The organism is Variovorax sp. ISS6, assembly GCF_056523145.1.
Map to the genome: position 1 here is coordinate 3,783,885 of NZ_JAWRZC010000001.1, position 57,274 is coordinate 3,841,158.

Sequence of the window (57,274 nt, forward strand, 5' to 3'; positions counted from 1 at the left end):
TTGTTGAGAACTGAGAAGAGTGATTTTTTTTGACCATCCTTCAAAGTATCTTGTATTGCTTCGTTCACTTCATTTTTATTGCCTAAAAAAGATCGAACATTCTCCTCAAAAACGGCCTCTTTTAGGTTTCCCTCATTATCTTCGAGCAGAGCATTAACGAAATTCTTCGCATTTACTACAGCAACGTAAGATTGTGGGATGCCGGGCATTGCAGGCATTCCAAAATAATCTATTAGTTGCAGTTTGGCTTCATTCTTTTCTGATAGCTCGCCGTAGTATCGAATCAATTCGCTTCTGCCCAGCGGATTAACGGATACCGAGAAGAAAAATTCTGTGGCCGTTAGATATCGTTCGATAATATCTAATGCGGCTTGAATTTCTCGTTCAGCGGTGTATACCCCTGACGTGCAATAATAGACGCTGCAGTTTGGTCGACGGTTGCGAACCTTTTTCAAGTTTGCAAGCACGACTTGAAGGATTTTTATATTTTCTTTGTTGAATTTTCCGTTGGGCAGCTTCGGTGTGAGAGATAAGAAATCCTCGATGCCGATCTTGAAGTTGGCGATTTCTTCCTTGCGAAATGATTCGCCACTTTTTACTTGGGAAAATACAATTTCAACCGATAGATTGGTCTTGTGAGTTTTAAATACTTCTGTTGCGTCGTCAACCGTTGTAATTAAATCTCCATCGATGATGATTGCGAGGCCATCTATCGAGGCATCATCTTCGTCTGTTGTGACAATCGAAGGGTCAAATCTTCCGAAAAAGTGCTTTGATACAAGGCAGTAATTGCAGAATCGTTCAAACTGCTTGCTCGCCTCTAGATTCTCGTATTCGAAGTCTTTGGCGACTGCATCGACATGGCTCTTTAAAATTATGTGCATGATCAGAATCGGTGATGTTTGTAACTTTGTATCACAATTACGCATCCGATGGGCGGACTGTGATGCGTCGAGGGGAAAGGGTTTTCACCCCTGTAGGGCTTTCAAGCATCGATCTGCGCCGCAATCATTGCGCCACAACAGTCGCAGATATAACTATGCCTTCTCAGCCGCACTTTGCCCGCAGGTCTCCGAGCCGTAATCCGGAGCCGAACATTCAAGGCGAGAAAGCGGGACTAATCAAAGGGGCCGGCAATGGAACTTCTGACTCCATAAGGCGGGTAGTAGAGGAAGGCAGCTACATCATGCCGGCCGACTCGACGAAGCAGATCGGAGAGGCGGAGCTCGGCGACATGGGCGCGCGCGGCTTCAGCCCACGCAGCGCGCGCGAGGGTGTCGATGTGCGGCTGAGCAACGGCGAATACCGGCTGCCGCCCGAGCAGGTTCACGCCGTCGGCGTGCAGGCGCTCGACGCGCTGAAGAACGCGACGCACGAGCAGGTGGGCGATGGCCCTGGCTTCGGGCCGGGCAGCGCGTCGGAGGCGATGTTCTTCGCCGACGGCGGGATGGTGACGCGCAAAGGGAACGTCTACAGCGGCGGCAACGTCACGGGGTCGGTGAGCATCAACGGCGCGGCGCCGGGCGGGACGGTCAGCACGATCGACGGTGCGGCGCCTGCACCAGCAGCAGGCGCAGCGCCGGTAGCGACCCACGCAGTGCGGTTCGTGGGCGGCTTCTCGGGGCGGCCCGCGCCCGAAGCACCGGCTGCCGCAGGCCCCGGTCTGGGCTTCCGGCCGCGCGGCTACGCCAACGGCGGACTGGTGGACGAAGAGGCACGCCGGCGCGCGAACAGCTTCGGCGACGCCGCGGCAGCCGCGCGCGACTCGAGCGTCACGCAGCTCGGCGCGCCGCGCCCGGCGGCTGCCAGCGCCGGCAGCAGGGATCTCGGCGCGAGCATCCCGGCACCGCTGCCGATGCTGACGCCCTCCCTGCCGCCGAGCCCGCAGGCGCAGCAGCTGGCGGGCTTTGGCGCGCCGTCGGCAGCTGGTGCCGGCCGTGGCGCGATCAATCCGCCGCCGGCGCGGCCCGCTGCTGACGCGGTGACCGCAGCGAACGACGCCTCGCTCCGGTTCAGTGGCTACCCGCTGACCGACGAGCAGCAGTCTCGCGTGGTTGCGCGCTTCGATCAGGACGCACGCGACCGTGCCGCCGGCGCCGAGGCGGCGCGCCAAGGTGTGCCCCCCGTCTTCGGCATCAGCGCGCCGGCTCCCGCACCCGCTACAGCCCCGGCGCCCGCGACGCCCGCAGTCGTCGCACCGCCGCCCACTGCAGCGCCGGTGCCGCAGCCAGCAGCGGCTGCGCAGCTTGCGGATAGCAGCGTCCCAGCACCTGGTGGATTCGGCCCGACGGCGCGCAGCGGGCCCGCCGCCGGAAGCCTCGAGGATGCCAACGCCCAAGCTGCGAACCTGCGCGCGTTCAATGCGTCGGTGCCGGTCGGCGGGCTCACGGTGATCAACAACCCCGGGCCGGCGGCAGCGCAGGCCATGTTCGACCAGGCCGACCTGCGCACGGCAGCCGCGCGCGGCGCGTGGAGCCCGCGGCGCGGCTTCCAGTCCGACCAGGGCGCCGTGGCGGCGGCCGCCATCCCGGTGCAGAACCGCCAGCAGGCAGAGCTCGAGGCCGGGCGCCAGGCAGCCGATACGCAACGCGCGGGTCTGGGGTTCCAGAGCGCGGCCCAGCGCGAGGCGGCCGCCGCGCGGCTGCAGGCCGAGCGCATCGCGGCCGAGGACCGGCGCGCGGCCGACACCAACTCGATCCGGCGCGAGGAGGTGGCCGGCGCCAACCGGCTGCGCGACACGCAGGTCGCAGCTGCGGAGGACGAGGCCGCGCTGCGCCGCATCGTGCTGGATCCGAAGACCTCGGTGTCGGAACGAGCACGCGCCCAGCAAGGGCTGCTCGCGATGCAGGGCAAGGTCGCAGGAGGCGAGTGGAAGCCGGTGGCGCTGCAGGGCAGCACCGACGCATCGGGCAACAAGACGGAAGGCGTGCTGGCGGCGGTCAACTCGGCGACTGGCGAAGTGCGGCGGCTGGATCAAGGGCAGGGCGGGGTGGCGTTGCCCCCGGGGATGGTGCGTCAAGTCGGCACATCGAGCGGGAAACCGGTCTACGAAGATGCCCAGGGTCGCCGGTTCATTGGTGCCTGAGGATCCGGAGGCACGCTCGAGATTAGAGCAAGCTTCCGGCGGCCCCGATGACGCCGCCGGCGACGGAAGTAAGCAAGGGATGTTCGAGGAACCGTCTCAGCAGACCCTTCGCTTCCGCCTTTTCCTCTTTCGTTCCGCTACTGGCCTCGATCAGCTTCAGCAGCTCGTCTACGCTGTTCTTCACGACCTGCTCGTTGTTATTGCCGATTGCGACGTTGGTTGAATTGCTAATGTTGTATGTGTGATTCTGTACGAGTTCGATCTTAATTCCTGGGTCGGAGCCGTCCTCGATGACGTCAACTCCGTTTGCAGAAATGCGCGCCCGAAGAACTTCTCGAGGGCCACCTATGGAGTCAATAAAATGAACATCGGCAAGACCATGCCTCTCCAATTGCTCAAGCACTCGCACTAAATCACCATCAATGACTGGGGGTGCAAGTTTGCTACCGACTGGCTTGTAGTTTGGGTTGCTACGGTGGTCGTACAAATCCTGCAGCAAGATGCCGCGTAGTTCAGTGTCTTTCACGAAAAGTCCTCCTGACGAAAGGCTAGCTGATTCGATTTCCATCGCCTACTGGTAAATCCCCGCTCGACGGTGCTGGCCCCCCGTAGGGTTCGACTCGGCTGTGCGTCAGCGGAAGACTGGTGCGATGAACATCAATACCCACTCCCTGACGCCTCAAGAGATCGTTGACGCAGCGGCCTCGGTGCGCGAGCGCACGCGGGCCTTTGTGAAAGAGCGCATGCGCGCCGAAGACGAGGCAATCAAGGCGGAGCGCGAGCGGGTGCAGGCCGCATGCTTGCGCTCGACTGGACACGTCTTCGGAGTGGCGCCAAGCTTTTACGGAGCAGACTATCGGGCCTGCGTGTACTGCGGGGCCGTGCCGAACAAGGCCTCGGCTCGCACCGACCCGATGGAGCGGTGCGAAAGCGACGTTTGAACTACGAGGCTGGGGTGTCGAGTTGGGTTACCCGCTCAAGCCACTCACGCAGCTTCTTGCTCTCTTGCGCTTCCTCAGGCAGTTGCAGTGTCTTCGGATCGAATTGACCGCGCTGTTGCAATTGCTCCAATGCTGCGAACAATAGCGCGCGCGTCCCCCGGAGCGCTACCTGCGTCGCCTTCAATTCAATCTCGACGCGCCGAATGTGTTCGGTGAGATGGTTGATGTTCATTTCGTCCGCCCCTTGCGGGGTCCTGTTGTGGTGACCGGACTCTACCCCGCGAGGGGCGGCCCCCTCTAGGGCTCGACTACCCCCTCCCTCGTGCAGAGGATGGGGGAATGGCAACCGACCTTAAGCCCTTCAATGGGCAGCTCGACACACCCTCGCGAAACCTCAAGCCATTCGCGGGTGAACTCGACCCGCCTGAAAGCCCGAAGAGAACCGCAATCGACGTTGCCAAGGACGTCGGCATCACCGCGCTGAAGGGCGCCGTGGGTCTGCCGCAGAGCGTGGTCGGCCTCGCGGATTCTCGTGACTGGCGGCCAGGCCGGCAAGGCGGTCGAGGATGCCGGCGTGCGGTTCAAGGACACGCAGGCCTTCCTCGCTGCCCAGTACTCCGACGCGCAGAAGGCCGCCAACCAGAAGGTGGCCGAGACCGACGGCTTCGTGGGCACGGCCCAGGCGATGCTCGAGAACCCGAGCACGATCGCAACCAGCGTGGGCGAGTCGATCCCGCAGATGCTCGGCGGCGCCGGCGTTGCGCGCGGCGTGCTGGCCACGGGCGCGAAGGTCGCGCCAGCGATCGCCGGGGCCATCGGCGAGGGCGTGCTGGGTGCTGGCTCGCAGGCAGAGCAGGTCCGCCAGGAGACGGCGGATGGCCTACTCACGCCGAAGCAAGTGGCGCTGACCGCGGCGTCCGGTTTGACTACCGGCGCGTTTGGCGTGCTCGGCGGCAAGGTGTCGCAGCGCCTCGGCGTCGGCGACGCCGACACCATGCTGGCGCAAGGAGCGATCCGTGGCGCGGGCCCTGCCTCGCAGCGCTCGCTGGCGCGCCAGATGGGCGAGGGCGTGCTGTCCGAAGGCGTGCTCGAGGAGGTGCCGCAGTCGATGGCCGAGCAGGCGCTGCAGAACCTCGCGCTCGACAAGACCGTGGGCGAGGGCGTCGGGGCCTCCGCGGCGCAGGGCCTGCTGGCTGGCGGCGCGATGGGCGGCGGCGCGGCGCTGGTGCACGGCGTCGGCGCGCGCGGCGAGCCAGCGGCGGCGACACCGGCGCCCGCACTCGCACCCGCTCCTGACCCGCTGCAGCTCGGCTACGAGCCGGACACGCTGGTCGCGTTCCCCGACGGAACCGTCGGCCGGCAGGCCGAGGTCGACGCCTACCTCGCGCGACTGCCGGAAAACCAGCGCGCCGCCGAGCGCGCGCGCCTCATGGGGCTGTCGCCGCAGCCGTCGGCCCCGACCATCGAGACACCAGCTGGCGCGCCTGCCGCGCGCGCGGCACCGCTGCCGTCGCAGGCCATGGGTATCGATCCCGCCGCGGGCCCGCTCTCCACCGGCGCGGCGATCGCGGTGGATTCCGGCGCGCACGGCCAACTGCTGCAGGACGCGCAACGCCAGGCCGACGCCGCGGCGCTGGCCGAGCAGGAGCAGGCCACGGCCGCCAACCGCGCGGCGCCGCCGGTGCTCGACTACTCCGACCTCGACGAGCGCGATCGCGCGCTCTACGACGACTACTTCCGCGCGCTCGACCGTGAGACCGAGGGGCACATCGCCGCCGCGCTCGCGGACGACGTGCCCGACTTCGGCGGCCGCAACGTCACCGATGAACAATTCCTCCGCGCCCTTGGCGCGAACGACCAGGAGATCGCAAATGCCATTCAAGTTGCCCGCGGAGCCACGGGCCCGGAAGAACGTGCTGGCGGCGCTGCTGCGCCTGAGGCAGATGTCGCCGAAGGCGCGCGACCGGCTGCTGCTGCAGCTCCAGTCCAACAAGGACAAGCCGAGCCAGCGCAAGCAGTAGCGGCGCCGGTCACGCCGGCCACGACCGCGCCGGCGTCGGAGGCGCCGACGAGCGTGCAGGACGGCATTGCGCGGGCGCGCGGCCGGCGCGCAAAGGCGCCAGCGCCAGCAGCACCGGCAGCGGCAGCGGCCCCGGCCGGAGCTCCAGTTCCCAGCGTCGAGGGCAGGGCAGTGTCGACGGCGCGGCGCGAGAAGGCGCTGCAGCGTGTCGAGGACGGCAAGGCATGGTTCCTGTCGCAGGGCAAGGCGGAAGCCTTCGTGAGCGAGAACGGCCTGGACGGCACGCACGAAGTGGTGCCGGAGAACCGGCGCTTCGTGGTAAAGCAGAAGACCGCCGCCAGCACGGCGCCGGCCGCGCCGACCGTCCCAACTGCGCGCCCCGAACCGCGTGAGCCGCTGCCGGCCGCCAAGCAATCGGGCCGCCTGGCGGATGGCGAATGGGCGACCTTCGCGGCGGACTCTGGAACGAAGGGCGTGCCGCGCGCGCAGATGCCGCAGATCCGCGCCGAGCACCGCGGTGCGATGGTCAACTTCATGAATGCTCGCGGCATCGCGCACGCCGAAGAGACGGTGCCGGCCGACAGCCTCAAGCCGACCCAGGCGGAGTTCAGCCCCGAGCGCGTGCAGCGGGCCAGCGAGTTCACCGGTGGCGATCGCGCGATCATGGTGTCCAGCGATGGCCACGTGCTCGATGGCCACCACCAGTGGCTTGCCGCGCGGGACAAGGGCGAGGACGTGCGCACGATCCGCCTGGATGCGCCGATCGACCAACTGCTGGAGGCCGCGCGGGAGTTCCCCAGCTCGACGATGGACGACGCTTCGGCGCCAGCCCCTGTCCCCGCGCCGGCGCCGCAGGCCTCCCCGCCGCCGCCCAGTCGGCCGGGAAAGCCGCGTCTCGGCGAGAGCGCCGATGCTGTCTGGAAGGCGATCCAGCGGGCCAGTGGTGGTGTGGTCTCCAGCGAGGCAGGGGGCCGGGTCTTGTATCCCACGCTGCGCGTGGTGGCGGGCCAGGACTTCCAGATGGCTGCTGACGGATCGCTGCGCGTGGTGGTGCCACGCTCTGGCGGCATCGCAGTACGTGACGCGACCCGCGACGAGGTCGATGAGTTCCATCGCGATCTGGAAGGCGATCGGGTGCAGGTGCTTCTGATGACGCCGCCGGGCTATGCCAGCGAGTACAAGGCGCAGCGCGTTCTCCGAGAGATGCACAGTCCTTCTGGCTTGGCCTTCCAGTCGGGACGACCAGTTGCGGCGAAGGAGCCCGAGAAAAAGCGCCCGCCGCGCGCGTCAGCGGCTGCGCCCGCCGAGAGCATCCAGGACGCTGGCGAGAAGATCGGCGGCGCGCGCAAGGACCGTTGGAAGGAGCGCGGCCTGAACGTGTCCGACCTGAACGAGATGAGCGAGGCCGAAGGAGCCGAACTCGCCACGAAGGCGAACATCTGGAAGCCCGACTGGTCGGCGCTGGTCGGCGGCGGCATGAACCCCGTGACCGCGGCATCGGCAAAGGTGGTCTACGACCGCCTCGCGGCCCAGCCGAAGGACAACACGCCGGCCGGCCGCCGCCGCTACGTGCGCATGATGCAGGCGGTGCGCGCGGTGTACAGCGAGCTCACCCCGGAGAACATCGCCGGCGCGAAGGAGCGCCTTCTGTTCGACCATCTGCAGTGGACCGATGGTCTTGGCGCAACGAGCAGCGATCGCGCGCGGCGCAACGCCGAGGGGATCGAGGACCTGGCCGCGCATCGGCGCGAGGCGCGCGCCACGCTATTCTCGGTCTACAAGGGGCGCAGCGATCCGTTCGTGCTAGACCACTCCGACCTGATGCGCGTGCGCAAGATGATGGCCGACGGGTTCCCCGCGAAGGGCGAACCGTGGGCCAGGCGCTTCGGCGTTCGGGAATCCAGCGGCAAGTCGCTCACGCCTCGCGGGCGCGAGCTCACGCTCGAGCAATCTGCGGAGGCGGGCACGCCGCTGACCGCCGAGCAAGTCGCAGGCTCCTACTTCGAGGTCCGGCGGCAGATCGGCGGGCGCACGCTGGCCTACGCGATGACGCGCGCGGACGCCGAGGCGGCGGCGCGGCGCCTCTATGAGTCCGAGCTGGCCAGCGCGACCCGCGGCAAGGAGCCCGAGCGGCCGCACCTCGACGTGCTGCAGCGCACGGGCCTGCCGCAGCGCCTGGACCGCGATGCCACGCCGGACGACTTCATTCGCGACTTCGGTTTCCGCGGCATCGAGTTCGGCAACTGGAGCGCGCAGGACGAGCGCCAGCGCATCATCAACATGGCCTACGACGGCCTGAGCGACCTCGCACAGATCATGGGCGTACCGCCTTCGGCAATGAGCCTGAACGGCACCATGGGCCTGGCCTTCGGCGCGCGCGGTGGCGGCCGCTTCGCCGCGCACTACGAGCCCGGCCGGCTGGTCATCAACATGACCAAGATTCGCGGCGGCGGCAGCCTGGCGCACGAGTGGGCGCATGCGCTGGATCACTACTTCGGCGAGCTCGAGCAGGGCGATGCCTATCAGGGAAAGGCGCGCGGCGCGAGCGGCTGGTACGAGCAGGGCAGGTACGACGGCACCCCGCAGTCTTCCGGCCGCCGCGGTCGGCTCGCGAACCTGCGTCCGGAGCTCGCCAGCGCGTTCGATCGGGTCATGAGCACCATCTACCGCGAGCAGCTCGATCGCGCGGCGCTGGTGCGCGAAGCCGAACTGACGCTGGAGCGCGCGCAGGCGCGCCTGGCCGGCACCACCGATGAAGACTTGAAGCGGATCTACAGCCGAGGCGTCGAGTCGGCGCGCGAGGGCTTGAACGAGGCCCTGGGTCTACCGCCCGATGCGGTGCGGCAGGGCCGCAAGGAGAGCAGCTACTACGAGTCGTCGCTCGGCATCAAGGAGGGGAAGGAGAGCTACTGGACGCGCCCGACCGAGATGTTCGCGCGCGCCTTCGAGTCCTGGGTGTTCGATCGCATCAAGGCGATGGGTGCTCGCTCCGACTACCTGGTGCACGGCGTCGAATCCGGCGTGCAGTACCCAGCCGGCCTCGAGCGGGCTCGAATCAACGAGGCGTTCGACCAGCTCGCCGCGACGATCGAGACACGCGCCGGAGAGAACGGCAACACCGCGCTGTTCCGCCGCGCGGACGACGGGCTCGCCGGCATGTCGCCCGCGGCGGCCGACGCCATGCGCGCGTTGTCCCGCCGGACCTACTCGCCGCAGGCGCGCACGCAGGCCGTGGCCATCGTGCGGAAGACGGTCGACGCGATCCGCAGCGCCTGGGGCAATGCGCCGGACATCGTGGTGGCCTTCGACATGAACGACGCTGCCGTGCCAGAGGCCGCGCGCCGCGCGGATCTGCGCCAGCGCAGCGGCGGTGCCCGCGGCGCGCCGGAAGGCTTCTACTACCGCGGCAAGGCCTACCTGATGGCGTCCCGGCTGGGCACGCCCGAGGACGCGGCCCGCGTGCTCTACCACGAGGTGCTGGGCCACCATGGGCTGCGCGGCACCTTCGGCAAGCAGCTGGACGGCGTGCTGAACCAGATCGCGACGATGCGCCGCGCCGAGGTCGACGCGAAAGTGCGCGAATACGGCCTGCGCGGCGTGAACAAGCTGGACCGGCGCGCAGCGGCAGAGGAGGTGCTGGCCGAGATGGCGCAGAACACGCCCGAGCTGCACTTCGTGCGGCGCGCGGTGGCCGCCATCCGCACCTGGTTGCGCGAGAACGTGCCCGGATTCCGACGGCTGCGCCTCACCGACGACGAGATCATCCGGAACTTCATCCTGCCGGCGCGCGCGTTCGTGGAGCGCAGCGCCGGCGCCGCGGTGCCGCGCGCCGGGCTCGCGTTCAGCAGGGCCGAAGGCGTCGACCCGGACGCCGAGAGCCGCGCCTTCCTCGACGGCGCGCCGGTGGCGCAGATGACCGGGAAGGAGTTCGCGCCGGATGGCGTGCCGATCACCGAGAAGGTGACCAAGCACTACGCGACGACGGGCAATGCACTGGTGGAGGTGCCTGGCATCGGCCTCGTGTCGCTCGATCGCCAGGCTGTGAAGAGCAGCCTATTCCACGGCATCGGCCGGGACAAGGCCACGGCCTTCGCTGCGGTGCCTGACGTGCTGAAGAACGGCAAGATCATCCACGCGGAGGCGATGGAGGGCGCGCGCGACGCAGGCATGGTTTACCACGTCGCCGCACCGGTGCGCATCGGCGATCGCGACATGGTGGAAGTGGTGCTGGTGAAAGCGGACTCGAATGCCAAGCGCATGTACGTGCACGAGGTAGTCCTGAGAGAGAAGCTCCGGCAGCCCGCCGTCGAGGCTGGTGCAGGTGCAGCCGGAGCTGGGGTGCAGACCAGAGCGGATGCCGGAGCAATCCGTAGTGTCCTGGATCGCATCTACAGCGTCAACCCGGCCCCGGGCGAGCCCACGAGCACCGACCAGACCTCGACGGCCGCCTTCCGCGCGTGGTTCGGCGACAGCAAGGTAGTGGACGCTCAGGGCGCGCCGCTCGAGGTGTTCCATGGCACCACGGCGCAGTTCACGGCCTTCAGCAACGAGTTCCTCGGGGAGGGGGATGGCAATGCCGACTGGGGCAACGGGTTCTACTTCACGGATCAGAAGCCGGCCGCCGAAGGCTATGCGCAGGGAGAGGGCGGCCGCGTGCTGGACGTCTATCTGTCGCTCAAAAACCCCGCGCCGCTCGAGGTGGTCAACCACGTCATGGAGCAGCCTGGCGCAGAAATGGACGACGACTATGTCCGACAGGAACTCGTCAGCCGCGGCTATGACGGAATCATCGTGAACCACAAGGACGGCGGGCGCGAGTTCATCGTCTTCAAGCCCGGACAGATCAAGAGCGCCAGTGGCAATGCCGGGACCTTCGACGACTCGAACCTCGACATCATGTTCAGCCGCTCGACGGTCGGCGAGTACGCGCGCACCGCGGCCGCCGAACTGAACAAGACGTTCTCGGCGCCGGGCCGGCTCAGCTGGTGGCACAAGACCATCGGCACCATGTACAACCTGGCCGAGCGCTCGCCGGCATTCAAGCCCGTCTTCGATGCGGCGCAAGGCTTCGTCGACGACGTGAGCCACTACGCCACCGACGCGGCCGAGCTGGCGCCCAAGCTGCTGCCGAAGCTGGAGACGTGGCGCGACATCAAGAAGTCGCCGATCTCTGCGGCCGACAACACCGCGGTGGCCAAGCCGGTATTCGAGGGCACGCTGACGTGGGCACGCGACGAACAGGGCGCCCCCGTGCAGGTGCAGACCCTGATCGATGCCGCGGCCGGCCTTACCTCCGAGCAGAAGGCGCAGCGCCTGCTGCGCAACGGCATGCTGGACGAGCGCATGCTCAAGGCCTGGCAGGGCATGCCCCTCGAGTCCTACGAGAAGGCGGTGGCTTCGCGGTACGAGTCGCGCATGCTGCAGCCGGGCGTGGTCTGGAGCGATGCCGAGCTGCGCAGCATGTTCCAGCTGACGGACGACCAGGTGGCGCTGTACCGCGAATTCCGCGAGGCGACGGACCGCAGCCTCGACACCATGGCGCGCGCCGACATGCTGCGCTTCGCCGGCGACGATGCGAAGGGCCTGCGCACGATGGTGATGGACGCGCCGGACGCGCAGGCGGCGGCAGTGCTGATCCGCGATCACCTGGCGCAGCTGGCCGGCGACCAGCCCGACCGCGCAACGCTGCTGATGAACACCGCGAACGGCATCATGGATCGGGCCGACAAGGTGCGCGACCTGCAGGCGCGCGGCTACGCGCCGCTGTCGCGCTTCGGCCGCTACTCGGTCGACGTCGTCGACGCCAAGGGCGAGCGGCAGTACTTCGGCCTGTTCGAGACCGCGCGCGAGGCCAACACGATGGCGGCGCGCATGCGCGGCGAGTTTGGCGAGGCCGCGGTCAGCCAAGGCACGCTGTCGGAGGAGGCCTTCAAGATGTTCGCCGGCGTCACGCCCGAGACGCTCGAGCTGTTCGGCAACGCGCTGGGCCTCGACTCGACGGGCGATCGCGCGCAGGACCAGGCCTTCCAGGAGTACCTGAAGCTCACGAAGACCAACCGCAGCGCCATGCGCCGCCTGATCCATCGCAAGGGCATCGCCGGCTTCAGCGAGGACGTGGGCCGCGTGCTTGCCAGCTTCATCTACAGCAACGCGCGGCAGACCGCCGCCGGCCTCAACATGGGCGACCTGGGCGAGGCCGTGAACGCGATCCCGAAGGAGCAGGGCGAGCTGAAAGACGTTGCCGTCCGCCTGGCCGAGTACGTGAAGAACCCGCAGGAGGAGGCCCAGGCCGTGCGCGGCTTGCTGTTCGCGCAGTACCTCGGCGGCTCGATCGCTTCGGCGTTCGTGAACATGACGCAGCCGGCCGCTGTGACGTTTCCGTGGCTCAGCCAGTTTGGCGGCGCGCGCAAGGCGGCCGCGGCGCTGGGCATTGCCGCGAAGAACATGAGCACGAAGGGCTTCGAGTTCGAGCCCGACCTCGCCAAGGCGCTCAAGACCGCCGAAGACGAGGGTGTCGTCGCACCGCAGGAGGTGCACCAGCTCATGGCGCAGGCCCGCGGCTCGGGCTCGCTACGCGCCGGCGACGGCACGCGGTTGGGCGACGCACGCGCCGCCGGGCAGAACGCGCTGGCGCGGCTGTCGCTCGCATGGGGCAAGGTCTTTGGCGCGGCCGAGCAGGTGAACCGCCGGATCACATTCATCGCCGCCTACCGCGTGGCGCGCGATCGCGGGGAGGCTGACCCGGCCGCGTTCGCAAGCCGCGCGGTGCGCGAGACGCAGTTCGTCTACTCAAAGGCCTCGAAGATGCAGTGGGGCCGCGGCGCCGTCGGCGGCACGCTCATGACCTTCAAGACCTACTCCATCGCCTATCTCGAGCTGCTGCACCGCATGTACACGCAGGGTGGGCCCGAAGGGAAGCGCGCCGCGCTGCTGGCGCTCGGCATGCTGATGCTGATGGGCGGCTCGGGCGGCCTGCCGTTCGCCGAGGATGCCGAGGACGTGGCCGACGCGCTCGCGCAACTGCTGGGCTACAACTTCTCGGCGAAGAAGGCGCGCCAGGAAGTGCTCGAGGCGATGTTGCCGAAGGGCATCGCCGACTTCCTCGACAAGGGCGTGAGCGGCCTGCCGGGCGCGCCGCTCGACGTGTCCGGCCGCCTGGGCATGGGCAATCTGATCCCTGGCACCGGGCTGCTGCAGCAGAAGACCAGCCACACGCGCGACGTGCTCGAGGTCGCGGGCCCGGCCGGCGACTTCGCAAGCCGCATCTTCTCCGGCGCGCTTGGTGTGGCGAAGGGCGACGTCGGCGCTGGCGCGCTGGAAGTGGCACCCACGGCTGTACGCAACGCGGCGAAGGGCGTGGACATGGCTGCCACTGGCATGTACCGCGACGCCAAGGGCTACAAGGTGCTGGAGACCAGCCACCTCGAGGCAGCGCTGAAGGCGATCGGGTTCCAGCCGCAGAGCGTGGCCACCATCCAGGAAGCGAACGCCCTCAACCAGCAGGCGAAGGGCTTCTACAACTTGCGCGCCCAGGAGATCCGCGCGCAGTGGGCCGCGGGCATCTTCGAGAAGGACGATGCGAAGGTGCGCGCGGCACGCGAGGAGATCGCGGACTGGAACGCGAAGAATCCCGACCAGCCGATGCTCATCCGGGTGCCAGACATCATGCGTCGCGTGCGCGAGATGCAAAAGTCGAAGGACCAGCGCATCGCGGACACGGCGCCGCGTGCAATGCGCATCCAGATGCGCGATGACCTCGCAAAGGCCCGTGCAGACTAAGGTCGGCTAGCAAAGTTGGGGCGTTGACAAGCCCTAAGCCCGAAGCTCCTTCACCAAGGCTTTCTCCCAAAGTTTTTCTGGGCTATGACGCACACCCTCTCATCCAGTTTTTCCGCCAAAAGCTCAACAAACTGCTTTAGCTGAGTTACTTTGGCTTTGGTGATTGGCTCCTTTTTTCCGTGAGCAATTTTGTTCCGGATTTCCAGGTAACCCTTGAGCCTAGACTGAACAGTTTTGTTGTCACAATTCTGCCAACGAATGGAATCCATTGGTTCGTAGATGCCTATCCCGGCGAACATTTGGTTTATCACATTGACATGTGGATTCGACCGAGGCGGTCTTACCAACTTGATGACAGCGTCGGGATCCGCGGCCTTTCCAGCGAGAACGATAAGGCCAAGCTCCGTGTGCAACTCCTCAACGAACCCTTGGAAGTGCGCCGTAGATAGCACGAAGGCTGCGCGGTTGATGGCGTCAACTTCTTTGGGCTTGCCCCTTCCAGGTGTCGTGACAAGTGCATGGACGACTTGCGCAACTTGGGCAAGTTGTCCGCCGGCATTCTGTGCGGCTATTTCCGCATTGTTTATTTTGGTAATTGCTTGGTGGGCATTAATAAGCTGATCGATATCTTTTAGTCGATCGGATAAGTTACTTAAGGCTTTGGAAGTCATCCTCTCCTCGCGCGAGTTGTTGTGGAGACACGAGTATGCTGTAAGGCAGAGTTGGTGCGAAGCGCGAGCTGCAACTTTGGGTCGAATAAGCTTCGGCCATCGATACTTAAGACTCAACGGTTCCGCTCTGCCAGATTCAAGTTCGGCCCCCTCTAGGGTTCGACCTGCAGGGGTGGCGTGGGCAGCATCGCTGCACCCTAGGAGCCTTCTTTATGACCATCCAGATGAGCGTGGCGCTGCGGAATGCCCGCAGCGCCCAGATCGAGACAAGCATCGGCACGACGCCGAAAGTGCAGATCCGCACCGGCGCCCAACCGGCCAACTGCGCTGCAGCCGACACCGGTACGCTCCTCGCTGAGTTCGCGCTGGCGTCCGACTGGGCGAGCCAGGCCGCTGGCGTGCTGACGCTAGGCACCCCGATCAGCGCGACGGCCGTGGGCAACGGCACGGCGGCCCACTATCGCTTCAAGGACAGCGCTGGCACGACGTGCCACATGCAAGGAAGCGTGAGCGCGACGGGCGGTGGTGGCGACCTCACCGTGGACAACACGTCGATCGCAGCCAGCCAGACCGTGCAGATCACGGGCTGGACGATCACCGAGGGCAATGCCTGAGTCATGGTCGAGATCACGGCCGATCGGGTCTACGAGACCAGCACGACAACGGGCGCAGGCGCGTACACGCTCGCGGGTGCGATCGCGGGCTTCCGTGCGTTCTCGGCGGTTTGCGCGAACGGCGACGTCGTGCGTTGCTTCGTCGAGGATGTTGACGGAAGCGGCGTGCCGAACGGAGGCTGGGAGGTCGGGGTTTACACCTGGGGCACTGGCAACACGCTCGCGCGCACCAGCATCGAGGCCAGCAGTAACGGCGGCGCTGCGGTGAACTGGGCGCCGGGAGCGCGACGCATTGGGCTGACCGCAACCGCCGGCAGGCTGCAGCTGTTGGACCCAACCTTCGTTCCCGGCAGCATGTCGAAGTGGACCGCGGCCAAGGCGCGCGGCGCGAGCAGCCCGGCGCGCCTGGCCTTCTGCGGGGACAGCAACGTCGCGGGGCAGGGCACCGGGACCGGTACAAACGGTCTGACCGGCGCGGCTTTGACGTGCATGGCGCGCAAACTCGCGACCCTGGCCGGGTTTCAGGTCGAGAGCTTCTTCGGCGAGCAGAACGTGCTTGGCGCCGGTGGCACTGTGGTGGGCTACGATTCGCGCATCACGTTGGGCTCGGGGTGGGCGGGCGACACCGCGCCCAACGTGTTCGGCGGCCGATTCATGAAGTCCACCGCGGCGCCTGCAGGGCGTCTCACCTTCTCGCCTGCCGCGGCGTTCAGCAAGTTCCGCATCTGGCACCCGATCTCGTCTGTGGGCAATACTGCGACCACGGTCTACGTCGACGGGTCGCTGGTGGATACCTTCTCGGAGGTCGGTTCGAACGCCTTCACCTCGAAGGACTACACCGTGAGCGCCGGGACGCATGTGATCGGTATTGGTGGGGGCGCGACCGGCAACGTCTTCGTGGCCGGGATCGAGACCTTCGACGGATCGAGCGCACCGGTGATGCTTGCCGGCGGCTGGAGCGGTGCCAAGGTGGCAGACATCAACGGTACGTCAGACCCTTGGTCGTATCGAAACTCGCTGGCCGCGATGGCACCGGACTTCACCATCGTCTACTGCACCATCAACGATGCGAACTCCAAGACCGCCGGCAACACCTACTACGCGGCGTTGGAGGCCTTCGTCAAGGCCATTTCCGTGACGTCGGGAGGCTGCCTGTGCCTCGGCTTCCCTGCGAGCGCGGCCGCCACGAACGATAGCTACTACGACGCGCTGGCGGCTTCGCTGAGGAATCTCGCCGCGGACTACGGCTGGTTCTTCTACGATAGCCGCCGGGTGTTTGGCCGTTCCTTCGCGCGGGCGATCGACAAGGGCTACGCCTACGACAACTTGCACCCGAACGCGACGGGGTCGGACGCGATGGCAACCGACTTGTACGGCCTGCTGCGCGCGGCAGGGCTCTAAGAGGCCTTCATGCTTGGCTCTCGCCCGTTCGGCGCCACTCCACTCGCGGCAGTTGGCCGTCGGCCATCGGCCAACACGGCCGCGGCAGCTCAGACCCTGAGCGCCGTATCACAGGCCGCGCGTGTGGACACGCGCATCCTGCTGTGGAACCCCGCCGACGTGGGTGGCCCAGCGACTGTTTCCTCAGACCGCCAGACCCTGACGGTCGGTGTCGCGGGCGGCGGCCGTGCAGCCATTGGTAAGGCCGACGGCGTCTACCAGTTCGAGGTTGTCGCCAACCGCCAGTCCAGCACCTCCGCTTACATCGGCGTCGGTACCCTTGCAGCCATCACGGCCGGTGGACCCGGCGCGAACACGGACGGCAGTCGTGCGACCGGCTACCGCGCAGATGGCTCGGTGTGGACCAATGGCGCTCAAGTTGCTTCAGGTGGCTTCACTTGGCAAACGCCGCAGGTAGTAGGCGTGGTCGTGGACTACCCCGCCAACCAGCTCAGGTTCTACGTCAATGGCACGCTTCAGTCCGCGCTGACGCGGACCCTGACAAATTTCAACGGTGCGCCGCTGTACCCGATGTACGGTTCGGGTGGTGGCGGCGTCTCCGGGATGACGGCCAAGATCTCCGGTCTCAACTTCGCGTTCCCCATCGCGGGCGCGTCGGAGTGGCGTCCGGTCTACGTCGGTGCGAGTGCGGGTCAGACCCTTGATGGCATCTCGCAGAATGCTACGGCTGGCATGCCCTCAGTTCGTGCGTTCGGGGCCGCCCAGACCCTCGAGGCCGTCTCCCAGGTTGGTGCAGTAGTTCAGATAGTCGCTGTATCAGGCGTCCAGACCCTGGCGAACGTCTCGCAAACTGCAGGCACGACGGTTCGGGTTCAGGCAAGCGCGGTCCAAATGCTCGCGGGTGTGACGCAGGCAGCCGCCGCGGTTGTTTCTGGCGCCACGGCGGCCTTCTCTGCATCCCAGGCGCTTGAGGCCACGGCCCAGGCCGCTACTGCGATAGCGATCGCCAAGGCGTGCGCAGCGCAGGTGCTCGACGGAGTGGGGCAGAACGCGGATGGTCAAGTGCTTGCGCGCGCCGCGGGCGCACAGAGCCTGGACGCCGCAACGAGCGCGGCCACGGCCATCGCCATCGCTAGTGCACAGGCCCAGCAGACCCTGTCCGCCGTCGCACAGTTCGCTGCCGGAACCGTTGCCGATACTGTCCGCCGGCTGGTGGGCATCCAGATCCTGGACGGCATCTCCCAGGTCGCGCTTGTCCGCCGCAGCTACCTCTTCGAGCGCAATGAGCGCACGGTCGTTGTGATTCCCGAGACGAGGCGATTTGCCATCGGCGCGGAAGCGCGCGAGATGCTCGTGCAGCCCGAAGCACGCGAGGCCTTCGTGGTTCCAGAAGGCCGTCGTGCCGCCTTCTCCGATTGAAAGATTGTCATGGCCACCCAGAAGCCCACCACCTACGTCATCGATCGCTATGGCGACCGCGTCATCCAAAAAGACCCGGACGCGACGCTCGACTATCCGTTCGACTGGACCCAGTGGCTCGCCCTGAATCCGGGCGAAGCCATCGCCTCGGTCGAATTCATCGTGGACCCCTCGCTGACCATCGTCGATCAGGGTTTCGACGGCACGACTGCGACCGTCTGGTTGAAAGGCGGCATCAAGCCTGCCAGCGGAGCCAACAAGTTGCGGGTGACCTGTCGCATCACCACCACCAACGTCCCCGCACGGATCGACGACCGGTCCGTGTTCGTGGAGATCGTGGATCGTTGATTCGCTCCCCCTCTAGGGTTCGACGGCGCCGCCGTGCGCCGAAATCATCGGGGGCATGCGAAACGAAACCATCGACACCCTGGCCGCAGTGGGCGGCAAAGCGACCGCCACCGGCGTGGGCATGACCGGCGTCGGTTGGTTCCTCTCAAACGAGTTCTTCGGCTTGGTGGGTGCCGTGGTCGCCGTTGGCGGCCTGGTGCTCGCGTGGTACTACAAGCGCGAGGCCAACCGGCGCCAGGCCGTCGAACACGAGCTGCGGGTAGCGCGCCTGCGCCGCGGCATGTGTTCGGACACCGACCTCGGCGAGCTCGGGGAGGAAGGGTGATGAAGGGCCTGCGCGTCGCTGTAGCCACGCTCACCCTCTCGGCGGCCGGCTTTGCGGTGTGGGTCTCGAGCGAAGGCACCGGGCCGGTTGCGGTGCGGCCGGATGGCGTCGAAGTGCTGAAGCCCTACGTCCCCACTCAGGGCGATGTGCCCACGATCGGGCACGGCTCGACCCGCTACGAGGACGGCCGGCGCGTGACGCTGGCAGATCCCCCGATCACGCGCCGGCGCGCCGAAGAGCTGGCACGCAACCTGAATCGCGCCGAGGAACGACGCTTCGCCGCCTCGCTGCCCGGCGTGCAGATGACCCAGGAGGAGTTCGACCTCTACCTGGACTTCGTGGGCCAGTACGGGATGCCCAAATGGTCGAACTCGACCATGCGCCGCGAGCTGCTGGCCGGCCGGCCGGGTGCCGCGTGCGAAGCGCTCCTGCGCTACCGCTTCCAGGCGGGCCGGGATTGCGCGCTCCCGAAGAACTGGGGCCCGAAGGGCTGCAAGGGCGTCTGGCTGCGCCAGCAGGTGCGGCACAGCGCCTGCGTTGCCGCGCAGTAGGTGCTGCGATGCCCGACATCCGCAATTACCTGCTGCTCGCACTGGTGGCGCTGGCCGGCGTGCTGGGCCTGTCGACCTGGCACTACCGGGCTCTGGCCAAGACCTCCGGCCTGGCGCTACAGGTCCAGAACGCGGCGGTGGTCGCGACGAACCGCGCCGCCGCCCAGCTGCTCGAGCAGCGCACCCGCGAGCGCGATGCCAAGCAAGCCGAACTCGACAAGCGCCACCAGGCGCAGGAGAAGACTGATGCAACTGCTGTCACACAAATCGCTGCTGACGATCGTCGCCAGCGCAGCGCTCCTGTCGTTGTCCGGGTGCGCGACTGCACCCGCGATGCCGGGGGTGGTGGTGGAGGCGCGGCAGGTGCAGCTGCCGCCGGTACCGACGCTGGTGCAGCAGACGCCGGCGCGGCCAGTGGGCTTTTATCGGAGGCTGGTGCTGGACGCCTTGCAGACGCCCTGACTGAAATCGAGACGATGAGCGCTGCCTATGTGTCGTGCCGCGCAGAACTGATCCACAAATGACGATGCTGGGCTAGCGGCGAATGCCTGTCGCCTGCGGCCTCTTTCTCATCGCTACTCAACCAGTTGCTGTGAGGGCCGGCATCGAAATCAGGCTTGCGGAAGTTTGTAGTCAAAGTCGTCGAGCTCGGGGTCGCAAGCCACGTAAACGTCCTCGTCATAAAACGGGAGCTCAAGGCCTAGCGAAGGAGCGGCAAGGCCCCAAGGCGTCCCAAGTCTGCGCTGGATGGCTTGTTCTTTAACCAAGCTGCGAAACAATTCCGGCGACACGATAACTCCAGCGGGCTTTTTCGCCGCCATTGAAACAGCCCTTTTGAAATTCGCGGTAGACATAAATGGTCCTGGATGATTTTTAGTTTTCCTCACGGTGGCCAACTAAGATGCTGACCCGCATCGAGTTAGCATCATTCCTTGATGAGCTGTGCGAACACCGCGTCGTCGACCTCTTCCACCACGATGTTCACACCACAGAAAAGTTCGTCGCCAGCGCGCATGTAGCGAAACAGTCTCGACTTGACGCGACCTGAAAAACTCGCGTGTGCACCTCGCGCGCTTCCATTCTGGATTTCGACGTAGTCACCGATGTTTGGGAGAATTACCGTGCCGGTGTCTTCGTTGGCCTCAATGGGAAAAATGATTCCATCGTCGAGAGGGCGCCGGGCCCCTTTAGGCATAAACTGATAGTCGATTCCGTACTTCATGATCGCTCCTCGATTGGTGTGCTGGCGCTATTTGTGAAAAGTATTCTATTCGTTGGTTACAGGAGCTCCGATGCTTGGCCCGTAACTCTCAAGACAAAAGTCAAAGGTTGTGGAGCCGCTAATTCCGTCGGCGTTCCGATAAATGAATAAAAGGCTTGTTTTAATCTCCTGCAAGCAGGAGATTCGAAATTGAATTTGAGTGCCTCGACTCATGGCTGAATTTTGCAAAAATTGAAAATTGACGCCGTTCTCCCTGAAGTAGCCCGTAATTTCCGTAGCGCTGTTGCCGACATTCATCATTCCAAATTCTACGGCGGTGCGCGGGGGGTTAGCTAAATCGGCGGTTACCCCTCGCGCCTGAAGTACAAAGTTGGGACGAGCTGCCAGCAGTCGCTGACGCTTTTCAAAATCAAGTTTTTCCGCCTCTTGTGCAAGCTGCTGGCGACTGACTTCAACGAGGTCCGCCTGTTGCTGGACTGAGTTGCGTAGCTCCTCTGCCTGGAGGCGAAGAGCTTCTGTATTTTGTTTTAGTTCATCTCCTTGTTGCATATAGCCAAGCACCAGCCACAAAAAAGCAAGGGGGGCTGAAAATCCGGCAATGAAGTCTCCCCATTCATTTAGTTTTGTGGGGGGGTCTTGGGTATGAAGTGCCCAAATGGCAAAACCGATCCAAATCGTGGATGCAACAACGCCTGCCAGAAATCTCCTGTCTTTCATGTTCTATCCTCGATCGCGCGTTGCGCCAAGCTGCCCCCGGTAGGGTTATACCTCGCGCGAGGGTGCTCGAAGAATGTCGCTCAACTCCTAGGCATCGATGACCCTAGCCTCGCCCGGCGAAGGTCCTAACTATTGCTCGGCTTTTACTTCGTCAGAGCCTTCTTGAGAAGGCTTTTTAATAAGGCGAGACTTAAATGCTTGCAAAATTTCTTTAGCGGCACTCGGATCCGATTTGGCAGTGGCAAGGAGTTCATGGTAAGGACTGCCATGAGTCTCATTTTCGACCATCCGTAGCGGTGCCTCGTCAAGACGACTGAGTGCAATTGAAAAAAGCTCGGCTTCAAATTTCTCGTCTATTCGAGCGGCCTCTTTGCGATAGCCCTCATATGCTTTTGCTATGCTTGCTTTATAGCCATAATCCTCCGCTAGCCTAAATCTTTGTCCGATCTGCTTCGTGGCCACCCAGGCAAACCAAAGCGGAGCGCCAACACTTAGTGCCGACAAAACTAGATTCAAAATTACAATTCCCCATTTAGGATCTTCTGAAATTAGAGCGGATAGCGCTGCGATACGGTCGTGGCCTATGAGGGCAACTGAGAGTAATGCCCCAATCAGACCGACGACCCAAACCCACATCGATGCAGATAGGCGAAACGCGCGCTGTGCGAATGCAGCAGATAACCCCTTGGTTGTCGTGATTCTGTACGCTTCTTCACAATTTCGCACTAGCTGCTCAGCCAATACGTTTTCCCGTTCAATCTCTTCTAATTCCTTTCGCGCCGCGACTCTATCACTGCTAATAGATTCTTTGTCGGCAGTTGCCTGTTGCGATGCTGAGAGCATCGAAGCTCGCAATTGCCTGAGTTCTTCGAGATCGGTTGGCAGTGCTTCGGCGGCGGTGTGAGCATCTATGATGACGCTCAGTTTTTCTTCTATCCCTTGGATGCTAGAGGTAGCCTGCTCTAGTCGTGTTAGTGCGGTGCGGGCTTGTCGTGCAACTTTATATGGGACGGTATTGGGTTCGAGTTCAATTTTTTCAGGCCAAAAGTCTTTAACCCATTTTTCCATTCCTTGAAGAGATAGAACTAAGGCGGGTGCGGCTTGGTTTCCATTTCCAGAGAAAAGTTGAGGAACGGTGTGGGTCTGAAGAAGGTTAAGTCGCTTAACGATTTCAACAACATTTAACTCGGAGTCGCCTTCGTCATCCGAGTTCTTTAGAATATAGTTTTTTAAATCTGAAACGAAATAGCAGAAATCAACACTATCTAGAGCCGGAAAATTCCACCCGGATAACTCAAGAAGGGATCGCTTTTCCTTGTTGGTAGCAATGGCTTGATAAAGGGCATCTAGCGCTGCAACAAGAGGTTGATAGTTCGAATGCACATAGTCTCCTGATCGACACTCATTGTTACCTAATGCAATGCATGAGTAAACAATGGTTTCAATGATGTTCCCTCTGCCCGGTGCTTGCACTCCTCCAAAGGGACAGTCGACTGGAAATTCAGGTCGTGAAGCTTCGGGGGCGAGGGCTGCCGGACCTGCTCGTGATGGAAGAAGTTTTGAGAAATTTGCGCTGCGGATCGCCGGGCGATTAGGGGAAGGGTCAAGCCGCCATGCGTGCGGCTAGATCTTCGCCGCGGATTGACGCATAGCGCAGCACCATTGAGTAGTCTGACCAACCCATGATCTTGCAGATTTCGACGTCGCTGTAGAGCCAGCGGCCATCCTTCCCGCGCAGCTCGAACCACCTGCAGCAGGCCTCGTGCCGAAGGTCGTGCTCCTTGAAGTCCGGCACGCGGGCGTGCGCGAAGAGCCGCCGGAACGCCTGCACCAGCGCGCGGGTCGTCTTCTTCTTCCCTTCCTGGGTGCCGTCCCAGAACGGGAAGAGGTTGCCGACCTTGCCCTCGGCGTAGGGGCGTAGCTTCGCGACAAGGGCCGGCTTCAACGGCACGATGCGCGGCTTAATGTTGCCGCCGCGGCCCTTGGTCCCGTCGACCTTGGTGAAACCGCGATCCAGTTGCAAATACTCGGCTTGCAATGTGTAGGCCTCGCGCAGCCGGAGGCCGGAATCAACGATCAGGTCGTAGAGCATCTGAAGGTCGGGGTTCGCCTGTCGCACCCACTTCGCGCCCGGCAAGCGCTCGCCGCGCAGCGCCATGTCGATGCGATCGCTTTCACCAGGCGCGAAGCGGCGGTCACGTGTTTGATCTCGCTTCGCGAGCTTCAGCTTGCCTGGCTTCGAGCACGAACGCTCACCGTTGGCCTTGCGCAGCGCTGCGGCCTCGTCGGTGGTGTAGGTGCTGTAGCCGCGCGGCAGGTGCCGGAAGGGGTTCGCCGGTTTTTGCTCTCCGTGCGCGGTGGTGCGGCGGAAGTGCCAATCGAGGATGCGTCCGTAGACTCCCACTTTCTTGCGGATGGTGCCCGGGGAATTGTTCGATCGCATCTTCAGGTTCTTGATGAAGACGTCGACCCACTCGGCCGTGATGCTCGACACGCGCACGCCGAGAAAATCGCCCATCGTTGCGCTCAGCATCTCGGCATCGAAGGACGTGATGGGGCCGAGTTTTTCGTACGAGCGAATGACCTCCACCACGAGCGGATCTCGCACGGTAGGTGCATCTGGTTGGATGCCTCTCGGCACCATGCCGCGCTTCAAATAGGACTTGAGCGTGTCGCGATATTCGACAGCTTCAGCTTCGGTCTCGAAGGTGGAGAAATAGGGGCGATCGAGCAGCTTGTGCTTGATGCGAAGCTGGTAGCGACCGTCGCGTTCCTGGATGTTCTGCGCCATGGCAGAAGCGTACGAGAAAGGGCGGGTAGCACCGCTACCTTTTTGGGTAGCGGAGGGTCGTTTTGAGGCGCTTTGGGAGGTTCGGTTTTTCGCGGTGCGTCGGAAAAACCTAATGAAATCAAGAGCTTAGTTGGCCTGCCCGGAGGGGATCGAACCCCCGACAACCTGCTTAGAAGGCAGGTGCTCTATCCAACTGAGCTACGGGCAGATTCCAGGCGGAACAGAAAGCAAAGAAGGAAAGCAAGAAAGAAGATTCTTGGTCGGGGCGAAAGGATTCGAACCTTCGACCCTCTGGTCCCAAACCAGATGCGCTACCAGGCTGCGCTACACCCCGACAAGCCTTCTATTCTAGCCCGAATATGAGGCGGTCTCAGCGCTTCTCGTACTGGGTCTTGCCGAAAAGCATTTCGCGCGCCTTGTCGTCGGTGATGGGCTTGCGCAGGTCGGCCAGCACCTTCACGCCGCGCTGCACGGCGGGACGTTCGGCGATGCCGTCGAACCAGTCCTTCAGGCGCGGATAGTCCTCGAGGGTGATGCCCTGGTTCTGCCAGCTGCGCAGCCACGGGAAGATGGCGATGTCGGCGATGCTGTAGTCCGGGCCGGCGATGAAGCGGTGCGTCGACAGCTGCTTGTCGATCACGCCGTAGAGGCGCTTGGCCTCGTTGGTGTAGCGGTCGATGGCATAGGCGATCTTCTCGGGCGCGTAGAGACGGAAGTGATGCGCCTGGCCGAGCATGGGGCCGACGCCGCCCATCTGGAACATCAGCCACTGCAGCACGTCGTAGCGCGCGCGGTCGCCCTGGGGCAGGAATTGGCCGGTCTTGCCGGCCAGGTAGACGAGGATGGCGCCCGATTCGAACAGCGAGATGGGCGCGCCGTCCGGGCCGTCGGGGTCGGTGATGGCGGGGATCTTGTTGTTGGGGCTGATCCGCAGGAAGTCGGGCGCGAACTGGTCGCCCTTGCCGATGTCGATGGGGTGCGCGCGGTAGGGCAGGCCGCACTCCTCGAGCATGATGTGGATCTTGTGGCCGTTGGGCGTGGGCCAGGAATAGACCTCGATGGTCTTCGGTTCGGGCATGTTGTCGAGTCTCCGGTCTGGATGGGGGCGGCGAAGAGGGGCTCCTCGACGCGGCAGCCAGCATATACAGGCGGCCGCGCGGGCGTGCGCCGCACGGCCAATGACCGGCGCGAGCCTCAGCCCACCTGCCGCTCGTGCGCGTTGCACCACATCCAGTCCTCGCCAGGCTCGAGCGACTGGATCACCGCATGGCCCTCGGCCTGCGAATGGCGCGTGGCATGCCGGTTCTTCGACGAATCGCAGCAGCCGACGTGGCCGCAGTGCACGCACAGGCGCAGATGCACCCAGCTGTCGCCGGTCTTGAGGCATTCCTCGCAGCCGCGCAGGGTGTGGGGCGCGGCGATCTCCGCGGGGACGTGTTCGCAGGGCTTGATGCGCATGCGCGGGTTCTCCTGGATGAATGGGTGAGGGATTTGGACTCAGGCCACGGCCGAGTTCGAGGCGAGGTGCTGGTGGATCAGCGCGACCACCGCCGCGCCTTCGCCGATTGCACCGCCCACGCGCTTGACCGAGCCCGAGCGCACGTCGCCGACCGCGAAGACGCCGGGCACGCTGGTCTCGAGCGCGGTGGCCGGGCGCGCGGGAAAGCCGGCGCTGGCGTCGGGCCCGGTCTGCACGAAGCCGTGCTTGTCGACCGCGACGCCGCAGCCCGCGAGCCAGTCGGTCTCGGGCTCGGCGCCGACGAACAGGAAGATGTTGCGCGCCGGGCAGTCGTGCTCGGCGCCGGTGCTGTGGCAGCGCCAGGTGGCGCCGGTGAGACCCTCGTCGGGGTCGCCGTGCAGCCGCACGAGTTCGGTGTGCGGCTGCAGCGAGATGTTGGGCGTGGCCTCGATGCGGTCGATCAGGTAGCGCGACATGCTGGCCGCGAGCGAGGGGCCGCGCACCAGCACGTTGACCTTGGCCGCGTGGTGCGAGAGGAACACGGCCGCCTGGCCGGCCGAGTTGCCGCCGCCGACCAGCGCGACCTCCTGCTGCGCGCAGAGCTTGGCCTCGATGGCCGAGGCCCAGTACCAGATGCCGCGGCCCTCGAATTCGTGCAGCCGCGGCACGCCGGGGCGGCGGTAGCGCGCGCCGCTGGCGACGACCACTGTGCGCGCCGAAATGCGGCGGCCGTCGGCCAGCGCGATCGCGAGGCTGCCGTCGGGGTTGGTGCGCGCGCAGTCGAGCGAGGCCACCTTGGCCGGAATCAGCATCTCGACGCCGAACTTCTGCGCCTGCACGAAGGCCCGGCCGGCCAGCGCCTGGCCCGAGATGCCGGTGGGAAAACCCAGGTAGTTCTCGATGCGCGCGCTGGCGCCGGCCTGGCCGCCGAAGGCGCGGCAGTCGAGCACGATCACGCGCAGCCCCTCGGAGGCGGCATAGACGGCGGTCGCGAGGCCGGCCGGGCCGGCGCCGACCACTGCCACGTCGTAGAGCTCGTCGTGCGCCGCGGCATCGACCATGCCCAGGCACAGCGCCAGCGCGTCCTCGGCCGGGTTCACCAGCACCGAGCCGTTGGGGCACACGGCCAGCAGCTGGTGGCCGCCGTACTGCGCCAGCAGCGCGGCGGCGTCGGGGTCCTGGTCGGCGTCGACCAGGTGATAGGGATGGCCGTTGCGGCGCAGGAAGTTCTCGAGCCGCGCCATGTCGGGCGACTGCGGCTGGCCGATCAGCACCGGTCCGGCGGCGCCCGATTCGATCAGCGCCACCCGCCGCAGGATCAGCGCGCGGGTGATGCGCTCGCCGAGGTCGGCCTCGGCCACCAGCAGGGCGCGCAGTTGCGCGGGCGGCAGCACCAGCGCCTCGACGTCCTCCTCGGCATGGCCGTCGACCAGGGCGGGGCGGCCGCTGAGCTGGCCGACCTCGGCCAGGAATTCGCCCGGCCCCTGACGCACGATCGGCACCACGTGGCCCAGGCCATCGCGCTGGGTGACCGAGACCACGCCCTTGAGCAGCACGAACATGCCGGCGCCGACCTCGCCGGCGGTGAACAGCCGGCTGCCGCGCGCGAAGTGCTGCACGCTGCCGAAACGCGCGATGCGCGCGATCTCGCTGTCGTTGAGCACCGGAAAGGTCTGCAACTGGCGGTTACCGCCGGCGGGGGCGGTGCTGGAAATATCTGCGGTGGCCATCGGTCCAGAGTCTCCGGTGGGGATTGCCGAGCGTCGGCGGTCGAGGCATTAGACGCCAAAGAAGCGCTTCCAACGGCCCGTCACATCGTCATGCAATTGCCACGGCCATGACACGCGCTTTTCACCACGGGTGCCGAGACTCGCCCAGCAGAAAGGGTTTCCACATGAAAGAACTGCCCAACCCGACATTTCCGCTGTCGCAGCTCGGGCTCCGCGCAGCCCTCTGGCCCACGCCCGGTGTCGTCGGTAGCGCCGCCACCGCCGCGACGCCCAAGGCCCCCGCTGCCGTCAGCCCCGCGGTCGTCGTCCCGGCCCCCGTCATCGAGGCCAAGCAGGGCATCACCGTGGGTTGGGCCCGTCACCAGGACGACGTGCGCGCCGCCCAGCGCCTGCGCTATGAAGTGTTCGTCGGCGAGATGGGCGCCCGCATCTCCACCTCGCTGCCCGGCCACGACGTGGACCTGTTCGACGATTTCTGCGAGCACCTGCTGGTGCGCGACGAACTGACGCAGCAGGTGATCGGCACCTACCGCGTGCTGACGCCGGCCCAGGCGCGCCGCGTGGGCAGCACCTACAGCGACACCGAATTCGACCTGACCCGCCTGCGCGACCTGCGCGAGCGCATGGTCGAGCTGGGCCGCAGCTGCGTGCACCCCGAGCACCGCCAGGGCGGCGTGATCCTGGCGCTGTGGGGCGCGCTGGCCGGCTTCATGCACCGCAACAAGCTCGACACCATGATCGGCTGCGCCAGCATCCCGATGTCGCACAACGGCGTGACCTGCGGCGACGCGGCGGCCAGCATCTGGCGCCAGCTCTCGGCCAGCCACATGGCACCGATCCAGTACCAGGTGCAGCCGCGGCTCGCGCTGCCGGTCGAGCGCCTCGACGGCAGCCTCGACGTGGAACCGCCTGCGCTGATCAAGGGCTACCTGCGCCTGGGCGCCAAGGTGCTCGGCGCGCCGGCCTGGGATCCGGACTTCAACACCGCCGACCTGCCGATGCTGATGCGCATCGACGACCTGCCGGCGCGCTACCGCAAGCATTTCCTGGGCGCATGAAACCAGCGGTCGTCCGACCCGCGAACGGGTCGTCCGTCCTGCCGCCGGACGGGGAGGCGCAGTCGAAAGTAGGCATGTCGACGGCGTCACGGGAAAGTCATGCAAATGTCACAAACCCGCATGACACTGTCACATTCCCTTTATCGAGCACGGCCGTGGTGCCGCTTGTTCCAGAATCCGTGTCCATGCCTTCCGATCCGGCCGATTCGCTGCCTTCCGTGGCCGAGACGCCGAAATTCACCTTGCTTGACCGCGACCACAGCATCCTGTCGTTCAACGAACGGGTGCTCGACTGGGCGCATCGCCCCGAGGTGCCGCTGATCGAGCGCCTGCGCTACCTGTGCATCGTCTCGTCGAACCTCGACGAGTTCTTCGAGGTCCGCGCCGCGCCGCACCTGATCGCGGGCAGCGCCGACGACCACAAGGGCACCTACACGGTCGAGTCCTTCCGCCGGCTGGCCGAGGCGGTCCACACGCTGGTGGCGCGCCAGTACGCGCTCTACAACGACGAGCTGATGCCGACCTTCGGCACGCACGGCATCCACATCATTTCGCACGGCGAGCGCAACCCCGCGCAGCGCAAGTGGGTGGCCGAGTATTTCGAGCGCGAGGTGCGCCCGCTGCTGCTGCCCGTGGGGCTCGACCCCTCGCATCCATTCCCGCAGGTCGCGAACAAGTCGCTGAACTTCATCGTGCGCCTCGGCGGCAAGGACGCCTTCGGACGCGAGAACCCGATCCAGATCGTGAAGGTGCCGCGCGTGCTGCCGCGGCTGATCAAGATGCCGGCCAAGGTGTCGGACGGCAAGACGCTGTTCGTTGCCTTGTCGAGCGTGGTGCGCGCGCACCTGTCCTCGATGTTCACGGGGCGCGAGGTCGGCGACTTCTCGCAGTTCCGCGTCACGCGCCATTCCGACCTCGCGGTGGACGAGGAGGACGTGAAGAACCTGCGCACCGCGCTGCGCCAGGGCCTGCAGCACCGACACTTCGGCCAGGCGGTGCGCCTGGAGGTGTCGGCCAGCTGCGCCGAGTCGCTCGCGAGCTTCCTGCTCGAGCAGTTCAACCTGCCGCCCGAGGCGCTGTACCGCGTGCACGGCCCGGTCAACCTCGCGCGCTTCACGCAGCTGGCCGACCTGCTCGACGAGCCGAAGCTGCGCTTCAAGCCCTACCAGGCCTCCTACCCGATCACGCTGTCGCCCGCGCAGTCCTTCTTCGAGCGGCTGCAGCGCGGCGACGTGCTGATCCACCAGCCCTTCGAGAGCTTCGAGGGCGTGCTGGCCTTCCTGCGCGAGGCGGTGCACGACCCGCAGGTGCTGGCGATCAAGCAGACCATCTACCGCACCGGCGCCGACTCCGAGCTGATGGAGCTGCTGCGCGAGGCGGTGCGCCGCGGCAAGGAAGTCACCGTGGTGGTGGAGCTCAAGGCGCGCTTCGACGAAGAGGCCAACATCAACTGGGCCGAGATGCTCGAGTCGATCGGCGCCCAGGTGGTGTACGGCGTGGTGGGCCTGAAGACCCACGCCAAGATGCTGCTGGTGACCCGTCGCGAGGGCAAGCAGATGCGCCGCTACGGCCACCTGTCGACCGGCAACTACAACCCGCGCACCGCGCGCCTGTACACCGACATCAGCCACCTCACGGCCGATCCGCTGTTGACCGCTGACATGGAAGCGGTGTTCGTGCACCTCGCGAGCCAGAGCAAGCTGCCCAAGCTCAACCGCGTGTGGCTCGCGCCCTTCGACCTGCACAGCAACATCCGCGCGCAGATCGCCACGCTGGCCGCGGCGGCGGAGCGCGGCGAGCCCACGCGCATCGTCGCCAAGATGAATGCGCTGACCGACGAGGAACTGGTCGCGGCACTGGTGCAGGCGGGGCAGAAGGGCGTGAAGATCGACCTGATCGTGCGCGGTGCCTGCACGCTGCCGGCCCAGGTACCGGGGCTGACCGACAACATCCGCGTGCGCTCGGTGATCGGCCGCTTCCTCGAGCATTCGCGGGTGTTCTATTTCCGCCATGGCGAGGACGAGTCGCTCTACCTCTCGAGCGCCGACTGGATGAACCGCAACATGATGCGGCGCATCGAGCTCGCCTGGCCCGTGACCGACCCCGTGCTGCGCCAGCGCCTCATCGACGAGTGCCTGGTCGCCTACCTGCACGACGGCCGCGATGCCTGGGACCTCGGCGCCGATGGCGTCTACACCCGCATCGACCACGACACGCACCCGGGCGAAGCCGGTGCGTCGCGTGCGATCGAGGCGCACGGCGCGCAGGCCGCCCTGATGAACCGCTACGCAGCGCGAGGGCCCCGTGACGTCGCATCCGGCGAATGAAGCCGAAGTTCGAAAGACGATGACCATGGACCTGATCTTCTGGCGCCATGCGGAAGCCGATGACTGGACCGAGGGCTGCGACGACATGCAGCGCTCGCTCACCGCGCGCGGCGAGAAGCAGGCCAAGCGCATGGCCAGTTGGCTCGACCGCCAGCTGCCCGACGGCACGCGCATCATCAGCAGCCCCGCGCGGCGCTGCGAGCAGACCGCGCTGGCGCTCGGGCGCAAGTACAAGCTGCGCAGCGAACTGGCACCCGACACCACCGCCGATGCGCTGCTGGCCTCCGCCGGCTGGCCCAACGGCAAGTCGGTGGTGCTGATGATCGGCCACCAGCCTTCGCTGGGGCAGGCGATCTCGCTGCTGCTGGGCCTGAAGCAGGACAGCTGCCCGGTGCGCAAGGGCGCGCTGTGGTGGATCCGCACGCGCGAGCGCGATGGCGACGTGCAGACCGTCGTGGTGACGGTGCAGTCGCCCGAACTGCTCTGAACCTGTTCGAGGCCGCGCCGCTCAGGCCGGCTGCAGCTCGAAGTGGAAGACCTTCGAGATGATCTGCCAGCGCCCGTCCACCCGCACCAGGGTCAGCAGGTCGGTGAAGTGCTTCGGCGCGATCGCGCATTCGACGCGCGCGAAGGCGGTCACCGGCCCCGCGAACTCGATCGCCACGATGCGGCCGGTGCGCGGCTCGCCCTTGCTGGCGGGCGAGGGGCGCTTGTCGACGATCGGGAAGTAGCTGGCCATGTCCAGCGTGTAGAGCGGGCCTTCGGTCGCGGTGGCATAGAGCGCCGCGGGGTGAAAGACCTCGCGCAGGATCGCGGTGTCGCTGCGGTGCAGGCCCTCGAAGTAGCGGCCGAGCAGCTCGACGATGGCGTCGTAGGGGGCGGGGGCGTGATCGGTGTTCATGACAGCTTCCTCTCTCTTCGTGCGATGTGGATGACAACAGTCACGATGCTATTGATGCAGTGGGTGCGCGTAAATGGGCGATGATTCACTTCATTGATTACATAGAGTAATAGGCGGTCACCATGGCCCTGCGCTTCGACAACGTGATGCTGGGCAGCATCGAGCTGCTGTGCCTGACGGCCGAGCATGAAGGCTTCACCGCCGCGGCCAACGCGGCCGGCCTGACGCCCGCGGCGGTGAGCCGCTCGATCGCGCGGCTCGAGGCGCGGCTGGGCGTGCAGCTGTTCTCGCGCACCACGCGGCAGGTGCGGCTGACCGATGCCGGGCGCGATTACGTGGCGCAGTGCCGCCAGGCGCTGGCCCAGCTCTCCGAGGCCGAGCGCGAGCTCGCGGGCCAGCAGCGCGTGCCCGCGGGCACGGTGCGCATCAGCCTGCCGACCTCGTACGGCCATTGCCGCGTGCTGCCGCTGCTGCCCGCGTTCCGCGCGCTGTACCCCGAGGTGTCGCTCGACATCCAGCTGAGCAACCGCAACGTCGACTTCGCCGCGGGCGGCTTCGACCTCGCGGTGCGTGGCCGCACGCCACCCGACTCGGGGCTGGTCGCGCGCCGGCTCGAGGACGCCGCGCTGGTGGTGGTGGCCGCGCCGTCCTACCTGGCGTCGCGGCCGGCGCCGCGCGCGCTGGCCGACCTGGCGGCGCACGAGTGCATCCAGTTCACGCTGCCGAGCACGGGGCAGCCGGTGCCCTGGCTGTTGCACGGCGAGGGCGGCGTTTTCGAACATGCGACGCAGGGCGGCATCCGCTATTCGGAAGACATCCTCGGCGGCGTGACCCTGGCGCGCGCGGGCGCGGGCCTCTTGCAGACCTATCGCTTCATCGTCGAGGAAGACCTGGCGCGCGGCGCGCTGGTCGAGCTGTTGCCGGACTTCGCGGGCGCGTCGCGCCCGTTCTCGCTGATCCATCCCGCGCACCGCCACATGCCGCGGCGGGTCCGGGTGTTCATCGACTTCCTGCTCGAGCGGCTCAGCAGCCCGCCAGGTCCACGCGCCAGGTACTGATCTTCTGCCAGGCCAGCACCTCCTCGCGCAGCAGGTGGGCCGATTGCGGGAAGGCCTCGGCCCAGTCGGGCGCGCAGGCGATCGAGAAGGTGCGGGTGCCGAGCGTCGACAGGTGCAGCGCATCGGGCGCGGGATCGCGGCGCGCGTGGCACAGGATCAGCGCCAGCCGCAGCGCCAGCAGCTGCGTCACGAAGGTCTCGTCGTCGAGAGAGCCCTCGAGCTTGCGCAGCTTGCCGCGCTGGCCCAGCACCAGCTGGGCGAGGGTGTGCAGCTCGTTGACCGCGAAGCCGGGGGCGTCGGTGTTGTCGAGGATGTAGGCGCCATGCTTGTGATAGTCGCTGTGCGAGACCAGCGCGCCGATCTCGTGCAGTTGCGCGGCCCAGCCGAGCTTGCGCAGCGCGCGGCCGGCGCGGCTGGTGGTGCTGCCGCCGCGCGCGGCCGGCGCCAGCTGCACGAACAGGGCGGCGGCGGTGTCGCCCACGCGCCGGGCCTGGGCTGGGTCGACCGCGAAGCGGTTGGCGAGCCGCGCGACCGTGGTGGTGCGCATGTCGGCCACGCTCTCGTCGCGTTCCAGCAGTTCGTAGAGCACGCCGTGGCGCAGGGCGCCCTGCGCCACCTTCATCTCCTCGATGCCCAGCAGGTCGAACACCGCGCGCAGCACGCTGAGGCCGCCGCCGATGACCGCCTTGCGGTCCTCGCGCATGCCCTCGATGCGCAGCTTGTCGGCGCCGCCGGCCTTGAGCAGCCGGTCGAGCAGCCAGTCCAGGCCCTCGCGCTTGACCACCCCGGGCTCTCCGCCGGCCGCGGCCAGCACGTCGCCGACCGCGCCGATCGTGCCCGAGGCGCCATAGGCCACGTCCCACTGGTCGCGCGTGTAGCTGCCGAGCGCGTCGTCGAGTACCGCCTTGGCCGCGACCTCGGCGGCGCGGAAGGCGGCGGCGGTGAACTGGCCCTCGGGGAAGTGCTTCATCGACCAGGCGACGCTGCCGACGCGGTACGACTCCATCAGCTCGGCCTCGAGGGCGCGGCCGATGATCATCTCGGTGGAGCGCCCGCCGATGTCGATCACCAGCCGGCGCTCGCGGTCCGACGCGTCGTTGTGGGGCAGCATGTGCGCCACGCCCTGGTAGATCAGGCGGGCTTCCTCGCGCCCCGGGATCACGTCGATGCCGAAACCCAGGATGGTGCGCGCGCGCAGCAGGAATTCCTCGCGGTTGCGCGCCTCGCGCAGCGTCTGGGTGGCGACGGCCCGCACCTGCGAACGCTTGAAGCCGGCCAGCCGCTCGCCGAAGCGGGCGAGGGCGTCCCAGCCGCGCTGCATGGCTTCGGGCGTGAGGTTGCGCGCGCTGTCCAGGCCGTTGCCCTGGCGCACGGTCTCTTTCAGGTATTCGGTGCGGTGGATCTGACCGTGATCGACTTGACCGATTTCGAGCCGGAAGCTGTTGGAGCCTAGATCGACCGCTGCGAGGCGGGTGCCATTTTGCATGTTGGAGTAGAGAAGGCGGGGGCCTGGTTCGAAGGTCCTGGAAGAGTAACGCCACCTTCCCGACCGACGCCGCAGCGAGGGCTAGAGGCTAGATCGGGTGCATGACGGTTGTGTGACAGCGTCACAGAGCCGGAGGGCTCCACGACGCCATTTTCCCTCGACAGGAGGGTGTCACATCGATGTCACACAAGCTTTCTAGAGTCCGTCGCAAGCCCGAAAGGGGACTACTTCTTACTTCTAAAGGAAGCTTCATGCAAACGACGTTCAAATTTGCAACCGCCGGCCTCGTCGCCGCGGTTTTCGCTCTCCCCGCGTTCGCCCAGGACGTGACCGGTGCCGGTGCCAGCTTCCCGGCCCCGCTGTATGCCAAGTGGGCTTCGGACTTCAACAAGGCCACCGGCGTCAAGATCAACTACCAGTCGGTCGGTTCGGGTGCCGGCCTGAAGCAGATCGAAGCCAAGACCGTCGACTTCGGCGCGTCGGACGCTCCCCTGAAGGACGACGAACTCCAGGCCAAGGGCCTGATGCAGTTCCCCACCGTCATCGGCGGCGTGATCCCGGTCGTGAACATCCAGGGCATCAAGCCCGGCGAACTCAAGCTCAGCGGCCAGGTGCTGGGCGACATCTACCTCGGCAAGATCACGAAGTGGAACGACCCCGCGATCAAGGCCCTGAACGGTTCGCTGAACCTGCCCGACGCTGCCATCGCCCCGGTTCGCCGCGCCGACGGTTCGGGCACCAGCTTCCTGTTCACCAACTACCTGTCGAAGGTCAACGCCGAGTGGAAGAGCAAGGTCGGCGAAGGCACGGCCGTGAACTGGCCCACCGGCGCGGGCGGCAAGGGCAATGAAGGCGTCGCCGCCTTCGTGGGCCGCCTGCCGAACTCGATCGGCTACGTGGAGTACGCGTACGTCAAGCAGAACAAGATGACCTACGCCCAGATGCAGAACGCCGCCGGCAACTTCGTCTCGCCCGACGACACCGCCTTCAAGGCCGCCGCCGCCGGTGCCGACTGGAACAAGAGCTTCTATCAAGTGCTGACGAACCAGTCGGACAAGGGTGCATGGCCGATCACCGGCGCCACCTTCATCCTGCTGCACAAGACGCAGGACAAGCCGGCCAATGCCACCACCGTGCTGAAGTTCTTCGACTGGGCCTACAAGAGCGGCGACAAGACGGCCGACGAACTGGACTACGTGCCGATGCCCGACGCCGTGAAGGCCACGATCGCCAAGGCCTGGGGTGAAGTCAAGGACGCATCGGGCAAGCCCGTCGCCTTCAAGTAAGCCTTCTTCTCCCTGATCAGAAAAAGAAAACACGGCGCGCCATGAGCAGCAATCCGCTCGATGGCGCGCCGCTTTCGTCATTGCCGGAGCGACCTGTGTCATCCACTTTCCCCGCCGCTGCCACCACGCTCGACCTTTCCGCCGAGCAGGGCCGTACCACCGCACCGCCGCCGATGAAGGCGTCGCGCTCCGGCCCCATGGTCGATCGCCTGTTCGGCTGGGCCGCCAAGGGCGCCGCGCTGCTGACGCTCGCGATGCTGATCGGCATCCTGCTGTCGCTGATCGCCGGCGCCTGGCCCGCCATCACCAAGTACGGCCTCGGCTTCCTCACGAGCAGCGTGTGGGACCCGGTCCAGAACGAATACGGCGGCCTCGTGATGATCTACGGCACGCTGGCCACCTCGGCCATCGCCCTGGTGATCGCGGTGCCCGTGAGCTTCGGCATCGCGCTCTTCCTCACCGAACTTTCGCCCGGCTGGCTCAAGCGCCCGCTGGGTACCGCCATCGAACTGCTGGCCGCCGTGCCCTCGATCGTCTACGGCATGTGGGGCCTGCTGGTCTTCGGCCCGATCCTGTCGACCTGGGTCCAGCAACCGCTGCAGAAGCTGCTGGCCGGCGTGCCCTACCTCGGCGCGCTGGTGTCCGGTCCCCCCGTGGGCATCGGCATTCTGTCGGCCGGCATCATCCTCGCGATCATGATCATCCCGTTCATCGCCTCGGTGATGCGCGACGTGTTCGAGGTCACGCCTCCGCTGCTCAAGGAATCGGCCTACGGCCTCGGTTCCACCACCTGGGAGGTCGTCTCCAAGGTCGTGCTGCCCTACACCAAGGCCGGCGTCGTCGGCGGCATCATGCTCGGCCTGGGCCGCGCGCTCGGCGAGACCATGGCCGTCACCTTCGTGATCGGCAACATGAACCAGCTGAACTCGCTCTCGGTGTTCGAGGCGGCCAACAGCATCACCTCGGCGCTCGCCAACGAGTTCGCCGAAGCCGGCGCCGGCCTGCACCAGGCCGCGCTGATGTACCTGGGCCTCGTGCTGTTCTTCATCACCTTCGTCGTGCTGTCGCTGTCGAAGCTGCTGCTGGCGCAAATGAAGAAGAGCGAAGGAAAGAAGTCGTGAGCACAAGCCAATCCCTCATCAACGCCAAGACCCTGGCCGAAACCCGCCAGGCCCGGTTCGCCTCGCGCAACCGCGTCAACAAGATCGCCCTCACGCTGTCGCTCGCCGCGATGGTGTTCGGCGTGTTCTGGCTCGTCTGGATCCTCTGGGAAACCCTGCGTCTGGGCATCGGCGGCCTGTCGGTCGCGGCCTTCACCGAGATGACCCCGCCGCCGAACGAAGCGGGCGGCATCCTGAACGCCATCTTCGGCTCCTTCGTGATGGTGCTGCTGGCGACCTTCGTCGGCACGCCGATCGGCATCATGGCCGGCATCTACCTGGCCGAGTACAACCCGAAGGGCATGCTGTCCTCGGTCACGCGCTTCGTCAACGACATCCTGCTGTCGGCGCCGTCGATCGTGATCGGCCTGTTCGTCTACGCGGTGGTCGTGGCCTACTTCAAGCAGTTCTCGGGCCTGGCCGGCGCGCTGTCGCTCGCGCTGATCGTGATCCCGGTCGTGATCCGCACCACCGAGAACATGCTGCAACTGGTGCCGCCGGGACTGCGCGAAGCCGCCTACGCCCTCGGCACGCCGAAGTGGAAGGTGATCCTGAGCATCACGCTGCGCGCCGCGCGCGCCGGCGTCGTGACCGGCGTGCTGCTGGCCGTGGCCCGCATCGCCGGCGAGACCGCGCCGCTGCTGTTCACCGCGCTCAACAACCAGTTCTGGACCGCCGACGTGACCCAGCCGATGGCCAGCCTGCCGGTGACCATCTTCAAGTTCGCGATGAGCCCGTACGAGAACTGGCAGCAGCTGGCCTGGGCCGGCGTGTTCCTGATCACCATCGCGGTGCTCGCCCTCAACATCCTGGCGCGGGTCCTGACGCGCACCAAGCACTGAAGCCGGGACGGCTTCCACCGCAACCCGCACAGAACGAACAAGAGAAACGCAACATGGCACCCATCACCGCTCCCACCGTCGCATCGCCCGCGAAGATCTCGGTCAAGAACCTGAACTTCTACTACGGCAAGTTCCACGCGCTCAAGGGCATCAACCTCGAGATCCCCGAGAACAAGGTCACGGCCTTCATCGGCCCCTCGGGCTGCGGCAAGTCGACGCTGCTGCGCACCTTCAACCGCATGTTCGAGCTCTATCCCGAGCAGCGCGCCGAGGGCGCCATCGAGCTCGACGGCGAGAACCTGCTGACCAGCAAGCAGGACGTGGCGCTGATCCGCGCCAAGGTCGGCATGGTGTTCCAGAAGCCGACGCCGTTCCCGATGTCGATCTACGACAACATCGCCTTCGGCGTGAAGCTGTTCGAGAACCTCTCGGCCAGCGAGATGGACGACCGCGTCGAATGGGCGCTGAAGAAGGCGGCCCTGTGGACCGAGGTGCGCGACAAGCTGCAGCAAAGCGGCTCGGGCCTCTCCGGCGGCCAGCAGCAGCGCCTGTGCATCGCGCGCGGCATCGCGATCAAGCCCGAAGTGCTGCTGCTCGACGAACCCTGCTCGGCCCTGGACCCGATCTCGACCGCCAAGATCGAGGAACTGATCGCCGAGCTGAAGAACGAATACACGGTGGTCATCGTGACCCACAACATGCAGCAGGCCGCGCGTTGCAGCGACTACACCGCCTACATGTACCTGGGCGACCTGATCGAGTTCGGCGCCACCGAGCAGATGTTCTTCAAGCCGCAGCGCAAGGAGACCGAGGACTACATCACCGGCCGCTTCGGCTGATGCAACAACGCAAAGAGGACGACACCATGACTGAAAAACACCTCTCCAGCCAGTTCGACAGCGAACTCAACGGCGTCTCGTCGCGCGTGATGGAACTCGGCGGCATGGTCGAGTCGCAGATCCACCAGGCGATCTACGCGCTGCTGCAGTTCGATTCGGACGCGGCCGACCGCGTGATGGAAACCGAGCACCGCGTGAACGCGATGGAGATCGAGATCGACCGCGAGCTGTCGTCGATCATCGCGCGCCGCCAGCCGACCGCGCGCGACCTGCGCCTGCTGATCGCGATCTCCAAGACCACCGCCAACCTCGAGCGCGTGGGCGACGAGGCCAACAAGATCGCGCGCATGGTCAAGTCGATCATCGAGAGCGGCGCCTCGCGCGTGCTGCCGACCACCGAGCTGCGCATCGCGGCCGACCTGGCCTCGAACCTGCTGCGCACCGCGCTCGACGCATTCGCGCGCCTCGATACCGCCGCGGCGCTGTCGATCCTCAAGGACGACGACCTGATCGACAAGGAGTTCGACGGCTTCGTGCGCAAGCTGGTCACCTACATGATGGAAGACCCGCGCACCATCTCCGCCAGCCTCGACCTGCTGTTCCTGGCCAAGGCCATCGAGCGTATCGGCGACCACGCCAAGAACATCGCCGAGTTCATCATCTATATCGTCAAGGGTGCCGATGTGCGGCACACTTCGATGCAGGAAATCGAGTCGGCGCTGCAGTAACGACACCAGTACGACTGCGGCAAGACTCCCAAGAAAGCATGAAAAAACCCCGAGTCCTGATCGTCGAAGACGAGTCCTCGATCGCCGAGCTGATCGCCGTCAACCTCCGCCACAACGGCTTCGAGCCGATCTGGTCGGAGGATGGCGCGGCGGCCCAGCGCGAGATCGATGCCTTCCTGCCGGACCTGATCCTGCTCGACTGGATGCTGCCGGGCCAGAGCGGCCTGCAGCTCGCGCGCCAATGGCGCAAGGACCCCCGTACCAAGGCCGTCCCGATCCTGATGCTGACCGCGCGCGGCGACGAGCCCGACAAGGTGGCCGGCCTCGACGCGGGCGCCGACGACTACATCACCAAGCCTTTCTCCACCCAGGAAATGCTCGCGCGCATCCGCGCCGTGCTGCGCCGCCGCGCGCCCGAGGTGGTGACCGAGCGCGTCGAGATCGGCGAGCTGGCCCTCGACACCGCCACCCACCGCGTGACCTGGCAGGGCAATGCGCTGAAGGTCGGCCCGACCGAGTTCAAGCTGCTGGCCTACCTGATGCAGCACGCCGAGCGCGTCCACAGCCGGGCCCAGCTGCTCGACAAGGTGTGGGGCGACCACGTCTACATCGAGGAGCGCACGGTCGACGTGCACGTCAAGCGCCTGCGCGAATCGCTGGGCGCGGCCTCGCCGATGGTCGAGACGGTGCGCGGTGCCGGCTACCGCCTGACGGCCCAAGCCACCGTTTGACCGCCGTGAGCGTCTCCGCCCGCGGGCGCGGATAATCGCCCGCCATGCCGTTTCGCATCGCTACCTTTTTAATAGCGTCTCTCCTAGGCGGAGTGGGCGTTACAGCCTTTTTCGGCTGGAAGCTCGGCTGGCTCGGCGCCTGGGTCGGCGCGGTGGTCTGGCTGGGCTTCGATGCCTGGCGCGCCAAGCGGCTGCTGCTGATCCTGCGCAACGACGCGGTGGGCTTGCCCAGCCGCGGCGTCGGCATGTGGGGCGAGCTGGCCGAACGCATCCGCAAGCTGCTGCGCGACCGCGAGCAGCAGATCCGCCAGGCCGACGACCGGCTGCAGGAATTCCTCGCCGCGATCCAGGCCTCGCCCAACGGCGTGGTGCTGCTCGACGAGCAGGGCCGCATCGAGTGGTGCAACCAGACCGCGGCGGCGCAGTTCGGCATCGATGCCGAGCGCGACCTGCTGCAGCACCTGGCCAACCTCGTGCGCGATCCGGCCTTCGTGGCCTACTTGGCATCGTGGAACTACAGCCGCGACGTCGTCATCGACGGCCATGGCCTGGGCACGCAGCGCAGCCACCCGGTGCGACTGTCGGTGCAGGTGCATCCCTACGCGGGCAATCGCCGCATGCTGCTCACGCGCGACATCACCGCGCTCGAGCAGGCCGAGGCGATGCGGCGCGACTTCGTGGCCAACGTCTCGCACGAGATCCGCACGCCGCTCACGGTGCTCGCGGGCTTCGTCGAGACGCTGCAGAACCTGCCGCTCGATGCCGACGAGCGCGCGCGCTACCTCGGTCTGATGGGCCAGCAGTCGCACCGCATGGAGACGCTGGTCAACGACCTGCTGACCCTGTCGCGCCTCGAGGGCAGCGCCGCCCCCGGCGGCACGCAGTGGACGCGCATCCGCGCCTTGCTCGCGCAGTGCGAGGACGAAGGCCGCGGCCTGTCGGGGCGGCTCTCGCCGCAGCTGGGCCACAAGCTGTCGTTCGCCATCGATGCCGATTCCGAGGTGTCGGGCGCGGCCACCGAGCTGCAGAGCGCGATGTCGAACCTGCTGAGCAACGCGATCCGCTACACGCCCGGTGGCGGCGAGGTGGCGGTGAGCTGGCGCCTGTTGCCCGACGGTCGCGGCGAGTACGCGGTGAAGGACACCGGCCCGGGCATCGCGGCCGAGCACATCCCGCGCCTGACCGAGCGCTTCTACCGCATCGACCGCAGCCGTTCGCGCGAGACCGGCGGCACCGGGCTCGGGCTGGCGATCGTCAAGCACATCGCCCAGCGCCATGGCGCCGAGCTGCGCATCGAGAGCACGGTGGGCAAGGGCTCGCGCTTCGCGCTGGTGTTCCCGGCCACGCGCGTGCGCGAGGCGCGGGTGATGGCGCGGCAGCCGGCCTGAACGGCCGCGGCGCTTTCACCGTTCAGCCGGTCAGCCGCGCACGCGGTGCGCCATGGTCCAGCGCAGCAGCGCGCCGAACAGCAGGGCCGTGACCGTCAGCGCGGCGGCGCCCATGATCCAGAACGCCAGCGGCGACTGCATGGCCGGCCAGGGCCCGAGCCCGCGGTAGGCCAGCAGGTAGCTGCCGCCCAGGCCCACGGCCCACAGCAGCGTGCAGTAGATCGCCAGCGGCGCGAGCGTGACGCGGTAGCAGCGCAGCACGAACACGCACAGGGTCTGCAGCGCGTCGGCGAAGTGGTAGAGCGCGACCACCAGCAGCAGCGCGCCCGCGAGCGCGATCACGGCCGGCTTGTCCGAATACACGGCCGCGAGCTGGAAGCGCAGCCCTCCCATGGCGAGCGCGAACAGCAGCGCGCACAGCACCGTCAGCTCGAAGCCGGTGCGGCAGGCGCGCCGCGCCAGCGCCGGATCGCCGGCGCCGAGCCAGAAGCTCACGCGCGCGCTGGTCGCGATCGCGAGCGACAGCGGCACCATGTAGGCCACGGCCAGCAGGTTGGCGGCGATCTGGTGCGCCGCGGCCGCGGTGGTGCCCAGGCGCGCGATGAACAGCGCCATCAGCGTGAACGAAGTGACCTCCACCAGCACCGCGAGGCCGGCCGGCACGCCCAGGCGCGCGAACTGGCCGATCTGCGCCCAGTCGGGCTTCTCGATCGGCTGCCAGAGCCGGTAGCCGCGGTAGAACGGGCTGGCGCGCAGCAGCCACACGGCGCAGCCGAGCATCGTCCAGTTGACGGCCAGCGTGGCCCAGCCGCAGCCGACCAGGCCCATCGCCGGCAGCCCCGCGCCGCCGAAGGTGAACCAGACCGACAGCGGCAGCTTGATCGCCAGCGAGGCGAGCTGCAGCCAGGTCACGAGCTGTGGTTTGCCCAGGCCCTGGCTCAGGGTGCTGAACAGGCGGAACAGCAGCGCGGGCGCGAGCCCGAAGGCCAGCACCGCGAGGTAGGCCTCGACTTCGCCGCGCATCGCGGGCGGCACTTGCGTCCATTGCAGCGCCGGCCCCGGCAGCAGCAGCAGCGCCATGCCCACCACGATCGCCAGCCCCGCGAGGTAGAGCGACTGCCGCACCGAGCGGCCCACCTCGGCGCCGCGGCCGCCGCCGTGCAGTTCAGCCCATACCGGCAGCAGGGCCTGCAGCACGCCCATCAGCGAGACGTAGACGCTGACGAAGATGGCGGCGCCGACCGAGAGGGCGGCCAGCGCGTCCTCGGAATAGCGGCCGGCCACGATGGTGTCGGTCACGCCGAAGGCCATCACGGCGAGCTGGCCGACCAGCACCGTGCCCGCGTGGCGGGCGATCAGACCGCGTTCGCCCCTCACCGCGGCGCGATCTTCTCGTACAGCAGCAGGTCGTCGGAGGGACTGCTGGGGCGGCGCAGGGTCCCCGCGAAGCGCCATTGGTCGAGCGAGATGATGGTGTGCAGCCGCTCGATGGTCTCGGGGCCCACCAGCAGCCACGGGCAGTCGGTGCCCAGCAGCAGCGGCTGCAGGTCGAAGCGGCCGTGGTACTGCAGCGCCGCGATGTGGGCACGGCTCAACGCGAGCTCTGCCACGCACTTGGGATGGCCCACGCGCTCGGTCACGGCGCGCACCTGCGGCGCATAGCTGCGCGCGTAGTCGATCGGCGGCAGCCACAGCGTCATCAGCAGCATCCAGCACAGCGCGGTGCCGCCGGCCGGCAGCACCAGCGTCTTCCAGAGCGCCGCGCGGTGGCGCCCGGTGCGCCAGCGCACCAGCCAGCACCAGGCGATGGTGGCGGCGAGCGCGAGCACGAAGGCGATGGGCGAGAACTCGGGCACGAAACCCGGCACCAGCCGCGCCACGCTGGCCGCGGGCTTGGGCGGGTAGCCGGTCTGCATCGCGATCCAGTAGATCCAGCCCAGCAGCGCGAGGCCGCTGAAGAAGAGCAGGGTGAACCAGTCGACCAGCGCCGCCACGCTGCGCCGGAAGGTCGGCAGCGCGAAGGCCGCGAGCGTGGCCATCGCGGGCAGCGCCAGCATCAGCGAGCGGTCGGAGTAGTCGGTGGTCCAGGTGGCGGCCAGCGGCACCAGCGCGAACCAGAACGGCAGCGCCACGTGGCGCGCCGCGAGTTGCCGGCGCCAGCGCCACAGCGTCCACAGCGCGAGCGGCCAGGCCGGCCAGGTGAACCACAGCAGCAGCCGGGCCTGGCTGCGGATGTCGCCCATGATCGAGGTGCCTGGATGAGCGCCGGGCAGGTCGATCTTCCATTGCAGCAGGCCGAGGCCGATCGCGAGCGCGGCGGCCAGCAGCGTCACGCCGGCCATGGTGAGCAGCGCGCCGCGCGTGTAGCCCGGGCCTTCGTCCTCGCCCATGCCCGACCAGCCGGTGCTCGCGGGCTCGGCGGCGCGGCGCATGCGGCGGCGCTCGTAGGCGATGAACAGCACGCTGCCCGTGGCCAGCGCCAGGCCGACGGTCGGGCCGCCGCTGAGCGTCATGCCCAGCGTGCCGACCACCAGCGCGATGACCGGCCCGGCGCGCCGGTAGGGCAGGGCCGCCACGCCGTAGAACAGGTGCGAGGCGAAGTAGAGCTGCGCCAGCGCGGGCGTGGTTTCATGGCCGAGCTGGGCCAGGCCCAGGCAGGCGATCAGCGCGAGCAGGGCGCCGTCGGCCATGGCGCGCGCGTAGTCGGTCGGCCGCGCCTCGCCGCCGAAGGCGAAGGCCACGGGCTGGGCACGCGCGGTGCGGGCCAGGTAGTAGACCGCGTACCAGGTCGCGGTGAAGGTGCCCCACAGCAGCAGCGCGAACACGATGCGCACCGCGAAGTCGGGATGCAGCCAGGCGGGCGCGATCTTGATCGCCAGCGCGCCGATCCAGTACGGCACCAGCGCGGGCGTTTCGGGCGCGATGCCCAGCAGGCGAGGATCGAACCAGCGCGCCAGGCCCTCGGTGCTGCGCGCCAGCTCAGCCATGTAGCCGAAGGCCGTGATGTCGGCGCTCTTCCAGGGTCCCCGGCCGACCAGCCCCGGCAGCAGGTAGGCGGCGCACAGCAGCAGCAGCGCGATGCGCGGCAGCCGGCGCACGGCATTCTGGGCAACGATCGCGGGCGTGGGCTGGTTCAAAGGGCGATGGGCGACGGCGGGTGGGGGAAACAAAAAGGGCAGCGCGGTAAACCGGGCTGCCCTCGACGCCAGGCCTGAGCCTGCGTGCGTGCCTTACTTGGAGGCAGCGGCGCCGGTCGTCTTGCCGAAGCGGTTGCGGAACTTCTCGACGCGTCCGCCCATGTTGTCGACCGACTTCTGGGTGCCGGTGTAGAACGGGTGCGATTCGCTGGTGGTGTCCAGCTTGAACAGGGGCAGCTCGCGGCCGTCGTCCGCCTTGGCGGTTTCCTTCGTGTTCACGCAGGAACGGGTCACGAACTTGAAGCCGTTCGACATGTCGACGAACAGGACATCGCGGTAATTCGGGTGGATGCCTTCTTTTGCCATGGTGTTTCCTTGGGGGTCGATGCGAGAGCCACTGGCGGGCAGGACGCCGGCCGCACTTTTCGCGAAGCCGCCGATTATCGCATACTGGGCCGATGACGGCCAGTTCGGCCCGTCCCCCTGCGAAACCAGCCCTTCCATGACCTCCTCAACCCTGCGCGCCGGCCTTGTCGGCTACGGCTTTGCCGGCCAGACCTTCCATGCCCCCGTGCTGTCGGCCGTGCCCGGCCTCGAACTGGCGGCCGTGGCCAGTTCCCAGCCGCACAAGGTGCATGCCGACTGGCCCGGCGTGGCCGTGGTGCCCGACACGGCGGCGCTGGTCGCGCGGCAGGACATCGACCTCGTCGTGGTCGCCACGCCGAACGCCCAGCACCATCCGGTCGCGAAGGCGGCGCTGCTGGCCGGCAAGCACGTGGTGGTCGACAAGCCCTTCACGCTCGACGCCGCCGAGGCGCGCGAACTCCAGGCGTTGTCCGAGCGCAACAAACTGGTGCTCACGGTCTACCAGAACCGTCGTTTCGACGCCGATTTCCTGACCCTGAAGGAACTGCTGGCCAGCGGCGAGCTGGGCCGCCCGGTCTATGTCGAATCGCATTTCGACCGCTACCGGCCCGAGGTGCGCGAGCGCTGGCGCGAGCAGAAGGTGCCGGGCGCGGGCATCTGGGTCGACCTGGGCGCGCACCTGGTCGACCAGGCGGTACAGCTGTTCGGCATGCCCGACACCCTGCAGCTCGACACCGCCGTGCTGCGCGATGGCGCCCAGGTCGAGGACTACTTCCATGCGGTGCTGCGCTACGAGTCGGGGCCGCATGCGCCGCTGCGTGTGGTGCTGCACTCGACCACGCTCGCGGCCCATGCCGCGCCGCGCTATCTCGTGCACGGCACGCGCGGCAGCTACGTCAAGCACGGCGTCGATCCGCAGGAGGACGCGCTGCGCGCCGGCCAGCGGCCGCCGAGGACGGGGTGGGGCGTCGATCCGCTCGATGGCGAGCTCGTGCTGCCTGCTGCCGACGGCACGGTGGCGAAGCGCGCCTGGCCCACGCGCGCGGGCGACTACGTCGCGTACTACGCGGCCGTGCGCGACGCGATCCTCGGCCAGCGGCCGAATCCGGTGCCGCCCGAGCAGGCGGTGGCGCTGATGGAACTGCTCGATCTCGGCCGGCGCAGCGCCGAGGAAGGCCGCGCGCTGCCCGTCGCGCGCCCATGAAAAAAGCGCGCTGCATCGCAAGATGCAGCGCGCTTTTTGGGAGGCGAGCTTCGGTCGAAGACCGGCTCAACCCCCGCGACGCATCATGTCGAAGAACTCGACATTGGTCTTCGTCGCCTTCATGTTCTTGAGCATCAGCTCCATCGACTCGATCTCGTCCATGTTGTACATGAGCTGACGCAGGATGCGGGTCTTCTGCAGGATCTCGGGCGCGAGCAGCAGCTCTTCGCGGCGCGTGCCGCTGCGGTTGAGCTGGATCGAGGGGAACACGCGCTTCTCGTAGAGGCGGCGGTCGAGGTGGATTTCGGAGTTGCCGGTGCCCTTGAACTCTTCGAAGATCACTTCGTCCATGCGGCTGCCGGTGTCGATCAGCGCGGTGCCGATGATGGTCAGCGAGCCGCCTTCCTCGACATTGCGAGCGGCACCCAGGAAGCGCTTGGGACGCTGCAGTGCGTTGGCATCGACACCGCCGGTCAGCACCTTGCCCGACGAAGGCACGACGTTGTTGTAGGCACGCGCGAGACGCGTGATCGAGTCGAGCAGGATCACCACGTCCTTCTTGAGCTCGACCAGGCGCTTGGCGCGCTCGATCACCATCTCGGCCACGTGCACGTGGCGCGCGGCGGGCTCGTCGAAGGTGGAGGCGATGACCTCGCCCTTCACCGTGCGCTGCATCTCGGTCACTTCTTCGGGGCGCTCGTCGACGAGCAGCACCATCATGTGGACCTCGGGGTAGTTGGCGCTGATCGCGTGCGCGATGTGCTGCATCATCACCGTCTTGCCGCTCTTGGGCGGTGCCACGAGCAGGGCGCGCTGGCCCTTGCCGATGGGCGCGATGATGTCGATCACGCGGCCGGTGATGTTCTCTTCGCCCTTGATGCCGTCGCGCTCGAGGCGCATCTGTTCCTTGGGGAACAGCGGCGTCAGGTTCTCGAACATCACCTTGTGCTTGTTCTGCTCGGGCGGTCCGCCGTTGACGGCGTCGAGCTTGGTCAGCGCGAAGTAGCGTTCGCCGTCCTTCGGAATGCGCACCTCGCCCTCGATCATGTCGCCGGTGTGCAGGTTGAAGCGGCGCACCTGGCTCGGGCTGATGTAGATGTCGTCGGTGCTGGCGGTGAAGCTGGTGTCCGGGCTGCGCAGGAAGCCGAAGCCGTCGGGCAGGATTTCGAGCACACCGTCGGCGAAGACCTGTTCGCCGGCCTTCGCGCGCTTCTTGATGATCGCGAACATCAGCTCCTGCTTGCGCATGCGGCCGACGTTTTCGATCTCAAGCGCTTCGGCCTGCTTGAGGACTTCAGACACGTGGAGTGCCTTGAGTTCGTTTAAGTGCATGGAACGACCCCTTGCGGGGGCAATCGAGGGGAAACGGAGAACAGGGGGGTGGTTCGATGTGAGGCGAGAACTGCCTCACTGACCGGGGAACTCGAACCGGCTACCTGAAAGGGCCGGCGATCTGCTGGTGATTATGACAGGAAAAACGCGCCGGCCAACGCGTTGCGCGCTGGCCGGTTTGAAAGCACTCAGGCGAGTTGCTGGTCGATGAAGGCGGTGAGCTGGGCCTTGCTCATGGCGCCGACCTTGGTGGCGGCGAGCTGGCCGTCCTTGAACAGCATCAGCGTGGGGATGCCGCGGATGCCGAACTTGGCGGGGATGTCGCGGTTCTCGTCGACGTTGAGCTTGGCGATCTGCAGCTTGCCTTCGTAGGCGCTCGACACTTCGTCGAGGATCGGGGCGATCATCTTGCAGGGGCCGCACCATTCGGCCCAGTAGTCGACCAGCACGGGCTGGCTGGACTTGAGCACGTCGGCTTCGAAGGAGGAATCGGAGATGTGTTTGATCAGCTCGCTGGCCATGATGGAGTCCTTGTGCGCGGGGAGTTTCGGTGCAGCTACAGTGCGGGTCATTGTGACAGAAACCAAGGGGTGACGTGGCATGCACGAAGGCTATGGCGCCGATAGCCAGAGCCCTCGTCGCGACCCGGCCCCGCTACGAAATCCCCCGCGACAGAACATGAACGAAGGCCATCCCGTCCAGGCCCTGTGGTGCGACCCTGCCGATGGTGTGGTCGCGCGCATCGTGCGCGTGCTCGCCGAACGCCAGGCGCATGCGGCGCGCACGATGGTGCTGGTGCCCTATGCGCAGCTCATGGGCGTGGCGCAGGCCATGTGGGCGCGCTGCGGCTCGCCGGGCTTCGTGCCGCGCTTCGAGACCACGCGCAACTGGGCGCGCAGCGCGGGTGGCTTCGTTCCTTCGGGCTACGACATCGCCTTCGACATGGCGCGCGACCTCGTGACCGCGCAGGGCCTGCTCTCGCAGACCGGCTTCGGCGCCGAACGCTTCGCGCTCGCGGGCCGCGTGGTCGAGCTGGCCTACCAGCTCGCGCCGCTCGCGGCCGCGGTCGCGCCCGAGGAACGCGGCAGCGCCTGGGCCGAGCGCGCCGCCAGCGTGGCCGATGCGGGCAGCGAATCGGAGTGGTTCCGCATCGAGAGCGCGCTGATCCGCATCGCGGTCGCCTGGGCCGCGAACGCGAGCTATGCCACCGACGTGCTGCTGCGCGAGCCCGCGCGCGCGCAGATCGACGTGCTGATCGTGCTCGAGGGCTTCCAGACCGATCCCTTGACGCAGACCCTGTGCGGCCTGTGGGGCGAACGCGCCGTGCGCCTGTCGCTGGTGCCCGCCATCGCGCCGCGCGGGCAGTCCGCGGCCCATGTCGCGATCGATCCCGAGGACGAGGCCGAACTCGCCGCGGCCTGCGCGCTGCGCCACCTGGCCGAGGGCCGCAGCCCGGTCGCGCTGGTCGCCACCGACCGCGCGCTCACGCGCCGCATCGGTGCGCGGCTCAAGGGGCAGGGCGTCACGGCGCAGGACGAGACCGGCTGGAAGCTCTCGACCACGCGCGCGGCCGCCATGCTGATGAGCGCGCTGCGCGCCTGCGCGCACGACGCCGGCAGCGACCAGGTGCTCGACTGGCTCAAGAGCGGCAACGACGGCGATGCGCTCGCGGTGCAGGGACTCGAGTCGAGATTGCGGCGCGAAGGCGTGCGCGACTGGTCGGCCTGGTGCGCGCAGGCCGCGCGCAGCGAGAAGCCGCAGGACGTCGCGCTGATGCCCTTCACGAACGAGATCGAGGCCCGCCGCGCACCGATGGCGCGTGCGCGCCCGCTCGCCGAATGGCTGGTCGCCTTGCGCGCGCTGCTCGAGGCGGCCGGCCAGTGGGAGCCGCTCGAGGCCGACCTCGCGGGCGGCAAGGTGATCTCGGCACTGTGGCTCGACGCTGGCGCGCATGGCGACGACGAGGCTTTCCCGGGCGGGCGCCACACGCTCTCCGAATTCACGGCCTGGGTGCGCGACGTGCTCGAGGACGCGAGCTTCGTGCCGCCCGTCAACGGCGAGATACCGCAGGTGATCGTGCTGCCCTTGCACCAGCTGCTGGGCCGGGCCTTCGGCGCGATCGTGATCCCGGGCTGCGACGACCGCCGCCTGCCCGCATCGCCCGAGCCGCCCGGCAACTGGAGCGCCGCGCAGCGGCTCGAGCTCGGCCTGCCTTCGCGCGAGGCGCTCGAGGCGGCGCAGCGCGCGGCCTGGAACGCGGCCCTGTGCAATCCCTGGTGCGAACTGCTGTGGCGCGGTGCCGATGCCAGCGGCGAGCCCGTGCGGCCCAGCCCGCTGGTGCAGGGCCTCGAGCTCGACCATGCGCTCGCCTTCACCGACGATCCGCGCACGCGGCGCGAGGTGCCCGTGCGTCCCACCCTCTATCCGATGCCCTCGGGCGCGCTGCTGCCGCTGCGCAACGTGTCGACCAGCGTCTACGAAGACCTGCGCCGCTGCCCCTACCGCTTCTTCGCGCTGCGCCAGCTCGGCCTGCGCAGCGCCGACGAGCTCGATGCCGAGGTCGACAAGCGCGACTTCGGCAACTGGCTGCATGCGGTGCTCGGCCACTTCCACGAGATGCTGCAGCAGACGCCCACGCGCGACGCCGGCGAGCGCCTGCGCTACATCGAGGACGCGGCCGTGCGCGCCACGCGCGAATACGGCCTGTCGGACGCCGAGTTCCTGCCCTTCGCCGCGGCCTGGCCCGCGGTGCGCGACGGCTACCTCGACTGGCTCGCGGGCCACGAGGCCGCGGGCGCCGTCTTCGTCGAGTCCGAACCCTGGAAGGAGCAGCCGCTGGGCGCGCTGCAACTGGTGGGCCGGCTCGACCGCATCGACCGCATGCCCGACGGCCAGCCCTTCGTGATCGACTACAAGACCGAGTCCTCGGCCGTGACCAAGGAGCGCGTGAAGGAACCGACCGAGGACACGCAGCTCGCGTTCTATGCCGCGCTGGTGGCCGACGACACGCTGCGCGCGGCCTACGTCAACGTGGGCGAGAAGTCCTCGGGCACGCAGACGGTGGAGCAGCCGGTGGTGGTGCAGGCGCGCGATGCGCTGGTGGCCGGCATCCTCGACGACTTCCGGCGCATCGCCGAAGGCACGCCGCTGCCGCCGCTGGGCGAGGGCACGGTGTGCGAGCACTGCACCGCGCGCGGCCTGTGCCGCAAGGATTTCTGGAGCGACGATGCCGGCGCCGCCGTGCTGCAGGGGAGCACGCCATGAACGATGCCGCCTACGAACACAACGGCCAGCGCGTGCCGCGCGAGGCCTTCTACACCGTCGCCTGCGATCCGCGGCGCTCGGTGGCGGTCGAGGCCTGCGCGGGCGCGGGCAAGACCTGGATGCTGGTGTCGCGCATCGTGCGCGCGCTGCTCGACGACGGCGCCAACGCCTGCCAGCCGCACGAGATCCTCGCCATCACCTTCACCAAGAAGGCCGCGGGCGAGATGCGCGAGCGGCTCGACCAGTGGCTCGAGGCCTTCGCCGAGCGCGAGCCCGAAGAGCTGGTCAAGGAACTCGTGATGCGCGGCATGCCGCCGGCCGAGGCGCTGGCCGCCGCGCCGCGCCTGAAAGGCCTGTACCGGCACCTGCTCGAGGGCGGCCGGCCGGTGCAGTTCCGCACCTTCCACGCCTGGTTCGCGGGCCTGCTGCGCAATGCGCCGCTGGCGGTGCTGCGCGAGCTCGGCCTGCCGTCGAACTACGAGCTGCTCGAGGACGATGCCGAGGCGCGCTCGCGCACCTGGCGCCCCTTCTTCGAGGCCGTGACCGCCGATCCCGACGCGCTGGCCGACTACTACGCGGTGGTCGCCACCTACGGGCGCTCGCAGACCGCCAAGGCGCTCGGCGAGGCGCTCACGCGGCGCGTGGAGTTCTCGCTCGCCGAACCGGCCGAGGCGGTGCGGCATTTCGCCGACCTGCACCCGGCGCTGGCCGGCTTCGACACGCCGACCGACGCGCTGCGCGGCGAGGCCGTGCGCCGGCGCTGGCTCGACCGTGCCGCCGCGCTCGGCCGCGAGACCAACAAGACGCCGCAGAAGGCGGCCGAGGCCGTCATCGACATCTTCGGCACCGGCGAGCCGGCCGAGTCCGCGTTGCCCTCGGCGCTCGCGCTGCTGCGCAAGAGCTTCTTCGTCGCGACCGAGGACCGGCTCAACAAGAACCTGCAGAAGTACCCGGCCGCGCAGGAGGCCGAGGCCGAACTGCAGCTGCTGTGTGCCGCGCAGGCCCAGCATGCGGCCTGGCTCTACCAGCAGCGCATGACGCGGCTCACGCGCCTTTTGATCGATGCCTTCGCGGGCGTCAAGCGCGCCCATGGCTGGGTCGACATGAACGACGTCGAGCAGGCGGCGCAACTGCTGCTGGGCCAGTCGGCGCTCTCGGGCTGGGTGCAGGAGCGGCTCGATGCGCGCATCGCGCACCTCCTGATCGACGAGTTCCAGGACACCAATCCGCTGCAGTGGCAGGCGCTCTATGGCTGGCTCAGCGCCTACGTGGGCGCGGGCAGCAGCGCGCCGCGCGTGTTCGTCGTGGGCGATCCGAAGCAGAGCATCTACCGCTTTCGCCGCGCCGAGCCGCAGGTGTTCATCGCCGCGAAGAAGTTCGTGCGCGAGGGCCTGGGCGGCGAGCTGCTCAACTGCGACCACACGCACCGCAATGCGCGCGCCGTCGTGGGCCTGGTCAACCAGGCCATGCTGGCCGCGCAGGAGGCCGGCGAGTTCGACGGCTTCCGTGCCCACACCACCGAGCGCAGCGATGAGGGCGCGCTGCTGAAGCTGCCGGCCATCGAGCGCGATGCCGCCGAGGCCGCGGCCGATGCGGCGCCGGCCGACGACGGCATGCTGCGCTGGCGCGACAGCCTGGTCACGCCGCGCGTGCTGCCCGAGGAGCAGTTGCTGCAGAAGGAGTGCGAGCAGGCCGCGCGCTGGATCGCGCAACTGATCGCCGACGGTACGCCGCCGCGCCAGATCATGGTGCTGTCGCGCCGCCGCAGCCGCCTCGCCGCGATGCAGGAGGCGCTGCGCCAGCGCCACATCCCGGTGCAGCAGCCCGAGAAGAACGAGCTGCACGACGCGCCCGAGGTGCAGGACATGGTGGCGCTGATCGATGCGCTGGTCTCGCCCGCGCACGATCTCTCGCTGGCGCGCGCGCTCAAGTCGCCGCTGTTCGGCATCGGCGACGACGACCTGGTGCAACTGGCGCTGCGCCAGCGCGCGCTGCCGGGCTGGAGCTGGTTCCGGTTGCTGCAGACCGGCGAGGACCTGCCGGCCGCGCTGGCCGAGGCCGCGCCGCGTCTCAAGCGCTGGCAGCGCTGGTTGGCCACGCTGCCGCCGCACGACGCACTCGACGCGGTCTTCCACGACGGCGACGTGCTCGCGAAGCTCGGCGCGGCCGTGCCCGCCGCGCTGCGCCAGGGCGCGCTGGCCAACCTGCGCGGCCTCCTGGCCGCGTCGCTCGACATCGACGGCGCGCGCTTCGTCACGCCCTATGCGCTGGTGCGCGCGCTGCGCGCCGGCGGCGTGCGCGCCCCGTCGGTGGCCGCGCCCGAGGCGGTGCAGTTGCTGACGGTGCACGGCGCCAAGGGCCTCGAGGCCGACACCGTGCTGATGCTCGACTGCGACGCGCCGCCGCCGCGCGCCCAGACCATGGGCGTGCTGGTCGAGTGGAAGGGCGGCGACCGCGTGCCGACGCGCTTCGTCTTCCTCGCGAGCGAGAAGACGCCGCCGGCCTGCGCGGCATCGCTGCTGCTCGACGAGCAGCGCGCGCGCCACCGCGAGGAACTCAACGGCCTCTATGTCGCGACCACGCGCGCCCGCGCGCGGCTGGTGCTGTCGTCGGTGCGCCCCGCGCGCGCCAACGAGGGCAGCTGGTGGGCGCGGCTGGCCGAGGCCTGCGAGACCGTAGCTGCCGACGAGCCGCTGGTGGCGCCGGTCGCAGCGCAGGCGCAGGCCGTCTTCGCGATCCACGAGCTGCCGGTGTTCGCTTCCGCGACGCCGCCGGTGCCCGTCGCGCGCAAGGAAAAGGCGGCCACGCTCGACGCACGCGCCGCGGCCTTCGGCCAGGCGATGCATCGCCTGCTCGAATGGTCGGTGCCCGGCGAGCCCTTGCCCGCGGCCCATGTGCGCGCGGCGGCGCAGGAGTTCCTGCTCGACGCGCAGCAGGCGCGCGGCGCCGCGGCGCTGGCCGCGCGCATCCGCGCCGGCGCGGGCGCCTGGGCCTGGGACCTCGAGGCCATCGACTGGCACGGCAACGAGGTCACGCTGGTGCACGAAGGCGACACGCTGCGCATCGACCGGCTGGTGCGCGAGCGCGCCAGCGGCACCTGGTGGATCCTCGACTACAAATCGGCCGCAAGGCCCGAGCGCGATGCCGCGCTCATCGCACAGATGCAGCGCTACCGCGCGGCCGTGCAGCAGGCCCATCCCGGTGCCACGGTACGCGCCGCGTTCCTGACCGGGCAGGGCGAACTGGTGAACCTCGAATGACTTCTTCTCCCACCGTCGCCGTGATCGGCGGCGGCCCCGCCGGCCTGATGGCGGCGGAAATCCTCTCCGCGGCCGGTGCGAAGGTGCACCTCTACGACGCCATGCCCTCGGTGGGGCGCAAGTTCCTGCTCGCGGGGCGCGGCGGGCTCAACCTCACGCACTCCGAGCCCTTCGAGGCCTTCGTGGGCCGCTTCGGCGAACGCCGCGCCGAGCTCGAGCCGATGCTCGCGGCCTTCGGTCCCGCGCAACTGCGCGAATGGGCCGCGGGCCTGGGCATCGAGACCTTCGTCGGCAGCTCGGGCCGCGTGTTCCCCACCGACATGAAAGCCGCGCCGCTGCTGCGCGCCTGGCTGCACCGGCTGCGCGAGGCCGGCGTGCAGTTCCGCATGCGGCACCGCTGGACCGGCGATGCCGCGGTCTCGCCCGGCGTGCTGCGCTTCGACACGCCCGCGGGCGAGGTCGAGGCCCCGGCCGATGCGGTGGTGCTCGCGCTCGGCGGCGCGAGCTGGGCGCGGCTCGGTTCCGATGGTGCCTGGGCGCCGCGGCTGCAGGCGCAGGGCGTGGCGGTGGCGGAGCTGCAGCCGGCCAACTGCGGCTTCGACGGCGGTGGCTGGAGCGCGCATTTCTCGGAGCGCTTCGCGGGCCAGCCCTTCAAGTCGGTGGCCGTGTCGTTCACCGACAGCCGAGGCCGTCATTTCGCGCGCAAGGGAGAGTTCGTCGCCACGGCGGGCGGCATCGAGGGCAGCCTCGTCTACGCCGTTTCGGCCCTGCTGCGCGACGAGATCGCCGCCAACGGCAGCGCCACGCTGCTGCTCGACCTGCTGCCCGACCGCAGCGCCGAGCAGGTGCTGGCCGCGGTCAGGCATCCGCGCGGCGCGCGTTCGCTCGGCAGCCACCTCAAGAGCCGGCTCGGCCTCGAGGGCATCAAGGCCGGCGTGCTCTACGAGGTGCTGAGCCGCGAGGCGATGCACGATCCGCTGCAGCTCGCGCAGGCGATCAAGGCCGTGCCGCTGCGGCTGCTGGCCGCGCGCCCGGTCGACGAGGCGATCAGCACCGCGGGCGGCGTGCGCTTCGATGCGCTCGATGCGCAGCTGATGGCCAGCGCGCTGCCCGGCGTGTTCGTGGCGGGGGAGATGCTCGACTGGGAGGCGCCGACCGGCGGCTACCTGCTCACGGCCTCGATGGCCAGCGGCGTCGCGGCCGCGCGTGGCGTGCTCGCGCGGCTGGGACTGTCGTGAGGCTTTGGATTTTTTGGCGCGGCTCCCGTTCCGGGGTGGAACGAGAGCGCTGAAGAAGTTGACGAGCCTTACCCCTGGCACTGACTACGCAGTTAGGGCTGCTTGGTTCCCCACCTGACCCGGTTGGCCACTTCACCATGCAGGGAGGCCCGTCAGGGTCGATTCTAACCTCGCTCGCGTTGCCCCCTTCGCCGGGGCGGTGAATCGATCGATGAGAAACATCGAAGAGGCGGATGCCGAAGGCCCCCTTCGCGGCTTTTAGAATGGGCGCAATGTCCTATATCGTGCTCGCCCGCAAGTTCCGTCCGAAAACCTTCGCTGAGATGGTCGGTCAGGGGCACGTGGTGCAGGCGCTCGAGAACGCGCTCACCACCCAGCGCCTGCATCACGCCTATCTGTTCACCGGCACGCGCGGCGTGGGCAAGACCACCGTCTCGCGCATCCTGGCCAAGTCGCTCAACTGCCAGGGCCCGGACGGGCAGGGCGGCATCACCGCCACGCCCTGCGGCGTGTGCCAGGCCTGCCGCGACATCGACGCCGGCCGCTTCGTCGACTACACCGAGCTCGACGCGGCCTCGAACCGCGGCGTCGATGAAGTGCAGTCGCTGCTCGAGCAGGCGGTCTACAAGCCGGTGCAGGGCCGCTTCAAGGTCTTCATGATCGACGAAGTGCACATGCTGACCAACACCGCGTTCAACGCGATGCTGAAGACGCTCGAGGAGCCGCCCGAGTACCTCAAGTTCGTGCTGGCCACCACCGATCCGCAGAAGGTGCCGGTCACGGTGCTGTCGCGCTGCCTGCAGTTCAACCTGCGCCCGATGGCGCCCGAGACGGTGCTCGAGCACCTGACCTCGGTGCTGCAGACCGAGCAGGTGCCGGCCGAGCCGCAGGCGCTGCGCCTGCTCGCGCGCGCGGCGCGCGGCTCGATGCGCGACGCGCTCTCGTTGACCGACCAGGCGATCGCCTTCGGCAACGGCGAGCTGGTCGAGGCCGGCGTGCGCCAGATGCTCGGCAGCGTCGACCGCGGCCATGTGTTCCGCCTGATCGAGGCGCTCGCGCAGGGCGACGGCAAGACCGTGGTCGAGACCTCCGAGGCGCTGCGCATCGACGGCATGTCGGCCGCTTCCACGCTCGAGGAAATGACGGCGGTGCTGCAGGCCATGGCGGTGCTGCAGGCCGTGCCTTCGCGCGCCGAGGCTGCCACGTCCAGCACCGACCCCGACGCGGCCGACACCGCGCGGCTCGCGCTGCTGATGCCGGCCGACGAGACCCAGCTGCTCTACAGCCTGTGCCTGCACGGCCGCGGCGAGCTCGGCCTCGCGCCCGACGAATACGCCGCGCTCACGATGGTGCTGCTGCGGCTGCTGGCGTTCAAGCCTGCGCAGAACGCGGCCGGCTCGGCCTCCGCGGAAAAAAAAACTCTGAATGACGCCCCGGCGGCGGCGCCGGCACCCGTTGCCGCCCCCGCGCAGCCGCCGCGGCCGATCCCGGTGCGCAGTATGTCGGCCGAAGTGCCGCGTCCGGCGCCCGTTGCCGCACCTGCGCAACCGTCGACCGCCGCCCCCGCGGGCCACCGCCTGCCGGTCGTCGACCAGCCCGTGCGCCGCCCCGAGGCGCGTCCGCCCGAGGACGTGCCCGAACCCGATCCCGCCCAGGTGGTCGCCGTGCCGATGCGCGTGCAGCCGCCACCCGGCGCGCGCGACACGCCGCGCGACGGTGCCCAGGCCCCCGCCGCGCCGATCCCGCCGAGCGAGGAGGGCGACTTCTGGTTCGCCACCGTCACGCAGCTGATCGCGGCCGAGAGCATCGCCGCGCTCACGCGCGAACTCGCTCTGCAGTCGCAGCTGGTGGCGCGCGACACCGACCAGTGGCTGCTGCGCATCGAGCGCGAGTCGCTCAACCAGCCCTCGAGCCGCGAGAAGCTGATCGCCGCGCTGGCCGCGATCGGCCACGAGGTCAAGCTCGCGATCGAGGTCGGCGGCGTGGTCGACAGCCCGGCACGCCGCAACAAGGCCGCCGCCGACGAGCGCCAGCGCATCGCCGAGGAGGCGATCCGCAGCGATCCCGAGATCCAGGCCCTGATGCGCGACTTCGACGCGAGGATCGTCCCGGGCTCGCTCAAACCGGCCTGAGCGCGGCGGGCCACGCGCAGCGGCGACAATCGGCCGTGGCCCTTGCGGCGGCGAGGCTTCGCCGCCAGCTGCGCTTCCATCTCTTATCCTTTCCCATCCACCCAACCGATCCACAGGACCAACGATGTTCAACAAAGGACAACTGGCCGGCCTCATGAAGCAGGCGCAGGCAATGCAGGACAACCTCAAGAAGGCCCAGGAAGAACTGGCCCACATCGAGGTCGAGGGCGAATCGGGCGCCGGCCTCGTGAAGGTCGTGATGACCTGCAAGCACGACGTCAAGCGCATCACCATCGACCCGAGCCTGCTGGCCGACGACAAGGACATGCTCGAGGACCTCGTGGCCGCTGCCTTCAACGCCGCCGTGCGCAAGGCCGAGGAGACCAGCGAGCAGAAGATGGGCAAGCTGACCGCCGGCATGCCGGGCCTGCCCCCGGGCATGAAGCTGCCGTTCTGATGCCGCC

General features: G+C 67.4%; 46 protein-coding genes, 2 tRNA genes and 1 other RNA gene (1 of these 49 running past the window's edge). 27 read left to right on the forward strand and 22 right to left on the reverse strand.

All coding sequences use genetic code 11. The features are described from left to right. A protein-coding gene (locus AC1HIL_RS17555) for an AIPR family protein (RefSeq protein ID WP_479672328.1) crosses the window boundary here: on the reverse strand, positions 1-884 show its 5' portion. It extends 895 nt beyond the left edge of the window; the window shows 884 of its 1,779 coding nt (coding positions 1-884); its start codon is at positions 882-884; the stop codon falls past the left edge of the window. Positions 885-1,186: 302 nt separating this feature from the next. Here AC1HIL_RS17555 and AC1HIL_RS17560 point away from each other — a divergent pair, with 302 nt between their 5' ends. Continuing rightward, entirely contained in the window at positions 1,187-3,085 is a 1,899-nt protein-coding gene (locus tag AC1HIL_RS17560; RefSeq protein WP_479672329.1) for a hypothetical protein, read from the forward strand. 22 nt (positions 3,086-3,107) lie between these two features. On the opposite strand, the gene AC1HIL_RS17565 is transcribed toward AC1HIL_RS17560, so the two are convergent. Continuing rightward, positions 3,108-3,611, reverse strand: coding sequence for a hypothetical protein (locus tag AC1HIL_RS17565; RefSeq protein WP_479672330.1), 504 nt, complete (start codon positions 3,609-3,611; stop codon positions 3,108-3,110). 124 nt (positions 3,612-3,735) lie between these two features. Between AC1HIL_RS17565 and AC1HIL_RS17570 the strand changes: the two genes are divergently transcribed. Continuing rightward, entirely contained in the window at positions 3,736-4,026 is a 291-nt protein-coding gene (locus AC1HIL_RS17570; protein WP_479672331.1) for a hypothetical protein, read from the forward strand. A gap of 1 nt (position 4,027) precedes the next feature. Here AC1HIL_RS17570 and AC1HIL_RS17575 read toward each other — a convergent pair whose 3' ends face one another. After that, complete coding sequence (locus AC1HIL_RS17575) at positions 4,028-4,258, reverse strand: hypothetical protein (protein ID WP_479672332.1); 231 nt, start codon at positions 4,256-4,258, stop codon at positions 4,028-4,030. A gap of 300 nt (positions 4,259-4,558) precedes the next feature. Between AC1HIL_RS17575 and AC1HIL_RS17580 the strand changes: the two genes are divergently transcribed. Then, complete coding sequence (locus AC1HIL_RS17580) at positions 4,559-13,825, forward strand: PLxRFG domain-containing protein (RefSeq protein WP_479672769.1); 9,267 nt, start codon at positions 4,559-4,561, stop codon at positions 13,823-13,825. A gap of 50 nt (positions 13,826-13,875) precedes the next feature. Here the strand turns inward: AC1HIL_RS17580 and AC1HIL_RS17585 are convergent, their stop codons facing one another. Then, positions 13,876-14,496 carry a HEPN domain-containing protein gene (locus AC1HIL_RS17585; protein WP_479672334.1) on the reverse strand — a complete coding sequence of 207 codons (621 nt, stop codon included), beginning with the start codon at positions 14,494-14,496 and terminating at the stop codon, positions 13,876-13,878. Positions 14,497-14,708: 212 nt separating this feature from the next. Between AC1HIL_RS17585 and AC1HIL_RS17590 the strand changes: the two genes are divergently transcribed. From AC1HIL_RS17590 to AC1HIL_RS17620, 7 genes are all read left to right on the forward strand, one after another. Next, positions 14,709-15,110, forward strand: coding sequence for a hypothetical protein (locus AC1HIL_RS17590; protein WP_479672335.1), 402 nt, complete (start codon positions 14,709-14,711; stop codon positions 15,108-15,110). A 3-nt stretch (positions 15,111-15,113) separates the two neighbouring features. Next, positions 15,114-16,511, forward strand: a complete 1,398-nt coding sequence (locus AC1HIL_RS17595; RefSeq protein ID WP_479672336.1) for an SGNH/GDSL hydrolase family protein — start codon at positions 15,114-15,116, stop codon at positions 16,509-16,511. A 123-nt stretch (positions 16,512-16,634) separates the two neighbouring features. Beyond that, positions 16,635-17,930: an SPRY domain-containing protein gene (locus tag AC1HIL_RS17600; RefSeq protein ID WP_479672337.1), complete on the forward strand. Its 1,296-nt coding sequence runs from the start codon at positions 16,635-16,637 to the stop codon at positions 17,928-17,930. 9 nt (positions 17,931-17,939) lie between these two features. After that, positions 17,940-18,278 carry a phage fiber-tail adaptor protein gene (locus AC1HIL_RS17605; protein WP_057590328.1) on the forward strand — a complete coding sequence of 113 codons (339 nt, stop codon included), beginning with the start codon at positions 17,940-17,942 and terminating at the stop codon, positions 18,276-18,278. Between the two features lie 55 nt (positions 18,279-18,333). Beyond that, entirely contained in the window at positions 18,334-18,603 is a 270-nt protein-coding gene (locus AC1HIL_RS17610; protein WP_479672338.1) for a holin, read from the forward strand. Then, positions 18,603-19,154, forward strand: coding sequence for a glycoside hydrolase family protein (locus tag AC1HIL_RS17615; protein ID WP_479672339.1), 552 nt, complete (start codon positions 18,603-18,605; stop codon positions 19,152-19,154). Before AC1HIL_RS17610 ends, AC1HIL_RS17615 begins: the two co-directional genes overlap by 1 nt. Positions 19,155-19,162: 8 nt before the next feature. Beyond that, positions 19,163-19,678 (forward strand): hypothetical protein, encoded by a 516-nt coding sequence (locus AC1HIL_RS17620; RefSeq protein WP_479672340.1) that lies wholly within the window; start codon positions 19,163-19,165, stop codon positions 19,676-19,678. An 87-nt stretch (positions 19,679-19,765) separates the two neighbouring features. Here AC1HIL_RS17620 and AC1HIL_RS17625 read toward each other — a convergent pair whose 3' ends face one another. From AC1HIL_RS17625 to AC1HIL_RS17670, 10 genes are all read right to left on the reverse strand, one after another. Continuing rightward, the gene (locus AC1HIL_RS17625; protein WP_479672341.1) at positions 19,766-20,008 is read right to left on the reverse strand and encodes a hypothetical protein; all 243 of its coding nucleotides are present in this window, start codon (positions 20,006-20,008) and stop codon (positions 19,766-19,768) included. Between the two features lie 71 nt (positions 20,009-20,079). Further along, the gene (locus tag AC1HIL_RS17630) at positions 20,080-20,376 is read right to left on the reverse strand and encodes a hypothetical protein (RefSeq protein ID WP_479672342.1); all 297 of its coding nucleotides are present in this window, start codon (positions 20,374-20,376) and stop codon (positions 20,080-20,082) included. A 45-nt stretch (positions 20,377-20,421) separates the two neighbouring features. Beyond that, positions 20,422-21,093 (reverse strand): hypothetical protein, encoded by a 672-nt coding sequence (locus AC1HIL_RS17635; protein WP_479672343.1) that lies wholly within the window; start codon positions 21,091-21,093, stop codon positions 20,422-20,424. A 129-nt stretch (positions 21,094-21,222) separates the two neighbouring features. Next, the gene (locus AC1HIL_RS17640; RefSeq protein ID WP_479672344.1) at positions 21,223-22,476 is read right to left on the reverse strand and encodes a hypothetical protein; all 1,254 of its coding nucleotides are present in this window, start codon (positions 22,474-22,476) and stop codon (positions 21,223-21,225) included. 220 nt (positions 22,477-22,696) lie between these two features. Then, positions 22,697-23,884 (reverse strand): tyrosine-type recombinase/integrase, encoded by a 1,188-nt coding sequence (locus AC1HIL_RS17645; RefSeq protein ID WP_479672345.1) that lies wholly within the window; start codon positions 23,882-23,884, stop codon positions 22,697-22,699. Positions 23,885-24,015: 131 nt separating this feature from the next. Next, a tRNA-Arg gene (locus AC1HIL_RS17650) sits at positions 24,016-24,092 on the reverse strand. 49 nt (positions 24,093-24,141) lie between these two features. Continuing rightward, positions 24,142-24,218: transfer RNA gene (locus AC1HIL_RS17655), tRNA-Pro, on the reverse strand. A gap of 36 nt (positions 24,219-24,254) precedes the next feature. Further along, on the reverse strand, positions 24,255-24,962 hold the full coding sequence (locus AC1HIL_RS17660; protein ID WP_057594237.1) for a glutathione binding-like protein: 708 nt from the start codon (positions 24,960-24,962) through the stop codon (positions 24,255-24,257). Between the two features lie 116 nt (positions 24,963-25,078). Beyond that, on the reverse strand, positions 25,079-25,342 hold the full coding sequence (locus AC1HIL_RS17665; protein WP_203205608.1) for a UBP-type zinc finger domain-containing protein: 264 nt from the start codon (positions 25,340-25,342) through the stop codon (positions 25,079-25,081). A gap of 39 nt (positions 25,343-25,381) precedes the next feature. Further along, positions 25,382-27,073 carry an FAD-dependent oxidoreductase gene (locus AC1HIL_RS17670; protein WP_057594235.1) on the reverse strand — a complete coding sequence of 564 codons (1,692 nt, stop codon included), beginning with the start codon at positions 27,071-27,073 and terminating at the stop codon, positions 25,382-25,384. Positions 27,074-27,237: 164 nt separating this feature from the next. Here AC1HIL_RS17670 and AC1HIL_RS17675 point away from each other — a divergent pair, with 164 nt between their 5' ends. Genes AC1HIL_RS17675 through AC1HIL_RS17685 form a run of 3 tightly spaced genes read left to right on the forward strand, consistent with a single transcriptional unit; the run spans position 27,238 to position 30,945 of the window. Continuing rightward, positions 27,238-28,131: a GNAT family N-acetyltransferase gene (locus AC1HIL_RS17675; RefSeq protein ID WP_261213907.1), complete on the forward strand. Its 894-nt coding sequence runs from the start codon at positions 27,238-27,240 to the stop codon at positions 28,129-28,131. Continuing rightward, complete coding sequence (gene ppk1, locus AC1HIL_RS17680) at positions 28,128-30,458, forward strand: polyphosphate kinase 1 (protein ID WP_479672346.1); 2,331 nt, start codon at positions 28,128-28,130, stop codon at positions 30,456-30,458. Before AC1HIL_RS17675 ends, ppk1 begins: the two co-directional genes overlap by 4 nt. A gap of 25 nt (positions 30,459-30,483) precedes the next feature. Then, a complete protein-coding gene (locus AC1HIL_RS17685; protein WP_057594239.1) occupies positions 30,484-30,945 on the forward strand; it encodes a SixA phosphatase family protein in 462 nt (153 codons plus the stop codon). Positions 30,946-30,966: 21 nt separating this feature from the next. Here the strand turns inward: AC1HIL_RS17685 and AC1HIL_RS17690 are convergent, their stop codons facing one another. Then, positions 30,967-31,359 carry a nuclear transport factor 2 family protein gene (locus AC1HIL_RS17690; protein ID WP_057594232.1) on the reverse strand — a complete coding sequence of 131 codons (393 nt, stop codon included), beginning with the start codon at positions 31,357-31,359 and terminating at the stop codon, positions 30,967-30,969. A 122-nt stretch (positions 31,360-31,481) separates the two neighbouring features. Between AC1HIL_RS17690 and AC1HIL_RS17695 the strand changes: the two genes are divergently transcribed. Continuing rightward, a complete protein-coding gene (locus AC1HIL_RS17695; protein WP_057594231.1) occupies positions 31,482-32,417 on the forward strand; it encodes a LysR family transcriptional regulator in 936 nt (311 codons plus the stop codon). Here AC1HIL_RS17695 and AC1HIL_RS17700 read toward each other — a convergent pair. Further along, complete coding sequence (locus AC1HIL_RS17700) at positions 32,383-33,903, reverse strand: Ppx/GppA phosphatase family protein (protein ID WP_261213901.1); 1,521 nt, start codon at positions 33,901-33,903, stop codon at positions 32,383-32,385. The genes AC1HIL_RS17695 and AC1HIL_RS17700 overlap by 35 nt on opposite strands. Positions 33,904-34,154: 251 nt before the next feature. Between AC1HIL_RS17700 and pstS the strand changes: the two genes are divergently transcribed. Genes pstS through phoR form a run of 7 tightly spaced genes read left to right on the forward strand, consistent with a single transcriptional unit; the run spans position 34,155 to position 40,877 of the window. Next, positions 34,155-35,189, forward strand: coding sequence for a phosphate ABC transporter substrate-binding protein PstS (pstS, locus tag AC1HIL_RS17705; protein ID WP_413763748.1), 1,035 nt, complete (start codon positions 34,155-34,157; stop codon positions 35,187-35,189). 41 nt (positions 35,190-35,230) lie between these two features. Continuing rightward, entirely contained in the window at positions 35,231-36,310 is a 1,080-nt protein-coding gene (gene pstC / locus AC1HIL_RS17710; RefSeq protein WP_172705571.1) for a phosphate ABC transporter permease subunit PstC, read from the forward strand. Then, positions 36,307-37,191, forward strand: coding sequence for a phosphate ABC transporter permease PstA (pstA, locus tag AC1HIL_RS17715; protein ID WP_082321777.1), 885 nt, complete (start codon positions 36,307-36,309; stop codon positions 37,189-37,191). The genes pstC and pstA overlap by 4 nt, the downstream gene beginning before the upstream one ends. A gap of 53 nt (positions 37,192-37,244) precedes the next feature. Then, a complete protein-coding gene (gene pstB, locus AC1HIL_RS17720) occupies positions 37,245-38,030 on the forward strand; it encodes a phosphate ABC transporter ATP-binding protein PstB (RefSeq protein ID WP_057594227.1) in 786 nt (261 codons plus the stop codon). Between the two features lie 26 nt (positions 38,031-38,056). Then, positions 38,057-38,758, forward strand: a complete 702-nt coding sequence (gene phoU / locus AC1HIL_RS17725) for a phosphate signaling complex protein PhoU (protein WP_057594226.1) — start codon at positions 38,057-38,059, stop codon at positions 38,756-38,758. A 38-nt stretch (positions 38,759-38,796) separates the two neighbouring features. Beyond that, positions 38,797-39,489, forward strand: coding sequence for a phosphate regulon transcriptional regulator PhoB (phoB, locus tag AC1HIL_RS17730; protein WP_057594225.1), 693 nt, complete (start codon positions 38,797-38,799; stop codon positions 39,487-39,489). 44 nt (positions 39,490-39,533) lie between these two features. After that, positions 39,534-40,877, forward strand: a complete 1,344-nt coding sequence (phoR, locus tag AC1HIL_RS17735; protein ID WP_261213897.1) for a phosphate regulon sensor histidine kinase PhoR — start codon at positions 39,534-39,536, stop codon at positions 40,875-40,877. A gap of 30 nt (positions 40,878-40,907) precedes the next feature. Here the strand turns inward: phoR and AC1HIL_RS17740 are convergent, their stop codons facing one another. The 3 genes from AC1HIL_RS17740 to AC1HIL_RS17750 all read right to left on the reverse strand — a co-directional run bounded on the left by AC1HIL_RS17740 (position 40,908) and on the right by AC1HIL_RS17750 (position 44,380). Then, positions 40,908-42,254 carry an MATE family efflux transporter gene (locus tag AC1HIL_RS17740; protein ID WP_479672347.1) on the reverse strand — a complete coding sequence of 449 codons (1,347 nt, stop codon included), beginning with the start codon at positions 42,252-42,254 and terminating at the stop codon, positions 40,908-40,910. Beyond that, positions 42,251-44,014, reverse strand: a complete 1,764-nt coding sequence (locus AC1HIL_RS17745) for a hypothetical protein (protein ID WP_057594222.1) — start codon at positions 44,012-44,014, stop codon at positions 42,251-42,253. Before AC1HIL_RS17745 ends, AC1HIL_RS17740 begins: the two co-directional genes overlap by 4 nt. Positions 44,015-44,107: 93 nt before the next feature. Next, on the reverse strand, positions 44,108-44,380 hold the full coding sequence (locus AC1HIL_RS17750; RefSeq protein WP_057594221.1) for a type B 50S ribosomal protein L31: 273 nt from the start codon (positions 44,378-44,380) through the stop codon (positions 44,108-44,110). A 136-nt stretch (positions 44,381-44,516) separates the two neighbouring features. On the opposite strand from AC1HIL_RS17750, the gene AC1HIL_RS17755 reads away from it, so the two are divergent. After that, positions 44,517-45,584 carry an oxidoreductase gene (locus AC1HIL_RS17755; protein ID WP_479672348.1) on the forward strand — a complete coding sequence of 356 codons (1,068 nt, stop codon included), beginning with the start codon at positions 44,517-44,519 and terminating at the stop codon, positions 45,582-45,584. Between the two features lie 66 nt (positions 45,585-45,650). Here AC1HIL_RS17755 and rho read toward each other — a convergent pair whose 3' ends face one another. After that, complete coding sequence (gene rho / locus AC1HIL_RS17760) at positions 45,651-46,916, reverse strand: transcription termination factor Rho (protein WP_057594219.1); 1,266 nt, start codon at positions 46,914-46,916, stop codon at positions 45,651-45,653. Positions 46,917-47,104: 188 nt separating this feature from the next. Then, the gene (trxA, locus tag AC1HIL_RS17765) at positions 47,105-47,437 is read right to left on the reverse strand and encodes a thioredoxin TrxA (RefSeq protein WP_057594218.1); all 333 of its coding nucleotides are present in this window, start codon (positions 47,435-47,437) and stop codon (positions 47,105-47,107) included. 157 nt (positions 47,438-47,594) lie between these two features. Between trxA and AC1HIL_RS17770 the strand changes: the two genes are divergently transcribed. From AC1HIL_RS17770 to AC1HIL_RS17780, 3 genes are read left to right on the forward strand one after another with little or no spacing between them, the layout of a single operon-like run. Further along, positions 47,595-50,180 (forward strand): PD-(D/E)XK nuclease family protein, encoded by a 2,586-nt coding sequence (locus AC1HIL_RS17770; RefSeq protein ID WP_479672349.1) that lies wholly within the window; start codon positions 47,595-47,597, stop codon positions 50,178-50,180. Then, entirely contained in the window at positions 50,177-53,440 is a 3,264-nt protein-coding gene (locus AC1HIL_RS17775; RefSeq protein WP_479672350.1) for a UvrD-helicase domain-containing protein, read from the forward strand. Before AC1HIL_RS17770 ends, AC1HIL_RS17775 begins: the two co-directional genes overlap by 4 nt. Beyond that, a complete protein-coding gene (locus tag AC1HIL_RS17780; RefSeq protein ID WP_479672351.1) occupies positions 53,437-54,678 on the forward strand; it encodes a TIGR03862 family flavoprotein in 1,242 nt (413 codons plus the stop codon). The genes AC1HIL_RS17775 and AC1HIL_RS17780 overlap by 4 nt, the downstream gene beginning before the upstream one ends. A gap of 57 nt (positions 54,679-54,735) precedes the next feature. On the opposite strand, the gene ffs is transcribed toward AC1HIL_RS17780, so the two are convergent. Beyond that, positions 54,736-54,832: signal recognition particle sRNA small type (gene ffs, locus AC1HIL_RS17785), an RNA gene on the reverse strand. Positions 54,833-54,950: 118 nt separating this feature from the next. Between ffs and dnaX the strand changes: the two genes are divergently transcribed. Next, positions 54,951-56,810, forward strand: coding sequence for a DNA polymerase III subunit gamma/tau (dnaX, locus tag AC1HIL_RS17790; RefSeq protein ID WP_261213890.1), 1,860 nt, complete (start codon positions 54,951-54,953; stop codon positions 56,808-56,810). 124 nt (positions 56,811-56,934) lie between these two features. Next, positions 56,935-57,267 carry a YbaB/EbfC family nucleoid-associated protein gene (locus AC1HIL_RS17795; protein ID WP_007836669.1) on the forward strand — a complete coding sequence of 111 codons (333 nt, stop codon included), beginning with the start codon at positions 56,935-56,937 and terminating at the stop codon, positions 57,265-57,267. Positions 57,268-57,274 lie beyond the last annotated feature (7 nt).

Bases quoted from the DNA above. Each gene is read 5' to 3' on its own strand.
- AC1HIL_RS17560 (WP_479672329.1), top strand. From the start codon at position 1,187: ATGCCGGCCGACTCGACGAAGCAGATCGGAGAGGCGGAGCTCGGCGAC.
- AC1HIL_RS17570 (WP_479672331.1), top strand. From the start codon at position 3,736: ATGAACATCAATACCCACTCCCTGACGCCTCAAGAGATCGTTGACGCA.
- AC1HIL_RS17575 (WP_479672332.1), bottom strand. From the start codon at position 4,258: ATGAACATCAACCATCTCACCGAACACATTCGGCGCGTCGAGATTGAA.
- AC1HIL_RS17585 (WP_479672334.1), bottom strand. From the start codon at position 14,496: ATGACTTCCAAAGCCTTAAGTAACTTATCCGATCGACTAAAAGATATC.
- AC1HIL_RS17590 (WP_479672335.1), top strand. From the start codon at position 14,709: ATGACCATCCAGATGAGCGTGGCGCTGCGGAATGCCCGCAGCGCCCAG.
- AC1HIL_RS17595 (WP_479672336.1), top strand. From the start codon at position 15,114: ATGGTCGAGATCACGGCCGATCGGGTCTACGAGACCAGCACGACAACG.
- AC1HIL_RS17605 (WP_057590328.1), top strand. From the start codon at position 17,940: ATGGCCACCCAGAAGCCCACCACCTACGTCATCGATCGCTATGGCGAC.
- AC1HIL_RS17610 (WP_479672338.1), top strand. From the start codon at position 18,334: ATGCGAAACGAAACCATCGACACCCTGGCCGCAGTGGGCGGCAAAGCG.
- AC1HIL_RS17615 (WP_479672339.1), top strand. From the start codon at position 18,603: ATGAAGGGCCTGCGCGTCGCTGTAGCCACGCTCACCCTCTCGGCGGCC.
- AC1HIL_RS17620 (WP_479672340.1), top strand. From the start codon at position 19,163: ATGCCCGACATCCGCAATTACCTGCTGCTCGCACTGGTGGCGCTGGCC.
- AC1HIL_RS17625 (WP_479672341.1), bottom strand. From the start codon at position 20,008: ATGTCTACCGCGAATTTCAAAAGGGCTGTTTCAATGGCGGCGAAAAAG.
- AC1HIL_RS17630 (WP_479672342.1), bottom strand. From the start codon at position 20,376: ATGAAGTACGGAATCGACTATCAGTTTATGCCTAAAGGGGCCCGGCGC.
- AC1HIL_RS17635 (WP_479672343.1), bottom strand. From the start codon at position 21,093: ATGAAAGACAGGAGATTTCTGGCAGGCGTTGTTGCATCCACGATTTGG.
- AC1HIL_RS17645 (WP_479672345.1), bottom strand. From the start codon at position 23,884: ATGGCGCAGAACATCCAGGAACGCGACGGTCGCTACCAGCTTCGCATC.
- AC1HIL_RS17660 (WP_057594237.1), bottom strand. From the start codon at position 24,962: ATGCCCGAACCGAAGACCATCGAGGTCTATTCCTGGCCCACGCCCAAC.
- AC1HIL_RS17665 (WP_203205608.1), bottom strand. From the start codon at position 25,342: ATGCGCATCAAGCCCTGCGAACACGTCCCCGCGGAGATCGCCGCGCCC.
- AC1HIL_RS17670 (WP_057594235.1), bottom strand. From the start codon at position 27,073: ATGGCCACCGCAGATATTTCCAGCACCGCCCCCGCCGGCGGTAACCGC.
- AC1HIL_RS17675 (WP_261213907.1), top strand. From the start codon at position 27,238: ATGAAAGAACTGCCCAACCCGACATTTCCGCTGTCGCAGCTCGGGCTC.
- ppk1 (WP_479672346.1), top strand. From the start codon at position 28,128: ATGAAACCAGCGGTCGTCCGACCCGCGAACGGGTCGTCCGTCCTGCCG.
- AC1HIL_RS17685 (WP_057594239.1), top strand. From the start codon at position 30,484: ATGGACCTGATCTTCTGGCGCCATGCGGAAGCCGATGACTGGACCGAG.
- AC1HIL_RS17690 (WP_057594232.1), bottom strand. From the start codon at position 31,359: ATGAACACCGATCACGCCCCCGCCCCCTACGACGCCATCGTCGAGCTG.
- AC1HIL_RS17695 (WP_057594231.1), top strand. From the start codon at position 31,482: ATGGCCCTGCGCTTCGACAACGTGATGCTGGGCAGCATCGAGCTGCTG.
- AC1HIL_RS17700 (WP_261213901.1), bottom strand. From the start codon at position 33,903: ATGCAAAATGGCACCCGCCTCGCAGCGGTCGATCTAGGCTCCAACAGC.
- pstS (WP_413763748.1), top strand. From the start codon at position 34,155: ATGCAAACGACGTTCAAATTTGCAACCGCCGGCCTCGTCGCCGCGGTT.
- pstC (WP_172705571.1), top strand. From the start codon at position 35,231: ATGAGCAGCAATCCGCTCGATGGCGCGCCGCTTTCGTCATTGCCGGAG.
- pstB (WP_057594227.1), top strand. From the start codon at position 37,245: ATGGCACCCATCACCGCTCCCACCGTCGCATCGCCCGCGAAGATCTCG.
- phoU (WP_057594226.1), top strand. From the start codon at position 38,057: ATGACTGAAAAACACCTCTCCAGCCAGTTCGACAGCGAACTCAACGGC.
- phoB (WP_057594225.1), top strand. From the start codon at position 38,797: ATGAAAAAACCCCGAGTCCTGATCGTCGAAGACGAGTCCTCGATCGCC.
- phoR (WP_261213897.1), top strand. From the start codon at position 39,534: ATGCCGTTTCGCATCGCTACCTTTTTAATAGCGTCTCTCCTAGGCGGA.
- AC1HIL_RS17750 (WP_057594221.1), bottom strand. From the start codon at position 44,380: ATGGCAAAAGAAGGCATCCACCCGAATTACCGCGATGTCCTGTTCGTC.
- AC1HIL_RS17755 (WP_479672348.1), top strand. From the start codon at position 44,517: ATGACCTCCTCAACCCTGCGCGCCGGCCTTGTCGGCTACGGCTTTGCC.
- rho (WP_057594219.1), bottom strand. From the start codon at position 46,916: ATGCACTTAAACGAACTCAAGGCACTCCACGTGTCTGAAGTCCTCAAG.
- trxA (WP_057594218.1), bottom strand. From the start codon at position 47,437: ATGGCCAGCGAGCTGATCAAACACATCTCCGATTCCTCCTTCGAAGCC.
- AC1HIL_RS17770 (WP_479672349.1), top strand. From the start codon at position 47,595: ATGAACGAAGGCCATCCCGTCCAGGCCCTGTGGTGCGACCCTGCCGAT.
- AC1HIL_RS17775 (WP_479672350.1), top strand. From the start codon at position 50,177: ATGAACGATGCCGCCTACGAACACAACGGCCAGCGCGTGCCGCGCGAG.
- AC1HIL_RS17780 (WP_479672351.1), top strand. From the start codon at position 53,437: ATGACTTCTTCTCCCACCGTCGCCGTGATCGGCGGCGGCCCCGCCGGC.
- dnaX (WP_261213890.1), top strand. From the start codon at position 54,951: ATGTCCTATATCGTGCTCGCCCGCAAGTTCCGTCCGAAAACCTTCGCT.
- AC1HIL_RS17795 (WP_007836669.1), top strand. From the start codon at position 56,935: ATGTTCAACAAAGGACAACTGGCCGGCCTCATGAAGCAGGCGCAGGCA.